The 52,663-nt window shown below is 70.9% G+C and carries 52 protein-coding genes and 1 pseudogene; 20 read left to right on the top strand and 33 right to left on the bottom strand.

Annotated features, from left to right (window positions below; translation table 11 throughout):
• Positions 1-42: 42 nt before the first annotated feature.
• Genes ACFVJX_RS29065 through ACFVJX_RS29055 form a run of 3 tightly spaced genes read right to left on the bottom strand, consistent with a single transcriptional unit; the run spans position 43 to position 3,444 of the window.
• Positions 43-789: a succinate dehydrogenase/fumarate reductase iron-sulfur subunit gene (locus tag ACFVJX_RS29065; protein ID WP_384122334.1), complete on the bottom strand. Its 747-nt coding sequence runs from the start codon at positions 787-789 to the stop codon at positions 43-45.
• Positions 786-2,735, bottom strand: coding sequence for a fumarate reductase/succinate dehydrogenase flavoprotein subunit (locus tag ACFVJX_RS29060; protein WP_384122335.1), 1,950 nt, complete (start codon positions 2,733-2,735; stop codon positions 786-788). Before ACFVJX_RS29060 ends, ACFVJX_RS29065 begins: the two co-directional genes overlap by 4 nt.
• Before the next feature lies 1 nt (position 2,736).
• Positions 2,737-3,444, bottom strand: a complete 708-nt coding sequence (locus ACFVJX_RS29055; protein WP_384122338.1) for a succinate dehydrogenase — start codon at positions 3,442-3,444, stop codon at positions 2,737-2,739.
• Positions 3,445-3,539: 95 nt separating this feature from the next.
• Between ACFVJX_RS29055 and ACFVJX_RS29050 the strand changes: the two genes are divergently transcribed.
• Positions 3,540-4,457 carry a LysR family transcriptional regulator gene (locus tag ACFVJX_RS29050; protein ID WP_384122341.1) on the top strand — a complete coding sequence of 306 codons (918 nt, stop codon included), beginning with the start codon at positions 3,540-3,542 and terminating at the stop codon, positions 4,455-4,457.
• 23 nt (positions 4,458-4,480) lie between these two features.
• On the opposite strand, the gene ACFVJX_RS29045 is transcribed toward ACFVJX_RS29050, so the two are convergent.
• The 3 genes and pseudogenes from ACFVJX_RS29045 to ACFVJX_RS29035 form a co-directional block, all read right to left on the bottom strand.
• Positions 4,481-6,655, bottom strand: coding sequence for a putative bifunctional diguanylate cyclase/phosphodiesterase (locus ACFVJX_RS29045; RefSeq protein ID WP_384122344.1), 2,175 nt, complete (start codon positions 6,653-6,655; stop codon positions 4,481-4,483).
• The gene (locus tag ACFVJX_RS29040) at positions 6,652-7,470 is read right to left on the bottom strand and encodes an SAM-dependent methyltransferase (RefSeq protein WP_384122347.1); all 819 of its coding nucleotides are present in this window, start codon (positions 7,468-7,470) and stop codon (positions 6,652-6,654) included. The genes ACFVJX_RS29045 and ACFVJX_RS29040 overlap by 4 nt, the downstream gene beginning before the upstream one ends.
• Before the next feature lie 202 nt (positions 7,471-7,672).
• Positions 7,673-8,633, bottom strand: a pseudogene (locus ACFVJX_RS29035) (SCO0930 family lipoprotein).
• A gap of 755 nt (positions 8,634-9,388) precedes the next feature.
• Between ACFVJX_RS29035 and ACFVJX_RS29030 the strand changes: the two are divergent.
• A complete protein-coding gene (locus tag ACFVJX_RS29030) occupies positions 9,389-10,156 on the top strand; it encodes a hypothetical protein (RefSeq protein WP_384122350.1) in 768 nt (255 codons plus the stop codon).
• A 220-nt stretch (positions 10,157-10,376) separates the two neighbouring features.
• Positions 10,377-10,931, top strand: a complete 555-nt coding sequence (locus ACFVJX_RS29025; RefSeq protein ID WP_384122354.1) for a hypothetical protein — start codon at positions 10,377-10,379, stop codon at positions 10,929-10,931.
• A gap of 89 nt (positions 10,932-11,020) precedes the next feature.
• Here the strand turns inward: ACFVJX_RS29025 and ACFVJX_RS29020 are convergent, their stop codons facing one another.
• Positions 11,021-11,632 carry a hypothetical protein gene (locus ACFVJX_RS29020; protein ID WP_384122357.1) on the bottom strand — a complete coding sequence of 204 codons (612 nt, stop codon included), beginning with the start codon at positions 11,630-11,632 and terminating at the stop codon, positions 11,021-11,023.
• Between the two features lie 314 nt (positions 11,633-11,946).
• Here ACFVJX_RS29020 and ACFVJX_RS29015 point away from each other — a divergent pair, with 314 nt between their 5' ends.
• The gene (locus ACFVJX_RS29015; protein WP_384122360.1) at positions 11,947-12,606 is read left to right on the top strand and encodes a class F sortase; all 660 of its coding nucleotides are present in this window, start codon (positions 11,947-11,949) and stop codon (positions 12,604-12,606) included.
• A gap of 49 nt (positions 12,607-12,655) precedes the next feature.
• On the opposite strand, the gene ACFVJX_RS29010 is transcribed toward ACFVJX_RS29015, so the two are convergent.
• Positions 12,656-13,498 carry a polysaccharide deacetylase family protein gene (locus ACFVJX_RS29010; RefSeq protein ID WP_384122363.1) on the bottom strand — a complete coding sequence of 281 codons (843 nt, stop codon included), beginning with the start codon at positions 13,496-13,498 and terminating at the stop codon, positions 12,656-12,658.
• Positions 13,499-13,663: 165 nt separating this feature from the next.
• Between ACFVJX_RS29010 and ACFVJX_RS29005 the strand changes: the two genes are divergently transcribed.
• Both ACFVJX_RS29005 and ACFVJX_RS29000 read left to right on the top strand, forming a co-directional pair.
• Positions 13,664-14,125: a universal stress protein gene (locus tag ACFVJX_RS29005; RefSeq protein ID WP_384122365.1), complete on the top strand. Its 462-nt coding sequence runs from the start codon at positions 13,664-13,666 to the stop codon at positions 14,123-14,125.
• Between the two features lie 176 nt (positions 14,126-14,301).
• A complete protein-coding gene (locus ACFVJX_RS29000) occupies positions 14,302-14,871 on the top strand; it encodes a sigma-70 family RNA polymerase sigma factor (protein ID WP_384122368.1) in 570 nt (189 codons plus the stop codon).
• Here the strand turns inward: ACFVJX_RS29000 and ACFVJX_RS28995 are convergent.
• A complete protein-coding gene (locus ACFVJX_RS28995) occupies positions 14,805-15,002 on the bottom strand; it encodes a zf-HC2 domain-containing protein (protein ID WP_384122370.1) in 198 nt (65 codons plus the stop codon). The two genes, ACFVJX_RS29000 and ACFVJX_RS28995, sit on opposite strands and share 67 nt — an antisense overlap.
• A 124-nt stretch (positions 15,003-15,126) precedes the next feature.
• On the opposite strand from ACFVJX_RS28995, the gene ACFVJX_RS28990 reads away from it, so the two are divergent.
• On the top strand, positions 15,127-15,639 hold the full coding sequence (locus ACFVJX_RS28990) for a hypothetical protein (RefSeq protein ID WP_384122373.1): 513 nt from the start codon (positions 15,127-15,129) through the stop codon (positions 15,637-15,639).
• Between the two features lie 34 nt (positions 15,640-15,673).
• Here ACFVJX_RS28990 and ACFVJX_RS28985 read toward each other — a convergent pair whose 3' ends face one another.
• The 10 genes from ACFVJX_RS28985 to ACFVJX_RS28940 form a co-directional block, all read right to left on the bottom strand.
• Positions 15,674-16,864: a sensor histidine kinase gene (locus ACFVJX_RS28985; RefSeq protein ID WP_384122376.1), complete on the bottom strand. Its 1,191-nt coding sequence runs from the start codon at positions 16,862-16,864 to the stop codon at positions 15,674-15,676.
• The gene (locus tag ACFVJX_RS28980) at positions 16,861-18,342 is read right to left on the bottom strand and encodes a cation acetate symporter (RefSeq protein WP_384122379.1); all 1,482 of its coding nucleotides are present in this window, start codon (positions 18,340-18,342) and stop codon (positions 16,861-16,863) included. The genes ACFVJX_RS28985 and ACFVJX_RS28980 overlap by 4 nt, the downstream gene beginning before the upstream one ends.
• Positions 18,339-18,701, bottom strand: a complete 363-nt coding sequence (locus ACFVJX_RS28975; RefSeq protein ID WP_384122382.1) for a hypothetical protein — start codon at positions 18,699-18,701, stop codon at positions 18,339-18,341. Before ACFVJX_RS28975 ends, ACFVJX_RS28980 begins: the two co-directional genes overlap by 4 nt.
• Before the next feature lie 64 nt (positions 18,702-18,765).
• Entirely contained in the window at positions 18,766-19,518 is a 753-nt protein-coding gene (locus ACFVJX_RS28970; RefSeq protein ID WP_384122385.1) for a LytR/AlgR family response regulator transcription factor, read from the bottom strand.
• A 29-nt stretch (positions 19,519-19,547) separates the two neighbouring features.
• Positions 19,548-20,408 (bottom strand): Fpg/Nei family DNA glycosylase, encoded by an 861-nt coding sequence (locus tag ACFVJX_RS28965; protein ID WP_384122388.1) that lies wholly within the window; start codon positions 20,406-20,408, stop codon positions 19,548-19,550.
• A gap of 33 nt (positions 20,409-20,441) precedes the next feature.
• Positions 20,442-21,299 (bottom strand): amidohydrolase family protein, encoded by an 858-nt coding sequence (locus tag ACFVJX_RS28960; protein ID WP_384122391.1) that lies wholly within the window; start codon positions 21,297-21,299, stop codon positions 20,442-20,444.
• A 1-nt stretch (position 21,300) separates the two neighbouring features.
• The gene (locus tag ACFVJX_RS28955) at positions 21,301-21,612 is read right to left on the bottom strand and encodes an L-rhamnose mutarotase (protein ID WP_384122393.1); all 312 of its coding nucleotides are present in this window, start codon (positions 21,610-21,612) and stop codon (positions 21,301-21,303) included.
• A 1-nt stretch (position 21,613) separates the two neighbouring features.
• Positions 21,614-22,594, bottom strand: a complete 981-nt coding sequence (locus ACFVJX_RS28950) for an aldo/keto reductase (protein WP_384122396.1) — start codon at positions 22,592-22,594, stop codon at positions 21,614-21,616.
• 161 nt (positions 22,595-22,755) lie between these two features.
• Positions 22,756-24,138 carry a wax ester/triacylglycerol synthase family O-acyltransferase gene (locus tag ACFVJX_RS28945; protein WP_384122399.1) on the bottom strand — a complete coding sequence of 461 codons (1,383 nt, stop codon included), beginning with the start codon at positions 24,136-24,138 and terminating at the stop codon, positions 22,756-22,758.
• Between the two features lie 159 nt (positions 24,139-24,297).
• Entirely contained in the window at positions 24,298-26,364 is a 2,067-nt protein-coding gene (locus ACFVJX_RS28940) for a SpoIIE family protein phosphatase (protein ID WP_384122401.1), read from the bottom strand.
• A gap of 275 nt (positions 26,365-26,639) precedes the next feature.
• On the opposite strand from ACFVJX_RS28940, the gene ACFVJX_RS28935 reads away from it, so the two are divergent.
• The gene (locus tag ACFVJX_RS28935) at positions 26,640-28,001 is read left to right on the top strand and encodes an FAD-dependent oxidoreductase (RefSeq protein ID WP_384122404.1); all 1,362 of its coding nucleotides are present in this window, start codon (positions 26,640-26,642) and stop codon (positions 27,999-28,001) included.
• 80 nt (positions 28,002-28,081) lie between these two features.
• Here ACFVJX_RS28935 and ACFVJX_RS28930 read toward each other — a convergent pair whose 3' ends face one another.
• Both ACFVJX_RS28930 and ACFVJX_RS28925 read right to left on the bottom strand, forming a co-directional pair.
• The gene (locus tag ACFVJX_RS28930) at positions 28,082-29,134 is read right to left on the bottom strand and encodes a chitinase (RefSeq protein ID WP_384122407.1); all 1,053 of its coding nucleotides are present in this window, start codon (positions 29,132-29,134) and stop codon (positions 28,082-28,084) included.
• Between the two features lie 191 nt (positions 29,135-29,325).
• On the bottom strand, positions 29,326-30,483 hold the full coding sequence (locus ACFVJX_RS28925) for a DUF6777 domain-containing protein (protein WP_384122410.1): 1,158 nt from the start codon (positions 30,481-30,483) through the stop codon (positions 29,326-29,328).
• 196 nt (positions 30,484-30,679) lie between these two features.
• Between ACFVJX_RS28925 and ACFVJX_RS28920 the strand changes: the two genes are divergently transcribed.
• The 3 genes from ACFVJX_RS28920 to ACFVJX_RS28910 are packed head-to-tail and all read left to right on the top strand — an operon-like array spanning position 30,680 to position 33,515.
• On the top strand, positions 30,680-31,534 hold the full coding sequence (locus ACFVJX_RS28920) for a YndJ family protein (RefSeq protein WP_384122413.1): 855 nt from the start codon (positions 30,680-30,682) through the stop codon (positions 31,532-31,534).
• Entirely contained in the window at positions 31,531-32,055 is a 525-nt protein-coding gene (locus ACFVJX_RS28915) for a DUF1990 family protein (RefSeq protein WP_384122416.1), read from the top strand. The genes ACFVJX_RS28920 and ACFVJX_RS28915 overlap by 4 nt, the downstream gene beginning before the upstream one ends.
• Before the next feature lie 47 nt (positions 32,056-32,102).
• Positions 32,103-33,515, top strand: a complete 1,413-nt coding sequence (locus ACFVJX_RS28910; RefSeq protein WP_384122419.1) for a lipase maturation factor family protein — start codon at positions 32,103-32,105, stop codon at positions 33,513-33,515.
• Positions 33,516-33,537: 22 nt separating this feature from the next.
• On the opposite strand, the gene ACFVJX_RS28905 is transcribed toward ACFVJX_RS28910, so the two are convergent.
• The 9 genes from ACFVJX_RS28905 to ACFVJX_RS28865 form a co-directional block, all read right to left on the bottom strand.
• The gene (locus tag ACFVJX_RS28905) at positions 33,538-34,887 is read right to left on the bottom strand and encodes an ammonium transporter (protein ID WP_384122422.1); all 1,350 of its coding nucleotides are present in this window, start codon (positions 34,885-34,887) and stop codon (positions 33,538-33,540) included.
• Between the two features lie 36 nt (positions 34,888-34,923).
• A complete protein-coding gene (locus tag ACFVJX_RS28900) occupies positions 34,924-35,883 on the bottom strand; it encodes an urease accessory protein UreD (protein WP_384122425.1) in 960 nt (319 codons plus the stop codon).
• Position 35,884: 1 nt separating this feature from the next.
• Positions 35,885-36,505 (bottom strand): urease accessory protein UreG, encoded by a 621-nt coding sequence (gene ureG, locus ACFVJX_RS28895; RefSeq protein WP_384122428.1) that lies wholly within the window; start codon positions 36,503-36,505, stop codon positions 35,885-35,887.
• 30 nt (positions 36,506-36,535) lie between these two features.
• A complete protein-coding gene (locus ACFVJX_RS28890) occupies positions 36,536-37,282 on the bottom strand; it encodes an urease accessory protein UreF (RefSeq protein WP_384122431.1) in 747 nt (248 codons plus the stop codon).
• A gap of 5 nt (positions 37,283-37,287) precedes the next feature.
• Positions 37,288-39,012, bottom strand: a complete 1,725-nt coding sequence (gene ureC, locus ACFVJX_RS28885) for an urease subunit alpha (protein ID WP_384122434.1) — start codon at positions 39,010-39,012, stop codon at positions 37,288-37,290.
• The gene (locus tag ACFVJX_RS28880; RefSeq protein WP_384122437.1) at positions 39,012-39,578 is read right to left on the bottom strand and encodes an urease subunit beta; all 567 of its coding nucleotides are present in this window, start codon (positions 39,576-39,578) and stop codon (positions 39,012-39,014) included. Before ACFVJX_RS28880 ends, ureC begins: the two co-directional genes overlap by 1 nt.
• Positions 39,575-40,435, bottom strand: a complete 861-nt coding sequence (locus tag ACFVJX_RS28875; protein WP_384122440.1) for a sirohydrochlorin chelatase — start codon at positions 40,433-40,435, stop codon at positions 39,575-39,577. Before ACFVJX_RS28875 ends, ACFVJX_RS28880 begins: the two co-directional genes overlap by 4 nt.
• 3 nt (positions 40,436-40,438) lie before the next feature.
• The gene (locus tag ACFVJX_RS28870) at positions 40,439-40,744 is read right to left on the bottom strand and encodes an urease subunit gamma (RefSeq protein ID WP_384122443.1); all 306 of its coding nucleotides are present in this window, start codon (positions 40,742-40,744) and stop codon (positions 40,439-40,441) included.
• Between the two features lie 62 nt (positions 40,745-40,806).
• Complete coding sequence (locus ACFVJX_RS28865; RefSeq protein ID WP_384122610.1) at positions 40,807-41,769, bottom strand: urea transporter; 963 nt, start codon at positions 41,767-41,769, stop codon at positions 40,807-40,809.
• Positions 41,770-41,966: 197 nt separating this feature from the next.
• Here ACFVJX_RS28865 and ACFVJX_RS28860 point away from each other — a divergent pair, with 197 nt between their 5' ends.
• Both ACFVJX_RS28860 and ACFVJX_RS28855 read left to right on the top strand, forming a co-directional pair.
• Positions 41,967-42,437, top strand: a complete 471-nt coding sequence (locus ACFVJX_RS28860) for a fluoride efflux transporter FluC (RefSeq protein ID WP_384122445.1) — start codon at positions 41,967-41,969, stop codon at positions 42,435-42,437.
• Positions 42,434-42,808: a fluoride efflux transporter FluC gene (locus ACFVJX_RS28855; protein WP_384122448.1), complete on the top strand. Its 375-nt coding sequence runs from the start codon at positions 42,434-42,436 to the stop codon at positions 42,806-42,808. The genes ACFVJX_RS28860 and ACFVJX_RS28855 overlap by 4 nt, the downstream gene beginning before the upstream one ends.
• A gap of 79 nt (positions 42,809-42,887) precedes the next feature.
• On the opposite strand, the gene ACFVJX_RS28850 is transcribed toward ACFVJX_RS28855, so the two are convergent.
• Together ACFVJX_RS28850 and ACFVJX_RS28845 are read right to left on the bottom strand one after the other, a co-directional pair.
• Positions 42,888-43,064 (bottom strand): hypothetical protein, encoded by a 177-nt coding sequence (locus ACFVJX_RS28850; protein ID WP_384122450.1) that lies wholly within the window; start codon positions 43,062-43,064, stop codon positions 42,888-42,890.
• A gap of 349 nt (positions 43,065-43,413) precedes the next feature.
• Positions 43,414-44,898 (bottom strand): SDR family NAD(P)-dependent oxidoreductase, encoded by a 1,485-nt coding sequence (locus ACFVJX_RS28845; RefSeq protein WP_384122453.1) that lies wholly within the window; start codon positions 44,896-44,898, stop codon positions 43,414-43,416.
• Positions 44,899-45,219: 321 nt separating this feature from the next.
• Here ACFVJX_RS28845 and ACFVJX_RS28840 point away from each other — a divergent pair, with 321 nt between their 5' ends.
• The 5 genes from ACFVJX_RS28840 to ACFVJX_RS28820 all read left to right on the top strand — a co-directional run bounded on the left by ACFVJX_RS28840 (position 45,220) and on the right by ACFVJX_RS28820 (position 50,210).
• On the top strand, positions 45,220-46,122 hold the full coding sequence (locus tag ACFVJX_RS28840; protein WP_384122456.1) for an RNA polymerase sigma factor SigF: 903 nt from the start codon (positions 45,220-45,222) through the stop codon (positions 46,120-46,122).
• A 268-nt stretch (positions 46,123-46,390) separates the two neighbouring features.
• The gene (locus ACFVJX_RS28835; protein WP_384122612.1) at positions 46,391-47,587 is read left to right on the top strand and encodes a PP2C family protein-serine/threonine phosphatase; all 1,197 of its coding nucleotides are present in this window, start codon (positions 46,391-46,393) and stop codon (positions 47,585-47,587) included.
• Entirely contained in the window at positions 47,577-49,214 is a 1,638-nt protein-coding gene (locus tag ACFVJX_RS28830) for a CHASE3 domain-containing protein (protein WP_384122459.1), read from the top strand. Before ACFVJX_RS28835 ends, ACFVJX_RS28830 begins: the two co-directional genes overlap by 11 nt.
• The gene (locus ACFVJX_RS28825) at positions 49,211-49,654 is read left to right on the top strand and encodes a response regulator (RefSeq protein WP_384122462.1); all 444 of its coding nucleotides are present in this window, start codon (positions 49,211-49,213) and stop codon (positions 49,652-49,654) included. The genes ACFVJX_RS28830 and ACFVJX_RS28825 overlap by 4 nt, the downstream gene beginning before the upstream one ends.
• Positions 49,655-49,754: 100 nt before the next feature.
• The gene (locus tag ACFVJX_RS28820) at positions 49,755-50,210 is read left to right on the top strand and encodes an ATP-binding protein (RefSeq protein WP_384122465.1); all 456 of its coding nucleotides are present in this window, start codon (positions 49,755-49,757) and stop codon (positions 50,208-50,210) included.
• 28 nt (positions 50,211-50,238) lie between these two features.
• On the opposite strand, the gene ACFVJX_RS28815 is transcribed toward ACFVJX_RS28820, so the two are convergent.
• Entirely contained in the window at positions 50,239-51,414 is a 1,176-nt protein-coding gene (locus tag ACFVJX_RS28815; protein ID WP_384122468.1) for a PP2C family protein-serine/threonine phosphatase, read from the bottom strand.
• Positions 51,415-51,494: 80 nt separating this feature from the next.
• Here ACFVJX_RS28815 and ACFVJX_RS28810 point away from each other — a divergent pair, with 80 nt between their 5' ends.
• Together ACFVJX_RS28810 and ACFVJX_RS28805 are read left to right on the top strand one after the other, a co-directional pair.
• Positions 51,495-52,016 carry a MarR family winged helix-turn-helix transcriptional regulator gene (locus ACFVJX_RS28810; RefSeq protein WP_384122471.1) on the top strand — a complete coding sequence of 174 codons (522 nt, stop codon included), beginning with the start codon at positions 51,495-51,497 and terminating at the stop codon, positions 52,014-52,016.
• Between the two features lie 249 nt (positions 52,017-52,265).
• On the top strand, positions 52,266-52,598 hold the full coding sequence (locus ACFVJX_RS28805) for an STAS domain-containing protein (protein ID WP_384122474.1): 333 nt from the start codon (positions 52,266-52,268) through the stop codon (positions 52,596-52,598).
• Positions 52,599-52,663: the final 65 nt, after the last annotated feature.

Below are 52,663 nucleotides of genomic sequence, written 5' to 3'. Positions count from 1 at the left end.
CCGGAGGCGGGCGGCCTCCGGAGCCGGGGCTCCACGGCTGTGTCAGCGGTGCACCTTGCGCGTCGCCCGCAGCCACTCCTTGTTCATCGCGGAGATCGACGGCAGCGGGATGCCCTTCGGGCAGGCCGTGGCGCACTCCCCCGTCAGCGTGCAGCCGCCGAAGCCCTCGCTGTCCATCTGGCCCACCATGTCGAGCACCCGGGTCTCGCGCTCGGGGGCGCCCTGCGGCAGTACGTTCAGATGGTTGACCTTGGCCGACGTGAACAGCATCGCCGAGCCGTTGGGGCAGGCCGCGACGCAGGCACCGCACCCGATGCACTCGGCGTGCTCGAAGGCGAAGTCGGCGTCGGGCTTGGGCACGGGGGTGGCATGCGCGTCCGGTGCCGTACCGGTCGGGGCCGAGATGTAGCCGCCGGCCTGGATGATCCGGTCGAAGGCGGAGCGGTCCACGACCAGGTCCTTGACGACCGGGAAGGCCGAGGCGCGCCAGGGCTCGATGTCGATGGTGTCGCCGTCCTCGAAGGACCGCATGTGGAGCTGGCACGTGGTGGTGCGCTCCGGGCCGTGGGCGTCGCCGTTGATGACGAGGCTGCACGCGCCGCAGATGCCCTCGCGGCAGTCGTGGTCGAAGGCGACGGGATCGTCGCCGGCGAGGATGAGTTCCTCGTTGAGGGTGTCGAGCATCTCCAGGAACGACATGTCCTGCGAGATGCCGTCCACGTCGTAGGTGGACATGGCGCCGGGGGCGTCGGCGTTCTTCTGGCGCCAGACGCGCAGGGTGAGCTTCATGCGTAGCTCCGCTGAGTGGGGTGGACGTACTCGAAGACGAGGTCTTCCTTGTGCAGGACGGGGGCGTCGCCGGTGGTGGTGAACTCCCAGGCCGCGGCGTAGGAGAACTCCTCGTCGCGCCGGGCGGCCTCGCCCTCCGGGGTCTGCGACTCCTCGCGGAAGTGACCTCCGCAGGACTCCGCTCGGTGCAGTGCGTCGAGGCACATGAGCTCGGCGAGCTCCAGGTAGTCGACGATGCGGTTGGCCTTCTCCAGCGACTGGTTGAACTCCTCGCCGGTGCCGGGCACCTTGATGCGGCGCCAGAACTCCTCGCGGATCTCGGGGATCCGGTCGAGCGCCTTGCGCAGGCCGTCCTGTGTACGGGCCATTCCGCAGTACTCCCACATGAGTTCACCGATCTCACGGTGGAAGGAGTCGGGGGTCCGGTCGCCGTCGACGGCCAGCAGCAGGTTGAGCCGGTCCTCGGTCTCGGCGACGGCCTCCTCGACCTCGGGATGGGAGGCGTCGACCGTTTCGTGGTGCGGGTTGCGGGCCAGGTAGTCGTTGATCGTGGACGGCAGGACGAAGTAGCCGTCGGCGAGGCCCTGCATCAGCGCCGAGGCACCGAGCCGGTTGGCGCCGTGGTCGGAGAAGTTGGCCTCGCCGATCGCGAACAGGCCGGGGACCGTCGTCTGGAGGTCGTAGTCGACCCAGAGCCCGCCCATCGTGTAGTGGACGGCCGGGTAGATCCGCATGGGGGTCTCGTACGGGTTCTCCGCGGTGATCTGCGCGTACATGTCGAAGAGGTTGCCGTACTTCTCCTCGACCCTGGCCCGGCCCATCCGCTGGATGGCCTCGGCGAAGTCCAGGTAGACGCCCTGACCGCCCGGCCCGACGCCGCGGCCCTCGTCGCAGACGTTCTTCGCGGCGCGGGAGGCGATGTCGCGGGGTACGAGGTTGCCGAAGGCGGGGTAGATGCGCTCCAGGTAGTAGTCGCGCTCGTCCTCGGGGATCTCGTTCGCGGGGCGGGCGTCGCCCTTGGCCTTCGGCACCCAGATGCGGCCGTCGTTGCGCAGCGACTCGCTCATCAGCGTCAGCTTGGACTGGTGCTCGCCGGTGCGCGGGATGCAGGTGGGGTGGATCTGGGTGAAGCACGGGTTGGCGAAGTACGCCCCGCGCCGGTGGGCACGCCAGATGGCGGTGGCGTTGGAGTTCATGGCGTTGGTCGACAGGTAGAAGACGTTGCCGTAGCCGCCGCTGGCCAGCACGACCGCGTCGGCGAAGTAGGTGTCGGTCCTCCCCGTGACCAGGTCGCGGGCGACGATGCCGCGGGCCCTGCCTCCGACGACGATCAGGTCGAGCATCTCGGTGCGGGAGTGCAGTTCGACGTTGCCGGCGGCGATCTGCCTCGACAGGGCCTGGTAGGCGCCGAGGAGCAGCTGCTGTCCGGTCTGGCCGCGGGCGTAGAAGGTACGGGAGACCTGGACGCCGCCGAAGGAGCGGTTGTCGAGGAGGCCGCCGTACTCGCGGGCGAACGGGACGCCCTGCGCCACGCACTGGTCGATGATCTCGACGGAGATCTGGGCGAGCCGGTGCACGTTGGACTCGCGGGCGCGGAAGTCGCCGCCCTTGACGGTGTCGTAGAAGAGCCGGTGGACCGAGTCTCCGTCGTTGCGGTAGTTCTTCGCCGCGTTGATGCCGCCCTGGGCGGCGACGGAGTGGGCCCGGCGGGGCGAGTCCTGGAAGCAGAACTGGACGACGTGGTAGCCCTGTTCGGCCAGCGTGGCGCCGGCCGAGCCGCCGGCCAGGCCGGTGCCGACGACGATGACGGTGTGCTTGCGGCGGTTGGCCGGGTTGACGAGCTTCGCCTCGAAGCGGCGGGTGTCCCAGCGTTCGGCGACGGGCCCCTGGGGAGCTCGGGTGTCGGCGAGGGGCTCGCCGGTCGCGTAGTCCGTGTAGTCGTTCATGTCAGCTCACCACTCCGGTCATGACGGCGACGGGTACGGAGATGAAGCCCACCGTCAGCACCAGCGCGAGCACGTTGGCGGTGGTCTTCAGGACACGGTCGCGGGTCGCGCGGCCGGCGCCGAGGGTCTGCGCCGCACTCCAGAACCCGTGCTGGACGTGCAGCCCCATGGCGAGCATGGCGACGATGTAGATGACGTTGCCGTACCAGGTGGAGAAGGTGTCGATGACGTTCTGGTAGGGGTGCCCGGACTGGAAGCCGCCGGAGTGCACGGTGCCGGTCGTCAGGTCCAGGATGTGCCAGACGATGAACAGCACGATGATGATGCCGCCGTAGCGCATCGTGTTCGTGGCGTAGCTGGCGCGCGGCTTCCTGTGCACGTACTTGCTGGGGCGTGCCCGCAGGTCGCGGCGGCTGAGCTGGTACGCGGAGACGGCGTGCAGCACCACGGCGGCGACGAGCACCACGCGGACGATCCACAGGGCCCACTCGTGGTGCAGGAAGGGCTCGCCCATCACGCGCAGCCAGTGCGCGTAGCCGTTGAACTCGTCCGACCCGAAGAAGATCTTCAGGTTGCCGACCATGTGGACGACCAAGTAGAGGAGCATGATCAGGCCGCTCACGGCCATGATCGTCTTCTTGCCGACGGACGAGTCCCAGAGCGTACGCGTCATGGACGGCCGTCGGTCCGTCCGTGTTGCCAATGCCATGGACACGACGCTAGGACCGAGGAGCCCGATCAGTCCAAGACATGGAACCGCTCATGTCCATAGGCGATGACTATGCGGCGAGCTAGGGTGGGTGTATGCAGTTCCAGCAGCTCATGTACTTCGTCGCCGTCGCCGAGGCCCGGCACTTCACCCGCGCCGCCGAGGACGTGCATGTGTCGCAGCCCTCGCTCTCCCAGCAGATCCGGGCACTGGAGGGAGAGCTGGGCGCCGAGCTGTTCAGCCGGGCCCGCGGGAACATCGCGCTGACCGATGCGGGCGAGGCGCTGCTGCCGCTGGCCCGGCGCATCCTGGCCGACGCGGACACCGCCCGGCACGAGGTCCAGGAGCTGGCCCAATTGCGCCGTGGCCGGGTCAGGCTCGGTGCGACACCGAGCGTCTGCACCGGCCTGCTGCCCGATGTGCTGCGCGCCTTCCACGATCAGCACCCGGGCATCCAACTGCTGCTGGAGGAGGGTGGTTCGCACGACCTGGTACGGGAGCTGGCGCGCGGTGCGCTCGATCTGGCGCTCCTGGTGCTACCGCTCCCTGCCGCCTCACCCGCCCTGACCACGGTCGAGCTGCTCCAGGAGGACCTCGTTGTCGTCTCGTCGTCGTCCGGCCCCCGGCCCGGCCGGGGCGGGAGCGTGCGGATCACGGATCTGCAGGGCGAGCCGCTGGTGATGTTCCGGCACGGGTACGACCTGCGGGAACTGACGGTGGCCGCCTGCCGGGCCGAGGGCTTCGAGCCGTCGTTCACGGTGGAGGGCGGCGAGATGGACGCGGTCCTCGGATTCGTCCGGGCCGGTCTCGGGATCGCGGTGGTCCCGAGCATGGTGGCGACCCGGGCGGGCCACGACCTGCGGACGACACCACTGGCCAAGCCGGGGCTGCGCCGCACGATCGCGCTGGCACACCGCAGCGACGTGGCCCCACCGCGGGCCGCGCGGGAACTGCAGCGCGTGCTGCTGGCCAGCCGGGCGGACTCCTCGTCCTCGGGCCCCGGAGGGGGTTGAGGACGAGGGGGCGTCCGCCCGGCTCAGACCGCGTCGGCCAGCAGCAGCGAGTGGATCCGGTCCGGGGCGCCGGGCCGCGCGTAGTACCAGCCCTGGGCGGTGTCGCAGCCCAGCTCCCGCAGCTGCTCCGCCTGGGCACCGGTCTCCACACCCTCGACCGTCACCGCCAGGTCCAGGCTGTGCGCGAGAGAGACGATCCCCTCGACGATCTTCAGATCCACCGGATCGGCCGGATGGTGCTGCATCCCCTGGGTGAAGGAACGGTCCAGCTTCAGCACACTCACCGGCAGCCGTCGCAGATTCGCCAGGTTCGAGTAGCCGGTGCCGAAGTCGTCGAGCGCTATGCCGACACCCATGTCCGCCAGCTGGCGCAGCGGCTTCAGCAGATCGTCGTCGGCGCCGATGAGCGCCGACTCGGTGACTTCGAGACACAGCGCCGCCGGCTCGAGACCTGACCGCTCCAGGACATCGACGGTCTCGGCGACCAGCCGCGGGTGGTGCAGCTGGGCCGGCGAGAGGTTGACGTTGATCCTCAGCGGGCCGCCGTCGGTGTGCCGCTCCTGCCAGAAGTTGGCCTGCCGTACCGACTCCTCCAGCACCCAGCGGCCGAGCGGCACGATCAGTCCGGTGTGCTCGGCCAGCGCGATGAACCGGTCGGGACCCAGCACCCCGTGCTGCGGGTGGCACCAGCGCACCAGCGCCTCCGCCCCGTGCACCGAACCGTCCCCGAGGTGCACCAGCGGCTGGTACTCGATGAAGAACTCACCGCGCTCCAGCGCGGCCGGCAGCGCCGTGGTCAGCCCGTGCCGGGTGATGGCGCGGGCGTCCGCCTCGGCGTCGGCCAGCTCGAAGCGGTTGCCGCCCGCCGACTTGGCCCGGTACATCGTGATGTCGGCGCTGCGCAGCACCTCGGCGGCGCTGCGTTCACCGGCCGGGCCCTCGACGACTCCGATGGACCCCCGGACCGTCAGCTCACGGCCGTCGAGCCTGATCGGCGTGGCGAGCACACCGAGGATCCGGCAGGCGAGCTCGTCGACCTCCGACGCGGTGTCGGGGCCGGTCGTCAGCGCCACGAACTCGTCGCCGCCGAGCCGCGCCACCATCTCGCCGGGAGCGGTCGCGCAGCTCTGCAGCCGGTCCGCGACCTCGACAAGCAGCCGGTCTCCCGAGGCGTGTCCCAGGCTGTCGTTGATCGCCTTGAAGCCGTCCAGGTCCAGATAGCAGAGGCCGAAACGGCTGCCGTCACCGGCCGAGAGCGCTTTCTCGAGACGCTCGAAAAAAAGCGTCCGGTTCGGCAGGCCGGTCAGCGCGTCGTGCGTGGCCTCGTACCGCAGGCGCAGATTGAGCAGCCGGCGTTCGGTGGTGTCCTCCATCAACGCCAGCTGGTACTCGGGCCGGCCCTCGGAGTCGCGCAGCAGAGACACCGTCAGGTTGGTCCACAGGACGGTGCCGTCGTTGCGGTAGAACGCCTTCTCGACCCGGTAGTGCTCACGCTCCCCGCTCACCAGCTCGTTGTAGTACGCCCACACCTTCGGGGAGTCCTCGGGGTGGACCCACTCGTTGACACGGTGGCTGCGGACGTGGTGGTCGAGCCCGCCGAACATCCGGGTGAGGGTGTCGTTGACCTCCAGTACGTTGCCGTCGAGATCGGCGATGCCGATACCGATGGCGGCGTCCTTGAAGACGGCCCGGAACCGTGCCTCCGTCGCGTGCAGCGCCTGCTCGGCGTGTGAGCGCGCGGAGAGCGCCGAGCGGGCGATGGCCTCCTGCTCGGCGAGGGTCCGCTCGCGCAGCGCCTGGCTGAAGCCGCCCGCGACGGCGTGCTGGATCCGGGCGCAACGGGACCGGCTGTCCTCGGTCGTCAGGGCCACGGGCCCGTTGCTGCCGCAGTACAGGACGAGGTAGGAGTCGACGACCCCGAGCGTGGAGCTGAGCGCGTCCGGGTCCGTGCAGTGCGCCGCGACGAGTGCGCTGCCCACCTCGGCCGCGTGCGCGGCGTCGAAGGGACGGGCGTGCAGGGTGTCGCTGAGCGTGCGGGCCAGCGGCAGCAGATGCTGTTCGAACTCGGGCCGGGTCAAGGAGGTGGCCGTCGACGGGAAGATGGCCCGGCTCCAGATCGTGGCGAAGCGCCGGAGCCGGTCCTCGGGGCCGTCGGGTTCCGCGTCCGGTGCTCCGGACGACTGGGCGGGAATACTCACGCCTTGCGTCCCACTCCCGCGAAGCCCGAGAAGGCGTATGGGTCCTCGCTCTCCTGCGCGGCGGGGATGTCGGGGCGCCAGAGCGGCATCGGCACGAGGCCGGGGTCGACCATCTCGTACCCGTCGAAGAACCGGCCGACCTCGTCGCGCGAGCGCATGATCAGCGGGTTGCGGATGTTCTTGTACACGCCGACCGCGCCGCCCGCCTCCTCCTGCATCAGCGGAATTCCCTCGTACGAGGCGTGGGTGATGACGAGGAGGCTGCCGGGGGCCAGGAGGTCGCGCAGTTCGGCGACGGCCGTCTGCGGGTCGTCGGAGTCCTCGATGAAGTGGAGGACGGCGACGAGGAGCAGCGCCACCGGGCGCTCGAAGTCGAGGAGTCCGGAGACCTCCGAATTCTCCAGGATCTCCTTCGGACGGCGCAGATCGGCGGTGGCGATCACCGCGCCCTCATTGCCCTCAAGCACGGCCTGGCTGTGGGCGACCGCGACCGGATCGTGGTCGACGTACGCCACCCGGGCCCGGGGATCGATCCCCTGGGCGACCTCGTGGACATTGCCGAAGGTCGGTATCCCGGAACCGATGTCCAGGAACTGAGTGATCCCCTCGCCGAGTGCGTAGCGCACCGCCCGGCGCATAAAGGCACGGTTCGCCTGCATGATCTTGGGAAGTCCCGGCATGAACTCCATGGCCTTGCGGGCCGCTTCCCGGTCCACCTCGAAATTGTGCGAGCCGCCCAGGTAGAAATCATACATTCGGGACACGCTCGGCACCGAAATGTCAATGCCTTGCGGTGCCCAGGCGGGACGCTCCATCGATGTCTCCAACAAGTCGCCACGGCGATCCGGCCATGTTCATGGTCAGTGTTGACCAGAGGCTACTGACCGACCGCCAGGAGAGCGAGCGGAAACGGAAATTAGCGGTCCGTTATTGGTCACACCCGTGGCAACTGCAACCATCCCGTCGCTGCCTGTGACATTCGGGCGGCAGGGTGGCGCGGATAAGTTCGCGATAGAACTACTTTGGCGCACCGACGAGCTCGGCTTTGGGGGATGCCGCGTACCATGTGCCCCCGACAGCCCGGACGTTGGTGTCGCCGGGCTCGATGTCACCGGAGAAGGTATGGCGGAGCCAGCAGCCGACGGCCTGCCGCCCGAGTCCGTCGGGGCGGTCGAAGGTGACAAAGCCCTTGGTGGTGACACCTTCACGGCATTCCTGTCGAGCGGCGCGACGACCGGCCACTTCGAGAGACAGGCCCCGGTACATGCCGACTTCATCGGCCATGCGACATCCTTCTTGAACCGGTAGACGATCATGCCGCGTTTGTCCACGACGATATCGCCGAGTTCCGGTTCCTTGCGCACCGAGAGCCCCGCGGGAGCTGCGGTTTTCCCCCGGACGGGCCGTCGGCACCCGCCACGGCCTTCCCGCCGTCCGGCACCGCCGCGTACCAGGTGCCACCGACGCCCCGCCCCGACTCGTCGCCGGGCTCGGAGTCCTTGGCATACCGTTACAACGACCAACCGACCGGAGCGAGTTGACGGGTATCGTCGGCACGGGTGATCCCGCCGACGAGCCCGGGACCGACGCCCGGCACCGCCGTGCTATTTCCGGCGAGCACCGGCGGCCAGGCTTTCGCACAGTCGCCTTCGCAATTCGACCTCGATGGAGTCGCGGTGCCCTTGTCGAATCGGCAGAGCGTGAATCCCGCGCTGTCGGTCAGCCCCTTGCCGAGCTTCTCGCTCTCGCGCGCCACCAGCCGGCCGGTCCGCTTCGCCGGGGCCGGCCCGGGGGGTGAGGCGTCGGGGCCCCGTCCGCCGTCCGATCCGTACCCCTCCCCCACCTGTCCGGCGGGGCTCACGTTTCCCACGTTCTGACCGCCGGGCGACTCTCCACCCTTGCCCTGACCGCACGCCGCCGTCGGCGTCAGCAGGGCCGCCGCGGTCACCGCGAGCGAGGGGTTCCGCCAGGTGTTCATGTCAACTCCCTTGGCTCCCATGCCAGTTACGACGCCACCGCGTCGTTCATGACACCGGTTACGTCCACCCGCGGGCCTCTTTGTTCAATGCGTCCACAGAATTTCCCGGAGCCGCAAACACCGAGTGCCTCAGGTCCCCACCATCAGGGGAATCCGACGGCGGTCCGGCGTGCCGCCGTGCGGCCCGGAACATGCTCCCCGTCGTGTACGGATCACTCATCGGCCGGCTCTCCGCAGCCGTCGCACTCACCTGGCTGTTGACCGCCCCGGCGCCCGCAATGGCCGACAACTGTGCGTATGCCTCGATCGGTGACGACGGGGGCGGTTCCGCGGTCGCCACCAGCGGTGACGGCAGCTGTCACGCGGGGCCGAAACCCGAACCCACCCCACCGCCCGCACCGACTCCTCCCCCACCGCCACCACCACCCCGGCCGACCCCTCCACCACCGCCACCACCACCCCCACCGCCGCCTCCGCCCCCAGCACCCGCACCGCCCGAGCCCGCGCCGCCGCCTCCTCCGCCGCCTCCGCCCCCACCTCCCTCACCGAGCCCGACCCCGACCCCGTCGCCGTCCCCATCGCCGTCCGTGCGCCCCACGCCCCGGCCGGTGGCCCTTCCCGCCTACCGCAGACCGGCGCGGAAGGCCCCGGCGCGCCATACCTCCCTGGTCACGCTCACCTTGATGATCACAGCCCCCGCGGTGTTCGCCGTCGCCGTGCTGCGGCCCCGTTCCCGATGACCTACGGAGACCCACATGTCGGAATGGCTTGTTCTCACCTTCGCCATGGTCGCGGCCAGCGCCGTGGTGCTGACCATCGCCGTACTCAACAACCGTCGGCTCCCCGCGGACGACGACCCGTCCGAAACCCCTGATGTCATCGAGTACATGACGATGATGATCGGCGTGGTCTACGCGATCGTGCTGGGCCTGGCCATCGCGGGTGTCTGGGAGGGCCGGAGCGCCGCCCAGGAGTACGTGCGCCAGGAGGCCCAGGCACTCCACGAGGTCGACGCGCGTTCGTCCGTCTACCCAAAGGAGGTCCGCACCCGGATCCGCGCCGATGTCGACGCCTACGTGAGCTACGTCGTGCATGACGAGTGGCAGACCATGATCAAGCACGGCGAGCTCGGCGACCGAGGAGCGGAGCTGCTCGACCGGGTGCGCGCCGATGTCACCGACTACAAACCGAAGACCGACCACGAGGGGGAGGCGTACCAGCCACTGGTCGACCAGGTAGCCGCGGCCGACGACGCCCGCAGCGCACGCGGGCAGAGCGCCGGAGCCACCATGCCCGGCGTCGTCTGGTTCGGGCTGATCATCGGGGCGCTGGTGACCGTGGGCCTGATCTTCACCCTGCAGATCCGCCGCACCCCCCGCGAACTCCTGTTGGCCGGTCTCTTCAGCGTCCTGATCGCCTTCCTGCTCTTCCTGATCTGGGACTTCGACTCACCGTTCGGCCGCGGACTCTCGGCCACCGCCGCACCGTTCCTCGATCTGTTCCCGGGTCCCTCGGGCGGCTAGGGCGCGTCCCGGCAGCAGGACAGGCGGGGACTTTCAAAACACGCCGCGGCCGGGCACCACCCGGTGCGTGCGCCGCTCGGGGGACAACGGTGCCCCATTGGACGGACCCCGATCGCGGGCGAAATGCACCACTTCTAGCGTTGGCGGCATCGAGGTGCATTTCTGACGCTTTGTGGAAATCCGTTCCGCAGCTGCTCCTCGGGGACCCGGAGGATTCACCATGCGCGCAATACGTGTCACCCCCGTCGCTCTGCTCGGCGCCGCAGCACTCGCCCTGACCGCCCCGGCCGTGACCGCGTATGCCGCGACTTCGGGCGGGCCGTCCAACGGCGGCAGCGGATACACCGTCACGCCGTCGGTGATCGCGCCGGGCGGCCAGGTGACCCTGGCCGCCAACGGGTGCTCCACGACGGCCACGGCATCCTCCGGGGTGTTCGACACCGTCACCATCCCCAGGGGTGGCACGGCCAGGGCAACGGTCGACTGGGACGCCAAACCGGCCGCCGCCTACGAGGTGACGTTCACCTGCAACACCTCGCCGAGCTCCACGGCCAAGGTGAACCTCACGATCAGCGCGGCCACGAGCACACCCACCACAAGCTCCACGAGCACCACGAGTGCGGCGGCCTCCCCGGCCGGCGTCCAGGGTGGTCTCGGCGGCAGCATCGACAGCCCCGACACCACGATGATCGTGGTCGGCACAGCGCTCGCGGTGGCTGCCGCCACGAGCACGGTGTTCGTGGCGCGACGCCGCAGGGAGAACCGTTCGCACTGACCGGCGATGCCGGCAACGAAAGTCGCCCCGGGTCCTGTGACAGGACTCGGGGCGACGTCGTTATCGGGCCTGCGGGTGCGTCGGCGAGATCAGACCGCACCATGGCTCATCCTCCGGCGGCGCATGACGTACATGCCTCCGCCGAGGGCCGCCGAGGCGACCAGACCCGCCCCGACGCCCATCTCGGCCGGGCCCGCGGCCATCGAGCCGCCGAGACCGCCCTGCGCGCCCCGGCTGTTGAGCACGGTGAACCGGTGGCCGGCCGTCCGGTCGGTGCCGTCACAGCGCACCGTCAGGTTGTACGAGCCGGGGGTCGCGTCGTTGAGGATCCGGACCCTGGCGCGGCCGACCTGGCCCGCCGACAGCCGGGTGGTCCGGAAGGCGTTGGACGAGACGCTTCCACCGCGCCCGCAACCCTCGGCACTGACCTGCATGGCAGCGCCCTGGTGTACGCGCTCGGGGTCGACGGTCACGTTGTTCGGCCCGTTGGGGCGGCCGTTGCCGTTCCCGTTGCCGTTCCCGTTCCCGTTGCCGTTGCCGTTGTTCCAGTCGCCCTGGTTGTTCCAGTCACCCTGGTTGTTCTGGTTGTTCCCGTTGCTCTGACCATTCCCGACGTCTCCACCAGCTGCTGCCATCGGGGCACCGAGCCCGAGAGCGGCGACGGCGGTCGCGGCGACAACGAGAGCGCGTGTAGCACGCATCGTTCGAACCTCCAGCGGGAAGCGCCCCCGGAGCTCTGTGCGCCGGGATGGATCGACGAGAACGCCTCCCATGACGAACCCTCACCAGATCCTTGATCCACCGCATTTCGGCACTGCTCCACCCCGGTGATCCGACACACCGTGTCCGCCCGCGTGAAACTGATGGATCCGCAGGTCACAGACCGTCAGAATTTTTATCTACGCACTACTCCGATAAGCAGCCACCCCCATGGCCACCACCCGTTCGCACTTCCCTGATCGCCGCCCGGCCGCCCCGCGCCTAGCGTTCCCCTCGTCGCGACGAAGGGAGAACCATGGGCCGGGACAGCTGGCGCCCCGAACGGATCAGGCACTCGCCGTGGGGCGCGCTCGCCCTGGTGATGCTCACCGGTATCGCACTCATGCGGAACGGCGCGGACCTCTCGCCGGGACCGCCTCAGCCGGTCGCCGCCACCTCCGTGGACCACCAGAAGGACTCCCCGGGGGCCCCGGTGGCCGGCCCCGCGGTGAAGCCCCTGGCGTACGCACCCGTCGACCGCGTCTCCATCCCCTCGATCCAGGTCGACGCCCCCGTGGTGGACGTGAACCTGGACCCGGACGGCTGGATCGAGACACCGCCCCCGGAGGATCCCAATCTCGCGGGCTGGTACCAGAACGGCATCGCGCCGGGTCAGCTGGGCACCTCCGTCGTCGTCGGCCACGTCGACAACATGGCCGGACCCGCGGTCTTCTACGGTCTGGGCTCGCTGAAGAAGGGCAACCGCGTCGAGGTCTCCCGCAGCGACGGCCAGGTCGCCGTGTTCGAGGTCTACGGTGTCGAGGTGTTCGCCAAGAACGACTTCCCCGGCGCCCGGGTGTACGGCGACACCGGCAAGGCGGAGCTGCGGGTCATCACCTGCGGAGGCGGGTTCACCAAGGCCAACGGCTACGACGGCAACGTCGTGGTCTTCGCCCGGCTGGTCGCCACGCGCTGACCACCGCTGCCGGGGGCCGCCCCGCCCCCGGCAGCGCCCGCCGCGCACCTCAGCGCCGCTGCGGCACCGTGAGCCGGTACCCGTCGTCCAGCAGCTCCGGCAGGTAGCGGCCCAGCGCGGCCACACTCTGCGAACGGTTGCCACCCGCGTCGTGCGAGAGCACCACCACCCCGGGCGCGGCCCCCTGCCTCACCCGGTGGACGATGCTGTCGGTCCCGGGCACCGTCCAGTCCAGCGTGTCCACCGTCCAGGCCATCGGCTCCATGCCCATGGCCGCGCCGATCTCGAACGAATTGCGGTTCCAGGCCCCGTACGGCGCCCGGTACCAGAGCGGCGCGGCACCGGTGATCTTCTCGATCACGTCGCTGGTACGGCCCAGCTCGTCCGTGATCCCCGCTCGTGAGAGCTTGGTGACCAGCGGGTGCGTCCAAGAGTGGTTGCCGACGGTGTGCCCGTCGTCGGAGATCCTGCGCACCAGGTCCTGGTTGTCGTTGGCCATCTCCCCGCAGAGGAAGAACATCGCCCGCACGTCGTGCTTGCGCAGCGTGTCCAGGATGTGCGGGGTGTAGAGCGGGTCCGGGCCGTCGTCGAAGGTCAGCACCATCGCGTGGCCGATATCCGGCAGCCTCTCGAAGGGCCGGGTGCGCACCGGAGGCTTCGAGGGACGGTAGCGGGGCGGCGTATTGGCTGTCATGGGAGTCAGACGATAGGACAGCGGCCTGGTCCGCAGGGCCGCCTGGGGCCCGGCCGCGGCGGTCGACGGCTGCGCGGGGCGCCGGAAGGGAGTTCCCGCGGTGTCGGCCGCGAGGAGGCGCACGACAGTGGCCGCCCCCAGCCCGGCGGTCAGCCTCAGCAGCGTCCTGCGCATCGGCAGCCTCTGATCATGTTTCATGACCAACTGCTCGCACGTTCGCACTCCCACCCTCCTCAACGACACCGGATACGGGGGGTTTTGCACCCAATGGGGGGAGTCCGGCCGCGGCAACCGGCAGCGCCGCGCCTGACCGGCCCGGAACCCGGACGGGCGGCCGTGCCGGGAGCGGATAGCCTCACTGCCGTGACAGACCAGCAACCTCACCAGTTCGAACGTGGCACAGACGGTCCCAAAGTGATCGTCGCGGGCCTCGACGGTTCCGAGTCCTCCATGCGTGGCGCCGCCTACGCGGCAGGTCTCGCCCGTCGGCAGCGGGCGATGCTCGCCCTCGTCTACGTACAACCCGTGCTGCCCGCGGGCGCCGCGCTCGGTGCGCCGGTCGGCGATACGACCGGAGAGGTCGCGGAGGGTCTGGTCAGCGAGATCCGGGAGTCGGCCGAGCGGATGAAGGACATATGGGATGTGCGCTGGGAGTTCCACACCTTCCGTGGTGATCCGTACAACGGGCTGGTGACGGCGGCGGACGAACTGAAGGCGGACGCCGTGGTGGTGGGGGCGTCGGAGTCGGCGGGGCACCGTTTCATCGGCTCGGTGGCAGTCCGTCTGGTCAAGGCGGGGCGCTGGCCCGTCACCGTCGTCCCGTAAGGGCCTCTTCCTCGCGCTCCCGCCGACGCCGCCCGACCGCTCACCGCACCATTCGCCGCTCCGTGCGACCGCTCGTCGCACAGGGCGGCGTTTGTCCTGTTCCCACGGGCGCGAATGCGTTCGTATACGCCAGTCAGGCGAGGCGGCAGGGACCTCCGCGGGGAAGGGCGTTCACCATGACCACGACGACGACCGATGAGCGGGCCCTCGCGGATCTGCAGCGTGAGCACGGCCCGGCACTGTTCCACTTCCTGCTCGGCCTGACCTTCGGCGACCGGCAGCGGGCCGAGGATCTGCTCCAGGAGACGCTCGTGCGGGCCTGGCAGCACCCGGAGGCCTTCGACGGGCCGTACGAGTCGATGCGGCCGTGGCTGTTCACCGTCGGGCGCCGGCTGGCGATCGACGCCCGCAGGTCACGGCTGGCCCGGCCCGCAGAGGTGGGCGACGCCGTACTGGAGAGCGCCCCGGACGGGGAGGACACCGCGGAGTCCGCCGTGGCCGCGCTCGATGTGCGCGAGGCCGTGCGCACCCTCAGCCCGGAACACCGGGCGGTGCTGGTGCAGATCTACTTCCGCGGACTCAGTGTGGGCGAGACGGCCCAGGTGCTCGGGATTCCGGCCGGCACCGTCAAGTCCCGCTCGTACTACGCCCTGCGGCTGCTCTCACGCAATCTGCCCGGCTACTCCAGCAGGTCCTCCTCGGTGAGCAGCGGCAGCAGGGCCGCGGCCTCCGCCACCGCGACGTAGTCGGCCGCGCAGCGGTCGCAGCCCTGCAGATGGCGGGAGACACTCAGCGCCTCCGGGGCCGGGAGCGCGTCGAGCACATAGGCTCCGAGCAACTGCCGCATGTGCGGTCCCTCCCCGGGGTCGGCGGTCATCGCAACCTCATGTCTGTGACGAAACGGGTCCGACGGATCCTGTCCTTCTGGCCACGCGGGGCGCGCTCCCCCGGTTCAATGCTGCGTGTAGGGCCGTACCGAGAACGGAATGGGGCGAGACCGGATGCGTCCGGAACGTCAAGACGGATCGAGTGGCGGCGGTCTGCTGATCCCGATGGCCTGGATGTACGCGGAGTACATCGCCGACGAACTGCTGCGGACCGGCGAACTGATGGAGCCGGCGACGCTGGAGTACCGGGCGGGCCGTGACGCGCTCGCCCTCACCGTCTTCCTCTCCGACGGGGCGGTGGCCGATTCCCTCCCCGCCACCCGGGTGGACGAACTGCGGCTGCTTACGGCGTACGGGGCCCCGTGGTGTCGCTGGGTCTGCGCGCGGCTCGACGCGCTGGAGGCGGCGGGTGACCCCGGCCCGGACCTCGCTCTGGCCCGGGCGGCCTGGCGGTGGCTGGAGGACACCGAACTGCTGGCAGCCGATCTGGACGCGATCGGCCCGCCGCCCTGGGAGCCCGCCGACGGCACGCGGGACCCGGAGGAAGAGGGCGCGCCGGCCCAGGTGTGGACCCCTGCCTGGCAGCTGGGTCTCCCGCTGGGCCACCTCTCGATCCACCTGTACTGAGATCCGGTGTACCGAGATCCGGCCGGCCGCTCCTTCAGGTGCCGTGCACCCCGGCGCGGTATTTCGGCAGCCGTACCGTGATCCGCATGCCTGCGCCGATGCCCGTCTCGATGACGAGCCCGTAATCGTCCCCGTACACCTGGCGCAGCCGTTCGTCCACGTTGAGCAGGCCGACTCCGGTGGACTTACCGCCCTCGCCGCGCAGGATGTGGCGCAGCCGTTCCGGGTCCATGCCGATTCCGTCGTCCTCGATGACGACCTCGGCCTCGGAGCCGGCGTCCAGGGCGCTGATGGTGATGCGGCTCGAGGTGACCACTCCTTCGAGTCCGTGTTTGACGGCGTTCTCGACCAGTGGCTGGAGGCAGAGGAACGGCAGGGCGACGGGCAGCACCTCGGGGGCGACCTGGAGGGTGACCGAGAGCCGTTCGCCGAAGCGGGCCCGGACCAGGGCCAGGTACTGGTCGATGGAGTGCAGTTCGTCGGCGAGGGTGGTGAAGTCGCCGTGGCTGCGGAACGAGTAGCGGGTGAAGTCGGCGAACTCCAGCAGGAGTTCACGGGCCTGTTCGGGGTCGGTGCGGACGAACGAGGCGATGGCGGCGAGTGAGTTGAAGATGAAGTGGGGGGAGATCTGTGCGCGCAGAGCCCTGATCTCGGCCTCGATGAGCTGGGTGCGTGAGCGGTCGAGTTCGGCCAGTTCCAGCTGTACGCAGACCCAGCGGGCGACCTCGCCGGCGGCCCGGGCCAGTACCGCCGACTCCCTGGGCGCGTAGGCGATCAGCGCTCCGAGGACCCGGTGGTCGACGGTGAGCGGCACGGCGACGGCCCACCGCAGCGGGCAGTCCAGATCGTCGCAGCCGCTGTGGAAGGCGGTGTCGCGGCCGCTGGCGAGCAGTTCGCGCACCTCCTCCATGACGTGCCGGCCGTGGTGTTCGCCCTCGCCGTCCCAGACCAGGATCCGCTCGCGGTCGGTGAGGCACAGGGCGTCGGTGCCGAGCAGTGAGCGCAGCCGGCGGGCGGACCTGCGGGCGCTGTCCTCGGTGAGTCCGGCGCGCAGCGGGGGCGCTGCCAGGGAGGCGGTGTGGAGGGTCTCGAAGGTGGCGTGCTCCACGGGGGTGCCGACGTCGCTGGTGCGGACGGGGCGGGCGGTGCGGCGTCCGGCCAGCACGCCGGCGCCGGACAGCAGGACGCCGATGAGCACGATGACCGCGTATTCGGCTCCGGTCACCTGTGCCTCCCCGATGTGAGCGCTTCGGGCAGGTGGAAGCGGGTCATGGCGGCGTTCGTGCCGGCCGGTATCCGGCTCTGTGTGGCGAGCGAGACGAGGATCATGGCGAGGAAGCCGACGGGCACGGACCAGACGGCGGGCCAGGCGAGCAGCGCGTGCGGCCAGCCGGGCGGGCGCACCGCGCCGCTGACGGTGATGGCGACGGAGAGCAGTGCGGAGCCGCCGCCGAGGAGGAGTCCGGCGACGGCTCCGGGCGGGGTGAGCCGGCGCCACCAGATGCCGAGGACGAGCAGTGGGCAGAAGGAGGACGCCGACACGGCGAACGCCATGCCCACCGAGTCGGCGACCGGTACCCGGCTGACCATCAGGGAGCCTGCCAGCGGGACGGAGATGGCGAGGACCGTGGCCAGCCGGAAGTGCCGTACGCCGCGCGAGGGCAGGACGTCCTGGGTGATGACGCCGGCGACGGCCATGGTCAGTCCGGATGCGGTGGACAGGAAGGCGGCGAAGGCGCCGCCCGCGATGAGCGCGCCGAGCAGGTCGCCGCCGAGCCCGCCGATCACCCGGCCGGGCAGCAGCAGCACGGCGGCGTCGGCGTCACCGCCCTGGATGAGCTCGGGGGCGTACAGCCGGCCGAGGGCTCCGTAAACGGGCGGCAGCAGGTAGAAGACACCGATCAGGGCGAGGACGGCGACGGTGGTGCGGCGGGCGTCGCGGCCGTTGGGGCTGGTGTAGAAGCGGACGACGACGTGCGGCAGCCCCATGGTGCCGAGGAAGGTGGCGACGATGAGGCCGTAGGTGGCGTAGAGCGGGTGGTCGGCGCGGAAGACGGACAACTGCTCGTCGAAGGTGACGCGGGGCCGTCCGTCGCCCTGCCAGGCCAGCACCAGGAAGAGGGCGGGGACCAGGAGCGCGGTCAGCTTCAGCCAGTACTGGAAGACCTGGACGAAGGTGATGGAACGCATGCCGCCCGCGGCGACGGCGAGGACGACCACGGAGGCGACCAGGACGTCGCCGAGCCAGCCCGGGGCCCCGGTGAGGATCTTCAGGGTGAGTCCGGCGCCCTGGAGCTGGGGCACGAGGTAGAGCCAGCCGGCGCCGACTACGAGCGCGCTGACGAGCCGACGCACCTGTCGGGATTCGAGGCGTCCCTCGGCGAAGTCGGGCAGGGTGTACGCCCCCGAGCGGCGTAGCGGTGCCGCGACGAAGACCAGCAGCACCAGATAGCCGGCGGTGTAGCCCACCGGGTACCAGAGCATGTCGGGCCCGTGCACGAGGACCAGTCCCGCGATGCCGAGGAAGGAGGCGGCCGAGAGGTACTCGCCGCTGATGGCGGCCGCGTTGAGCCGTGGCCGTACGGTGCGCGAGGCGACGTAGAAGTCGGAGGTGGTGCGGGAGATGCGCAGCCCGAATCCGCCGACGAGGACGGTGGCGAGGACGACGACAGCGACGGCCGCCACCGCGTACGTGCGGCTCACTGTGCGGGGCGGCCTTCCACGAGCCGGGCGAAGTCGTGCTCGTTGCGCTCGGCCCGGCGCACGTACCACCAGGCGATCAGGGTGAGCGGCGGGTAGGCGGCGAAGCCGAGGACGGCCCAGACGACGGCGTCGCTGTGCAGTGCCTCGAAGACCAGCGGCAGGGTGCCGGCGACGACGGCGAGGACGGCGAAGGCGGTGAGTCCCGCGCGCAGTTGGCTGCGCATCAACGAGCGTACGTAGGCACCGCCCAGCGCGGTCTGTTCGTCGATCTCCGACTGGGTGCGGTAGCGCGGCAGCGGACGCACCCGCCGGGGCTCCCCCGTCACCACTTCACGCCGGGGCGTTGACTCTGCGGACATGGGGCCGGAGTGTACGCAGCACCCGGCCCCGCTGGGAAGGGATTCGAACGCGGGTAGCCCCTGGTCAGCGGCTGCCCTGCCGCATCAGCAGATCGCGCAGCGCCCGGGTGTGCCGGCGGCTGACGGCGAGTTCCGCGGTACCGATGCGCACGCTCATGCTGCCCGCGTCCAGGCGCAGTTCGTCGATCCGGCCGAGCGCCACGAGGTGCCGGCGGTGGATGCGTACGAAGCCGCGGCTGCGCCAGCGCTCCTCCAGGGTGGTCAGCGGGACGCGGACCAGATGGCTGCCGGTGGCGGTGTGCAGCCGCGCGTAGTCGCCCTGGGCCTCGGCGTACGCGATGTCGTCGATCGGGACGAAGCGGATGACGCCGCCCAGTTCGACCGGGATCTGGTCGTTCGCGGTGTCATGGGCCGGTGCGGAGCGCTCGCCGACCTGTTCGGCGGCGCGGCGCACCGCCTCGGCGAGGCGTTCGCGGCGTACGGGCTTGAGGACGTAGTCGACGGCCTTGAGGTCGAAGGCGTGCACGGCGAAGCCCTCGTGGGCGGTGACGAAGACGATGAGCGGGGGCGCGGCGAACCCGGCCAGCAGCTGGGCGACGTCGAGGCCGGTGAGGCCCGCCATGTGGATGTCGAGGAAGACGACGTCGATGGCGGCGGCGTCCTCGGGGCCCGCTTCGACGGCGCCGCCGATCCGGCGCAGCGCCTCGGTGGCGCCGGTGGCCCCTTCGGCGCTGCGGATGCGGGGGTCGGCGCGCAGGAGGTACAGGAGTTCCTCCAGGGCGGGTTCTTCGTCGTCGACGGCGAGTACGCGCAGCATGAGGCCGGAGTGTAGACCGGCCGGGCGCGCTACTTGAGCAGCTTGGAGAGCCTGCGGTCGGCGAGCGGCTTCCCGCCGGTCTGGCAGGTCGGGCAGTACTGGAGTGATGAGTCGCTGAAGGAGACCGTGCGGATGGTGTCCCCGCAGACCGGGCAGGCCTCCCCGGTGCGTCCGTGGACCCGCATCGCGTTGCGCTTCTCCGCCTTGAGCCGGCCCGCCGCGACTCCGCTGGAGCGGGCGACGGCGTCGTCGAGCGTGGTGCGCAGGGCGGTGTGGAGCCGGGTGATCTCCTCGTCGCCGAGGTGCGCGGTGAGCTTGAAGGGCGACATCTTCGCGGCGTGCAGGATCTCGTCGCTGTAGGCGTTGCCGATGCCGGCGATGAGCGACTGGTCGCGCAGCGCGCCCTTGATCTGGCGGCGTTCCCCGTCCAGGAGCGCGGCGAACGCGGCACGGTCGAAGGAGGGATCGAGGGGGTCGGGCCCGAGCCGGGCCACGCCCGGCACCTCGGCGGGGTCGTGCACGAGGTGGACGGCGAGCCGTTTGGTGGTGCCCGCCTCGGTTAGGTCGAAGCCGTCCCCGCCGGTGAGGACGGTGCGCAGTGCCAGGGGGCCCTTGCCGGGGCGCGGCGGGGTGGCGGGGAAGCTGTCCTTCCAGTGCAGCCAGCCGGCCCGCGCGAGGTGGGTGACCAGGTGCAGCGGGCCGACACCGATGTCCAGGAACTTGCCGTGCCGCCGGACGTCACCGACCGTGCCGCCGTGCAGGGCGGTGAGCGGCGGGTCGTACGTCTTCAGGACGCTGATGGCGAGCGGGACGACGCGTTCGATCTCCCTGCCGACCAGGTGGTCGTCGAGGAAGACCCGCAGGGCTTCGACTTCCGGCAGTTCGGGCATGGTTCCAGCCTGCCGCAGCAGCCGCCCCGGTGCCTACCGGAGGCCGTACACGCGCTCGGCGGTGGTGGCGAAAACGGCGGCCCGTTCGTCGGGGCCGAGACCGGCGACGAGGGTACGGGCCGTCTCGACGACCTCCGTGTACGTGGCCGCCAGCCGGCACACCGGCCAGTCCGAGCCGAACATCAGCCGGGCCGGCCCGAAGGCGTCGATGACGGTGTCGGCGTAGGGCCGCAGGTCTTCGACGGTCCATGTCTGCGGGTCTGCCTCGGTGACCAGGCCGGAGAGTTTGCACACCGTGTTGGGGAGGGCGGCCAGTGCCCGCACGTCGTCGGTCCAGGGGCGCGGCTTCCCGGCGGCGACGGGCGGTTTGCCCGCGTGGTCGAGCACGAAGGTGAGCTGCGGCAGGAGTGCGGCGGCCCGGACGGTGGCGGGCAGCTGGTGCGGCAGGACCACCAGGTCGTAGACGAGCCCGGCGTCGGCGACCGCGGCCAGGGCGCGCAGGACGTCGGGGCGCAGCAGCCATTCGGGGTCCGGTTCGCTCTGGACCTGGTGGCGCAGTGCGACGAGCCGGTCGCCGCCGGGCAGTTCGCGCAGGGCGGTCAGGGTGTCGGTGATGTCCGGCGCGGTGAGGTCGCTCCAGCCGACGACGCCGGCCACCAGATCGCTGCTGTCGGCGAGCGCGAGGAATTCGGGGGTCTCCTCCGGGACGGTGACGGTCTGCACGAGCACCGTGGCGGTGACGCCGTTGGCACGCGCCTCCGGTTCCAGGTCGGCGAGGGAGAAGTCGCGTCGCAGGGGCGCCATTTCCTCGCCGGTGATCCAGTCCTGGTCGCGGACCGCGAGGTCCCAGACGTGGTGGTGGGCGTCGACGATCCGCCCGGCACCGGTCATCTCACAGCTCCCAGACGACGGGGAGGCCGGCCTCGGTGCCGTCCGGCGAGTAGTCGTGTGTGACGTCGAGGAGCTCGTCCATCCGGGCCTGCCAGGCGACGTTCACGGGGAGTTCTTCCAGTTCGCGCAGGAGCCGGGCGTAGTCCTCGCACTCGATGACGTGGAACAGGTGCGTTCCGCTGCGCCAGATCGTCCAGGAGGTGGCGCCCGCGGCACGGATCGCACGGGTCAGTTCGGCCGGGACCTCGCGGTGCGCGGCCTCGTACGGCGCTATGCGGTCCGCGCGGACCTGGGTGTGCAGGGCGATACGCATGTCAGTGTCCGTTCTCGGTCAGCAGGCCCGCCTCGCGCAGCTCGTCCCAGAGTGCGTCGGGGACCGGGCTGCGCAGCAGCGTGGCGGCGTCACGCACCTCGTCCGGGGAGCGGGAGCCGACGAGTACGCCGGCGACGGCGGGGTGGGTGAGCGGGTAGTGCAGGGCGGCGGCGCGCAGCGGCACACCGTGGCCCTCGGTGACGGCCTTGAGGCGCAGGGCCCGGTCCAGGAGGTTCAGCGGGGCCGCGGCGTAGTCGTACGTCGCGCCGGGGCGCGGGTCGGCGAGGAGGCCGGAGTTGAAGACCCCGCCGACGACGACGCCACGGCCGCGGGCAGCGGCCGCGGGCAGCAGAGTGCTCAGGGCGGACTGGTCGAGGAGGGTGTAGCGGCCGGCGCAGAGCACCACGTCGACATCGGTCTCGTGGACGAAGCGGGTGAGCATCGCGGTCTGGTTCATGCCGGCCCCGATGGCGCCGATGACGCCTTCCGCGCGCAGCTTCTCCAGTTCCGGATAGGCCTGCCGGAAGGCGGCTTCGGCGTGGTCGTCCGGGTCGTGCAGATAGGCGATGTCGATGCGGTCGAGGCCGAGCCGTTCGAGGCTGTCCTCGATGCTGCGGCGGACCCCTGCGGCGCTGAAGTCCCAGCGGCGGCGGTGGGTGGCCCGTACCGCGAAGCCCTCGGACAGTCCTTCGGATGCGGGGCCGCCGTCGGGCAGCGGGTCGAGGACCCGGCCGACCTTGGTGGACAGTACGTACGCCTCGCGGGGGCGGCCGCGCAGCGCCTCGCCGAGCCGTCGCTCCGAGAGGCCGAGTCCGTAGTGCGGGGCGGTGTCGAAGTAGCGGACGCCCTCGTCCCAGGCGGCGTCGACGGCGGCCGCGGCCCGGGCCGGTTCGACGGCTCTGAAGAGATTGCCGATGGCGGCCGCCCCGAAGGACAGCTCGGTGACCTCGACCGCACTGTTCCCCAGCCTGTTGCGCCGCATGCTTCCGCCGCCCTCCCCGATGATCGCCTGGTGCACCCGGCAAATATTCATCGGATCACTTGGGTGCGTCAACACCCTGGAGAGCATCAACTACGGTGCGTGCGCGGGAATCTGTCCGATCTATGACGCGGTGTATGGTGCCGCGCCACACGCCACACGCCTCACCGGGCGGGCAGCAGTGCGAGCAGTTCCGCCACCTCGTCCTCGGCGCAGCGGCCGAGGCGCTCCAGGTCGGGCAGCGCCTTGCCGTCGGCCACCAGCCCGATCTGCACCTTGCCGCCGTACGTCGTGAGCGCCACGGCCAGCGACTGCCCCCGGGCCAGCGGCGCCATCGGGTACAGCGCGCGCAGCGGGCAGCCGGCGAGCGAGAGGGCCGAACGCGGCAACGGCACGCTGGTGACCAGTACGTCGAAGAGCATCCTGGCCGCGTTCCCGGCGAGCGGGGCACCGAAGCGGTGGGCCAGTGAGGGCAGTTGGTCGGCGAGCACGGCGACCGCGCCGGCCCCGCGCAGCGGCCCGCCCGCCTTGTTCCGGTCCATGGCACCGCGTACCGCCCGCAGCCGTTCCCAGGGGTCGGGTTCGGAGACCGGGAGGCCGAGCAGATAGGCGGAGAGGCGGTTCCCGGTGGCGGCGGCGCCACCGGGGCGGCGCCGGGAGACGGGGACCAGGGCACGCGGATCGGCGCCGGGCAGCGGCTCGCCGCGCTCCAGCATCCAGCGGCGCAGCGCTCCGGCGACGACGGCGAGCAGCACGTCGTTGGAGGTGCCGCCCGCGACCCGGCGGATGCGCTGCACGGCGTCGAGGTCGAGGTCGGCGGTGGCCAGTCGCCGGGTGCCGCTGGAGCTGGCGCTGAGCGCCGGTGCGCCGCGCAGATCGAGGCGGCTGGCGCGTACCAGTGAGGCTCCGACGCCGAAGGCCCGGCCGAGGTCCTCGATCCGTCCGAGCGCGAGACCGGCGACCTGACGCGGGCCCGGCATCCAGGAGCGCGGCGGCACCGGCCGGGCCCGGCCGGCCGGTGCTCCGGCCCGTCCGCGGCCCGCGAAGGAGGCGATCTCGTCGAAGATCCCGGCCCCGATCGCGACCGCGCGCATTCCGTCGGCGAGCGCGTGGTGGAGTTTGACCAGGACGGCGAAGGGGCCGTCGGCGGGGCCGCCGATCACATACATCTGCCAGGGCGGCAGCCCCCTGCGCAGCGGCTGCTCCATCAGCTCACCGGCGAGCCGGGTGGCCGCCGCCATGAAGGCGTCCTCGTCCCCCGCCGCCATTCCGGGCAGCTCCACCCGCTTGACGTGGCGATGGACGTCGAAGTCCTTGTCCGCCGACCAGGCGGCGCCGCCGACCGGCAGCAGCACGTCCCGCACCCGCATCCGGAGCCGGGGGATGGCGGCGGCCCGGGTGCCCAGCAGCTCCAGCAGGGCGTCGGGCGCGGGAGTCCGGCCACCGTCCGGGGAGAAGACTGCGAGCGCACCGAGGTGCATGGGGTGGGCATCGGACTCGAGGTGCCAGAAGGCGAGATCGAGAGGTGCCAGTAGCTCAGTGCCCAACGGGTCCTCATGTCATGGATGACGAAGATGGAAGACGAAGACTGACGGAGTCGCAGTCAATCCCGCCCGGTCAGTTACGGTCAAGTACAGACATGTTACGTTCTGTTACTTATCGGTAGTGCGAATTCCCATGGTTCGGCGAGTGCCGGTTCGGCCGGGTCAGTCGCGTGGCGGAATGACGAACTCGCACCAGACACACTTTCCGGTGCCCCGGGACTCGACGCCCCAGCCGTCGGCCAGCCGGTCCACGAGCATCAGCCCCCGGCCCGACACTCCCGATTCGCCCGCGTCCCGGCGGCGCGGCAGCGCGCTCGACCGGTCCTCGACATCGACCCGGAGCCGCCGTTCGGGCCCGGTGAGCACCCGGATGGTGACGATCGCCCCGCCGTCGGTGTGCATCAGCGCGTTGGTGGTCAGCTCGTCGGCCGCGAGTTCGACCTCGTCGGCCCGGCCCTTCGCACCCCAGGCCCGTACCGCCGCGCGGATCATGTGGCGTGCCGAACTCAGCGCCTCGGGGTCGTTCTGCGCCACGTGCTGCTGGAGCCGGCCGCCGGGCTGCGGGGCGTGGGCGGCCTTGCGCCGCAGCGCCAGCACCGCGACATCGTCCTCGCCTCCCCGCTCGTCGACCCATTCGCAGAGCCGGTCGACCAGCTCCTGGAGGTCCTGCGGGCCGTTCCTGATCATCCCGGCGAGCAGTTGCGTCCCCTCGTCGAGGTCGGAGCCCGGCAGCTCCACCAGGCCGTCGGTGAACAGCACCATGGTCTGGCCGGGGTCCAGCTCGACGGTGCTGACCGGGTACTCCAGCCGCCCGAACATCGCGGAGAGCCCGAGCGGCAGCCCGCCGTCGACGGGAACCCGGCGACAGCTCCCGTCGGCCTCCCGGACCAGGGGGTCCACATGGCCGGCCCGGACGATCTGGACGACTCCGGTGGTCAGATCGGCCTCGGCGTAGGTGCAGGTCGCGAAGCGGTCGGTGTCGAGTTCGTGCAGGAAGACGGAGGCCCGGGCCATCACCGTGGCGGGGCTGTGCCCCTCGGCGGCGTAGGCCCGCAGCACGATGCGCAGCTGGCCCATGACCGCCGCCGCATGGGTGTCGTGTCCCTGTACGTCCCCGATGACGGCGCCCACCCGGCCGCCGGGCAGCGGGATGACGTCGTACCAGTCGCCGCCGATGTCCCGGCCCATCCGGGCCGAGCGGTACCGGACGGCGATCTGCGCACCGGGCACCTCGGGAATCCGGCGCGGCAGCATCGCCTGCTGGAGCCCCTCGGCGAGATCGTGCTCCTGCTCGTAGAGCATGGCGCGCTGCAGGCTCTGGGCGATGGAACTGCCGAGGGCGACCAGCAGATTGCGCTCGTCGCCGGTGAAACCGTCCTTGTCGCTGTAGAGCAGCCCGAGTGCGCCGATCGGGCGGGCCTGGGCGATCAGCGGCAGATAGGCGGCCGATGTGATGCCGAGATGGCTGATGTGGGGCCACAGGATCGGGTACGAGGTGGCGAAGTCCTCGGCGGAATCGATGAAGCGGGGGGTGAGCGTGCGGACGACCTCACTCATCGGGTACGGCTCGTCCGTCCGGGTGTACCGGGTGCCGGGCACGAAGGAGCCCTCCGGCCCGTCCGCGACCAGATGGATGCGCCCGGCCTCTATCAACCCCATGACCAGGCTCGTCGCCCCCAGGAGCGCGAGGCCCTGGGAGTTCTGGAGCACGTCCGTGACGTCCCTGACGGTACGGGCGTGAGCGAGCGCGGCCGTGGTGCCCTCCACCAGGCTGGTCCGGCGGCGGCGCTCCTCGTCCAGCTCGCGACGGGCCGTGGAGTCGGCCAGCTCCTGGGTGGCGTCGCGGACGATACCGATGATCCGGCGGGGCCGGCCGGACTCGTCGCGCCGGACGAAACCCTGGGTGTGGGTCCAGCGCAGGCTGCCGTCGCGGCGCAGGGTGCGGAAGTACGCCCCGTAATTGCTCTGCCCGCTCTTGAGCGCCTGGGCGACCATGGCGTCCAGCCGCACGCCCTCGTCCGGCGGCACGCGCAGGGCGAGCGTCGCCGGCCGGTTGTCGTATTCGTCGGCCCGCAGGTCGAACACGTCCAGGGCGGGCTGATCCATGTGCATGAGGCCGCTGTCGAGGTCCCAGTCGAAGCTGCCCATTCGGTTCAGGGCGAGACTGAGGTCCGGGTGGGCGGGCCAGTCGTCCGGGAGTGACAGGGCACCCGCTACCCGATCATCCATGTGGGCAACTCTGCCACCATTTGTCCGATTCTTCGACTGAGCTGTCCATCTGTTGAACGTGCGATGGAACACATTCCGCGGACCTGCCTCCGGGGCCTGAGGCCAAGGGATCAGCGGAGCCGGGCCCCGTCGGGCCCGCCGGAAACGGGTACGGAACGCCGACCCGCCCGGGAAGCGGCCGGAAGCAGCGGCTAACGTGTGCGGAGGGCGAACTAAGCCAAGCCTTACCAAGACTCGCCCCGTCCGTGTTCGCCCGTTCTAAGGAACAGCCCTCCATGACACGCCCCGTCCGCGTAGCCATCGTCGGAGCCGGTCCCGCCGGGATCTACGCAGCGGACGCGCTGCTCAAATCCGAGGCCGCCTCCGACCCGGGCGTGTCCATCGACCTGTTCGAGCGGATGCCGGCCCCCTTCGGTCTGATCCGTTACGGCGTGGCCCCCGACCACCCCCGGATCAAGGGCATCGTGCAGGCGCTGCACCAGGTCCTGGACAAGCCGCAGCTGCGGCTCTTCGGCAACGTCGACTACCCGAACGACATCGGCCTGGACGAGCTGCGGACCTTCTACGACGCCGTCATCTTCTCCACCGGCGCCGACGCGGACAGGGCCCTGGACATACCGGGCAGCGACCTGGACGGTTCGCACGGGGCCGCCGACTTCGTCTCCTGGTACGACGGCCACCCCGACGTGGCGCGCACCTGGCCGCTGGAGGCCGAGAAGGTCGCGGTCCTGGGCGTCGGCAACGTGGCCCTGGACGTGGCCCGTGTGCTCGCCAAGACCGCCGACGAACTGCTGCCGACGGAGATCCCCGCCAACGTCCACGAGGGCCTCAAGGCCAACAAGGCGCTGGAGGTGCACGTCTTCGGACGGCGTGGCCCCGCCCAGGCCAAGTTCAGCCCGATGGAGCTGCGCGAGCTGGACCACTCGCCGAACATCGAGGTCATCGTCAACCCCGAGGACATCGACTACGACCAGGGCTCGATCGAGACCCGGCGCGCGAACAAGCAGGCCAACATGGTCGCCTCCACGCTGGAGAACTGGGCGATCCGCGATGTCGGCGACCGGCCGCACAAGCTCTTCCTGCACTTCTTCGAGTCCCCGGTCGAGATCCTGGGCGAGGACGGCCGGGTCGTCGGACTGCGTACCGAGCGCACCGAACTGGACGGCACGGGCAACGTGCGCGGGACCGGCCGCTTCAACGACTGGGACGTGCAGAGCGTCTACCGCGCGGTCGGCTACTACTCGCAGGAGCTGCCCAAGCTCCCCTTCGACGTCGCGTCCGGCACCGTTCCGCACGCCGCCGGACGGGTACTCGCAGGTGACGAGCCGATGGACTCGGTGTACGTCACCGGCTGGATCAAGCGCGGGCCGATCGGCCTGATCGGCCACACCAAGGGCGACGCCAACGAAACCGTCGCCTGCCTGCTCGAGGACCACACCACCGGCCGACTGCCCGCCCCGGCGCAGCCGGAGCCGGAGGCCGTCACCGACTTCCTGCGGGCCCGCGGCGTCCGCTACACCACCCGCGAGGGCTGGTACCGGCTGGACGCCCACGAGCGCGCGCTCGGCGAGGAGCAGGGCCGCGAGCGGGTCAAGGTCGTGGAGCGCGACGCCATGCTGGACGCCTCCGGGGCCTGACCGACGCGACGGACGACGGCCCCGGGAGGACTCCGCACAGGAGACCTTCCGGGGCCGTCGTCCGTCGCCGTGCGGGGCGGTCAGCGCCCCTGCAGTGCCTTGACGTTGTCGCCGAAGGTCCAGTCCTTGGAGCCGTCCCAGTTCAGCGACCAGTCCATGAGGCCCTTCAGACCGCCGTTGTAGTGGTTCCAGGCCTCGGAGACGAGACCGGGCGCCATGTAGCCGCCGCCCGCTCCCGACTGGGCCGGAAGACCCGGGACCTGCTTGTCGTAGGGCACCTTGATCGTGGTGCCCTGGACGACGAGCCCCTTGTCCAGGCAGTCGGTCTGCGCGGTGAAGCCCTCGACGGTGCCCGCCGGGTACGAGTCGCCGGCGCAGCCGTACATGCTGCCGTTGTAGTACTGCATGTTCAGCCACCACAGCCGGCCGTTGTCCGCGTACTTCTTGACGATGGGCAGGTACGCGCCCCAGATCGAGCCGTACGTGACGCTGCCGCCCGTGACGTACGCCGTCTCCGGAGCCATCGTCAGACCGAAGTTCGACGGCATCGCGTCGAGCACGCCGTCGATGATGCGGATCAGGTTGGACTGCGAGGCCGACAGCTGGTTGATGTCGCCGCTGCCGCTCAGCCCGGTCTCGATGTCGATGTCGATGCCGTCGAAGTTGTACTTCTTGAGGATCGGCACCACCGTTTCGACGAAGCGGTCGGCCACCGCGGCGGAGCTGAGGTCGATTCCGGCCGTCGCGCCGCCGATGGACATCAGGGTGGTGAGCCCGGACTCCTTCGCCTGGCACATCTCGGCCGGGGTCGGGACCTTCACCGTCGAGTCCATCCCGTCCTCCCACTGGACGGTGCCGTCGGACAGGATGACGGGGAAGGCCGCGTTGATCACGTTGTAGCCGTGCTGCGTGATGCGGCTGTCGGTGACGGGGATCCAGCCCAGCGGCGGGTGCACGCCGTTGGACGCGCCGTCCCAGTTCTCCCAGTACCCCTGGAGCACCTTGCCCGCGGGCTTGGACCTGACCGCACAGGTGTCGTCCTGCGCGGAGCTGGGCGTCGCCGCTACCAGCGTCTGTACGACGCACGCGGCCGCGAGGCCGACCCCCAGCAGACGTGATGTCCGACCGAACATGCCCGGTTCCCTTCGTGGGGTGGAGACCAGAGGAGCCGCAAATGCCATGATCCTGACAAGTCAGAGCCCCTGACATCCCGGCCGCCACAACGCGGCACACGCTAAAGTGGTCCAGACCTTCCGTCAATAGGTCTGGACCATGCGCGCGATGGCTCCGGACGGGCCCCGCCCTCCGCCCGGCGCAGCCCGGCTCACCCGGTGACGGGCTCCGCGACCCCGTCCGCGCCGTCCGGCCACGGCAGTTCGATCGCGGTCTGCGGTTCCTCGGTCATCGACGGCACTGGATCACCCGGGGGTTCGTCCGGGGTGCCGGTCGGCTCGTCGGGCGGGAGGTCCGACGGCGTGCCGGGTGGCTCGGTGGCATCGCCCGACGGCGGGTCAGTGGGGCAGCGCGGCTCCGCACGGTCGTCGCCCGGCGCCTCGGACGGCACACCCGAAGGGCTTTCCGTCACGGTGACCTCCTCCCCGGGCGGCGTCGGTACGCCGGGCGTGGGGCAGTCGGTCGGCTCCGCGGGCGGCACGTGGGGCAGCGGCCCGGTTATGTCCGCGCCGGGGCCGTACGGCGGCGGCACCTCGGGCCTGCGGTCCCGCCCGCCCTCGTCTCCGGCCCGCCGTTCGATCCAGGCGTGGTGCACGGCATCGGCGATCATCAGGCCCGTGACCTCGCGCGGGGCCGGCTCGACGACGACGATGCGCGCCGGGTCGTAGCCGGTCCACTCCCCCGCCCCGCCCGCGGCCACACGCGCACCGTCCGGCGCGGTCAGCGGATTTCCGCAGGCGCACCGCACGCGCGGCAGCCCGTGACTGTCGACCATCACCGCGGTGCCCGCCTGGAGCACGGACTGGAAGGTCGTCGCGGATCCCGCGCCGAAGCCGTGGTTGGCGACCCGCGTGTCCGCGCGCAGCAGGACCGGGGTCAGCCCGCGCAGAAAGCCGGCGATGCCACTCGGGGCGATACCCGCGGCATGCGCGAAGGCCTTCCCCTTGGCCCGGTCGGCGACGAGGAGGCGGACCGCCTTCTCGACGTCGCAGGAGGCGACGGAGCGGGTGCCGCCGTAGAGGCCCGGAGTGGACCCGGCGAGGTGGACGGCACCGTCGCCCGGGGCCGGACTCCGCGGCGGAGCCGTGTGGGACGGCGCAGCCGTCGCGCCGGGCGGCCTGGCCGTCGATCCGGTGAAGGGGTCGGGCCCCGGCTCCCCGGCCGGCTGCAGGAGGACCTCCCGGACGTCGGCGGTCCCCTTGGTGCCGTTGCTGCTGCCTGCGGTGTGCTGCGCACAGCCCGCGGCGAGGAGGATCCCGGCGGACAGCGTGGCGCCCGCAGCTCGGCGCAGACGGATGGGTGAGCTCACGAAGAGGTCTCCTGCCGGTTCGCCGGTCCCGAGTGGTCCCCTCATGTCTGCCGCAGTTGCCCATCCCCCGCAAGCCGACGGCGGGCGGCGGCCTCAGAAGCCGGATGAGCGTCACCACATCACCTTGAACACGTTCAAGAAAGGCTCTAGAGTCAACGACGACAGAAGTTGAACATGTTCAAGACGGGGGTGGGTCATGACGGTCGTGGTCGGTCTGATCGTGGCGCTCGGCATGCTGGTGATCGTGCCGGCGGGGCTGCGGCTGGCGGAGGTACCGGAGCTCGACCGGATCCGGCGGCTCTGGCCGGCGTTCGCCGTCCCCGGAGCCGCCTCCCTCTGGCTGCACCGCGGCACACCCGCCACGGTGCTCGCCCTCTGCTACGCGCTCGGGGCCGCGCTTCTCGCACTGCACGCCGTGGCGCGGCTCATCGGCCGCACCGCGCCGCTCCGCTCCCCCGGCACCGCACCCGCCGAGATCGCGCTGCTCACCGCCCTGGTGACTCCCGCGATCGCCGCCACCGCACTGGTCGCCGAGCGTTCCGGAAGTACGCTCCTCGGATTCGGCCCCGGCATCCTGGCGCTGACCGTGCCGCACTTCCACTTCGCCGGATTCGCCGCCGCGCTGGTCTCGGGGCTGGTGTGCCGGCTCGTCGACAGCAGGGCCGGCCGGTTCGCGGCGCTGAGTGTGCCGATGGGGACCCTGCTCGTCCTGATCGGCTATTTCGTCGGAGACCGGGCCGAGCTCGCCGGGGCGGTCGTGCTGACGGCGGGGATGTGGACGGTCGCCCTGCTGACCTGGCGGACGGTCCGGGCGACGGGCCGCGACCGGGCCACCCGGGTGCTGCTCGCCGTCTCGGCCGGCGTGCTCGTGGTGACCATGGCGCTCGCGCTGAGCTGGGCGCTGGGCGAGGCCACCGGACTCCCCCACCCCACCCTGACCTGGATGGCCGCCACCCACGGCGTCGGCAACGCGCTGGGCTTCGCGCTCTGCTCGGTGCTCGCCTGGAAGCGGCTCCGTGACCGCACCGATCCCGAAGGACGCACCGCATGAGCACCCTGACCTACCCGGAGGCGGGCGCCACCCGCCTCGGCCCGCTCCCCGACGGCTACCACCACCTGCACCACCGCGACCGGGTCGGCCACGGCCGCGCGGACTTCGAGGCCGCCGGTGCCGCGGTCACCGAATTCCGAATGCACCGCGCCTCGGGAGCGCGGGTGGCGGCATCGGCGCCACGGGCCGAGCCCGGAGCGGCCGTTCGGGTGACGCTGGGAGCCGGCCCGTTCGGGTTCTCCGCACCCTGCCGGGTCATCTGGACCGAGTACGGGCCGCAGCGCATCGGGTTCGCGTACGGAACCCTGACCGGGCATCCCGAATGCGGTGAGGAGTCCTTCGTGGTCGACCTGGCGGACGACGGAACGGTGTCGTTCACCGTCATGGCGTTCAGCCGGCCCGCCCGCTGGTACTCCCGGCTCGCCGGCCCCCTCGTACCGGTGGCCCAGCTCTGGTACGCGCGCAGGCTCGGCCGCACCCTGCGCCGGATCGTCACTCAGCAGCGCGAAACGCGGAACTGAGGCGTCGGCGAGCGCCGAAGAGGGCCGACGGGCCGATACTGGTGGCGATGGACTGGTTCACCGCAGACGGGTACTGGCTCAGCCGGCTGATCTTTCAGCGGGCCCTCGCCGTCATCTATCTGACCGCCTTCCTCACCGCCGCGCTCCAGTTCAGGGCGCTGATCGGTGAACGCGGAATGCTGCCCGTCCCCGCACTCCCGCAGCGCACCGGCCGGCGCACCGCCCCCGGGCTCTTCCGTCTCCACTACTCCGACCGCTTCTTCGCGCTGGTCGCCTGGAGCGGCTGCGCGCTCTCCCTCGCGCTGATCGCCGGTGCGGACAGCCACCTGCCGCTGTGGGCGGCGATGCTGATGTGGGCGCTGCCCTGGGTGCTGTACCTGTCCATCGTCCAGGTCGGGGACGTCTGGTACGGCTTCGGCTGGGAGTCACTGCTGCTGGAGACGGGCTTTCTCGCCGTGTTCCTGGGCAACGCGGACACCGCCCCGCCGGTGCTGGTGCTGTGGCTGCTGCGCTGGGTGCTCTTCCGCGTGGAGTTCGGTGCCGGGATGATCAAGATCCGCGGCGACGACTGCTGGCGCAAGCTGACCTGTCTGTACTTCCACCACGAGACCCAGCCGATGCCCGGGCCGCTGAGCTGGTTCTTCCACCACCTCCCCCGGGCGCTGCACCGAGCGGAGGCGGCGGCCAACCATGTGACCCAACTGCTCGTGCCGGTACTGCTCTTCACCCCGCAGCCGGTGGCGGGCGCGGCGGCCGGCCTGATGGTCCTCACCCAGCTGTGGCTGGTGCTCTCGGGCAACTTCGCCTGGCTCAACTGGCTGACGATCGTGCTCGCCCTGTCGGCCGTCGACTGGTCCCCGGTCGCCGGCCCGCCCGCACAGTCCGGCGCGCCCCTCTGGTACGAGGTGGTGGTCATCGCGGTCACCGCCTTGATCCTCTCCCTCAGCTACCGCCCCGCCCGCAACCTCGTCTCGCGCCGCCAGATCATGAACCGCTCCTTCGACCCGCTGCACCTGGTCAACACCTACGGCGCGTTCGGCAGCATCAGCCGGATGCGCCTCGAGGTGGTGGTCGAGGGGACGGACGAGCACGTCGTGCATCCGGACACGGTCTGGCGGGAGTACGGCTTCCGCGGGAAGCCGGGCGATCCGCGTCGGCTACCGCGCCAGTTCGCCCCGTACCACCTGCGGCTCGACTGGATGATGTGGTTCGCCGCGCTCTCGCCCGCCTATGCCCGCCCCTGGTTCGGCCCGTTCGTGGAGCGGCTGCTGGAGAACGACCGGGACACGCTGCGGCTGCTGCGGCACAACCCGTTCCCCGACACCCCTCCGGCGCACGTCCGCGCCAGGGTGTACCGCTACCGGTACACGACCTGGCGAGAGCTGCGGGCCACCGGGAACTGGTGGCACCGCACCTACGTGCGTGACTTCATGCGCCCGGTGCCGCCGGGCCGGAGGTAGTGCCGGCCCGCCGCAGACCGGGCTACTTGTCGTGCTGACGGGCCCGCAGCAGCGTGTGGATCCGCTTGACGAGTTCGTCGTCGCTGGTGACGGGTGCGTCGGGGAGGAGCGCGCCGAGGCGCTCGGCGGTCTGGAAGTCGTACGCCCGCTCCTCCTCCTCGCCGGGAACGCTGTCGTACTCGTCCCTGGCACGGAAGCCGACGGTCATGTCCACGGCCTTGGCGATGAGCCAGGTGAGGATGAAGGAGAAGGCGATCACGGCGACGATCGCGACGAGCTGCTTGCCCAGCAGCCCCCATCCGCCGCCGTAGAAGAGGCCCTTCTTGCCGCTGATCCGCGCGGTGGCGAACAGGCCGACCATGATCAGGCCGATCAGGCCGCCGACCCCGTGCACACCCACCACGTCGAGCGTGTCGTCCACGCCGAAACGGAACTTGAGGGTGATCGCGAAGGCGCAGACCGCCCCCACCACGAGGCCGGTGACGACCGCGCCGAGCGTGTTGATCTCACCGCAGGCCGGGGTGATGGCGACCATGCCCGCGACGGCGGACGAGACGACGCCCATCGTGGTGACCCTGCCGGTGCGCCACTTCTCCACCAGCGGCCAGGTGACCATCGCACCGGCGGCCCCGAGCTGGGTGTTGATGAAGGCCGCGGCGGCGGTCCCCTGGTCGGTCAGCGCGGAGCCGGAGTTGAAGCCGAACCAGCCGAACCAGAGCAGCCCGACCCCGATGACCACGAGCGGAATGTTGTTGGGGCGCTCCTCGCGGCGGGCGAAGTCGCGCGGCGCCCGCAGCACGAGCGCGACGGCGAGTCCGGCGACGCCGGAGTTGAGCTCCACCGGCAGGCCGCCGGCGAAGTCGAGGGCGCCGAGGTGCTTGACGATCCAGCCGTCCGAGTCGAACACCCAGTGCGCGATGGGGATGTAGACGATGAGCAGCCACAGCACGACGAAGACGAGCCAGCCCCGCATCGTGGCACGGTCCGCGATCGAGCCGCTGACCAGGGCCACGGTGATGATGGCGAAGCCCATCTGGAAGGTGCTGTAGATGTAGGTCGGGATCGATCCCGTGAGCGTGGTCAGGTCGATGCCGCGCATGAAGACGTGATCGAGGTTGCCGATGACTCCGGCGCCGCCGACGTCGGGGCCGAAGGCCAGGGTGTACCCGATGATCCACCAGAGGAGAGTGCCGAACGCGAGCGCGGCGAAGCTCATCTTGATCATCATCAGCACGTGCCTGGTGCGCACCATGCCGCCGTAGAAGAACGCGAGGCCGGGCGTCATCAGCAGCACCATGGCGGTGGCGGCGAGCAGCCAGGCGGTGTCACCCGAGTCGTACGCGGGTGGCATCGGCGCGGGAGCGGTGTTCATCGGCGGATACCTCGTGGGTGTCGTGGGGCGGGAAGGCTAGGGCTTGCGCAGGTCGGGGGCCGGGTGGCCGGTGAGCAGGCGGCGTACGGACTGCCAGGCGGCCCGGTGGGCGGCGGCGACCCGGATCGGGCTGTCGTCCAGGAGCCGCACCCAGGCACCGCACTCCCGGGGCAGGACGCTCACTCCGTACCGGACGCCGAGTCCGGCCAGCGCCTCGTGCAGGGTGTCGGCGACCTCGGCAGCCGGGGCGCTGTCGGTCACGACGAAGAGCGTGGCCACATGGTCGTGGCCGGCGAACACGCCGGGGCCGAGGACTTCCCGGCCGTCCGGCCCGGGGGCCAGGCGCAGGGTGTCGACGGCGAGCAGGGTGCCGTCGGGCCTGCTGATGCGCAGGTCGGTGGCGAGCACCCGGTAGGCGTGGCGTTCACCGCGGGCGAGCCGTCCGGCGGTGAGGGTGTCGCCGGCCAGGACGGTGGCGCCGCTCGCGACCGTGATCTCGGTGCGCTGGTAGAAGCGCGAGTCCCCGAACGGGATCAGCGGGTCGGGCAGGTACTCGACATAGCTCCCAGCCTCCGCCGTCAGGTGCACCCGCTGGCTCGCGTAGTCGTGCTCCATCCGGAAGATCTTCGTGGCGGCCTGGGTGGTCAGGTGGACCTGGGTGTCCGGGCCGCAGCGGAAGTCCATCCGGTAGCGGTCGGCCTGGGCGATGCCGCCGCCGGTCGCCATCAGGTAGACGTAGCTCATGCCCGGCAGCGCGGGGTCGATCCACAGCGGGCGCATGATCTGCAGCGGTGTCTTCTGGTAGCGCTCGACGAGTTCGGTGCGCCCGCCCCGCACCGCGAAGGCCAGATCGAGGATGCCGACCTTGGCCGGGGAGCCGGGCGCGAGCGTGTCGGGCACGGAGGCCAGGGCCGCCACGTCCGGCGGGACCCGGACCGCGGTGTAGTACTCCTCGGCGAGCCGGTCGGCCGGCGGCCGGTGCGGGGCGAGCGTCATCTCAGATCAGCACCTTGCGGCGCGATTCGAGGTAGACCGCGATGTCCTCGATGCCGACGCCGGTCAGACAGTCGGTGAGGACGACGGGGCGGTTGTCCCGGACCCGGTGGGCGTCGGACTCCATGATGCCGATGTCCGTGCGGACGTACTTGGCGATATCGATCTTGTTGATGACGAGCAGATCGGATTCGGTGATGCCCGGGCCGCGCTTGCGGGGCATCTTCTCGCCCTCGGCGGTGTCCAGCACGAAGAGGAAGAGGTCCACCAGGGCGGGGCTGAAGGTCAGGGTGAGGTTGTCGCCGCCGGACTCGTAGAGCAGCGTGTCGGTGTCCGGGAAGCGCTCCAGCATCTCGGCGCCGGCCGCCAGGTTCATCGTGGGGTCGTCGCGCACGGCGGTGTGCGGACAGGCACCCGTCTCGACGCCGACGACCCGCTCCGGTTCGAGGACCCCGGCCAGCGTGCGGCGCACGTGCTGGGCGTCCTCCTGGGTGTAGATGTCGTTGGTGATGACGGCGGGGCGGTGTCCGCGTTCGATCAAGATCGGCACCAGCGCCTCGATGAGCGCCGTCTTGCCGGATCCGACGGGTCCGCCGATACCGACCCGCAGTACGTTGTCGTCCATGGTGCTCCCTGGTGTGAGACGGGGTGGTTTTCAGCTGGCGAAGAGCCGTGCCTCGGCGCGCTCGTGCCGGCCCGACATGACGTCCGACGCGAAGACCGTGGCGCCGACGTCGTCGAGTTCGCGCCGCAGCGCCGCCTCGACGACCTCCTCGATGACGGCGGCCGCGCCACGCAGGAGGGTCTGCGCCGAGCGGTGATCGGTCAGCCTCAGCCGCAGGGCCGCACCCGCGAAGCTGACGCAGAAGGCGAACAGGTCCGCGGCGACGGCCTGCCTGACCGGGACCCCGGTCGCGGCGTAGATGACACCTGCGGCCACCGCCTGGGTGCCGGGGGCCTCGCGGCGTACGACCCGGCCGAAGTAGTCGGTGATCTCCGGGCGGTCGAAGACCTCCTGGCCCAGGTCGAGCAGCTGTCGTCCGGTCCGGGTGGCGGCCTGGCGCATCTCGCGGCCCAGCTTCGTGGCGAAGAGGTGCTCGTCGATCCGGACGACGGCCGCCGGGTCGCCCGCCGCTGTCGCGCGGTGGGCGAGGGCGAGCGCCGTCGCGTCGGCGGGACCGACACCGTGCAGCAGCAGGTCCCGCAGCAGCAGTGGTACGGAGCCGGGGTCGACCGCCCCGGCCTGGGCGAACCCCTCCAGGCTGTGCGACAGCGTGTAGAAGCCGCTCGGGAACGCCGAGTCGGTCAGCTGCAGGCTGACCAGCAGCGGTCCGAGACCCGTTCCGGCCGCGGTCACGAGCGGAACGGGCTCGCCCACGGTGTCGCCCTCGTTGCGGTACACCGGCCCTAGACCAGGAAGTAGAGGTGGTTGAGGGGCAGCGTCTCGGCCGGGTCGATGGTGGCGACCTTGCCGTTGAGCGTGACCTTGAACGTCTCCGGGTCGACCTGGATGTCCGGCAGGGCGTCGTTGCGGACCATGTTGTGCTTGCCGATGGTGCGGGTGCGCCGCACCGGCAGGACCTTGCGCTCAAGGCCGAGTTCGGCCGGAACCCCGGCGGCGATGCCCGCCTGGGACATGAAGGTGACGTGGGTGGCCTGCAGCGCCTTGCCGTACTTGCCGAACATCGGCCGGTAGATGACGGGCTGCGGCGTCGGCAGGGAGGCGTTGGGGTCGCCCATCTGCGCCCAGGAGATGATGCCGCCCTTGATCACGACCTTCGGCTTGGCGGCGAAGGAGTGGATGGGCCACAGCACGATGTCGGCGAGCTTGCCCTTCTCGATCGACCCCACGTGGTCGGCGATGCCGGAGGCGATGGCCGGGTTGATGGTGACCTTGGCGAGGTAGCGCAGCACCCGCTGGTTGTCGTTGCGCGCCGAGTCGCCCTCCAGTCTGCCGAGCTTGTCCTTGCAGTGGTGCGCGGTCTGGAAGGCGCGTGTGACGGACTCCCCGATCCGGCCCATGGCCTGGGAGTCGGAGGAGAACATGCTGATCACGCCGAGGTCGTGCAGCACGGACTCGGCGGCGATCGTCTCGGCCCGCACCCGGCTGTCGGCGAAGGACACGTCCTCGGGGATGTCATGGCTGAGGTGGTGACAGACCATGACCATGTCGAGGAGCTCGTCCACCGAGTTCTTGGTGTACGGCAGGGTCGGATTGGTGGAGGACGGCAGGATGTTCGGTTCGCCGGCGACCCGCAGGATGTCGGGGGCGTGGCCGCCGCCCGCGCCTTCGCTGTGGAAGGTGTGGATGGCCCGGCCGTCGATCGCGGAGCGGGTGTCCTCGAAGAAGCCGCTCTCGTTCAGGCTGTCGGTGTGGATGGAGACCTGGACGTCGTGTGCGTCGGCGACGTTCAGGGCGTTGTCGATGACGGCCGGGGTGGCGCCCCAGTCCTCGTGCACCTTGAGCCCGCACGCACCGGCCACGACCTGCTCGTTGAGCGCCTCCGGGAGGCTGCCGTTGCCCTTGCCCATGATGCCGAGGTTGACCGGGAAGCCCTCCGCGGCCTGGAGCAGCTTGGCGATGTTGAACGGGCCGGGGGTGCAGGTCGTGCCGTTGGAGCCGTCCGTCGGCCCGGTGCCACCGCCGATGAGTGTGGTGATGCCGTTGGTCAGCGCCTGTTCGGCCTGTTGCGGGGCGATCAGGTGGACGTGGGTGTCGATGGCGCCCGCGGTGGCGATGAGGTGCTCCCCCGCGATGGCCTCGGTACCGGGGCCGATGACCAGGTCCGGGTCGACGTTGTTCTGGGTCTGCGGGTTACCGGACTTGCCGATGCCGACGATGAAGCCGTCCTTGATCCCGATGTCGCACTTGACGACGCCGATCATCGGGTCGATGACCACGACGTTGGTGATGACGGTGTCCAGAGCGCCCTGCGCACAGGTGGCCTGCGGGTCGGAGGCCATGCCGTCCCGCATGGTCTTTCCGCCGCCGTAGACGACCTCGTCGCCGTACTGGCCCTCGCTGTAGTCCTTCTCGACCTCGACGACGAGGTTGGTGTCGGCGAGGTGGAAGCGGTCGCCGACCGTCGGGCCGAACATGTCGGTGTACTGCTTGCGGGGCAGGATGGGCATCAGCGCGAACCCTTCTTCTTCTTGGCGGCGGGCTTGGTGCTCTTGGCCGCGGGCTTGGCGGCGGACCTGGCGGCAGGCTTGGCCGCGGACCTGGTGCCCTTGGCCGCGGACTTGGCGGCGGGCTTGGCCGCCGGCTTGGTGCCCTTGCCCGCGGACTTGACCGCCGGCTTGGTGCTCTTCGCCGCAGGGATGTCCTGCGCGCCCTGGAAGCCCCGCTCGATGGCCTTGCGGACGGCCTCGACGCGTGCGGGGTGGGAGGCGAGGCTGCCGTTGAGCAGTCCGCTGAAGCCGACCAGCCGGCCGGTGCCGGCGTAGGCGCAGAGCTCGACCTCGCGCGAACCGCCGGGCTCGAAGCGCACCGAGGTGCCGGCGGCGATGTTGAGGTGCATACCGAGCGTCTCCTGGCGGTCGAACGACAGCGCCGAGTTGACCTCGAAGAAGTGGTAGTGGGAGCCGATCTGCACCGCACGGTCGCCGGTGTTGCTCACGGTGACCTTCAGGGTGCGGCGGCCCCCGTTGAGTTCGATGGGGTCCTTGCCGTAGAGGTACTTCTGACGGAACGTCATGCGATGCTCCTGATGACTTGGCCCGCTCCATCGGCGGACGGGTGCTGATGCGTGTGCGTGTGTCCGGGGCCTCGGTCGTGGTGGTGACCATGACCGTGGTCGTGGCCGTGCCCCTCGCCCGGTGGGTGGGTGTGGGAGTGACCGTGGTTCTCGGCCGCGGTCAGCCCTGCCGCGACACCGTCGTCGCCGTGCTCGCGCCATCGCCGCCGGGCGTCGGACACCCGCTCGGCCAGTACGCGCCGCAGGGCCGACGCAGACACGAGCGGACCGGCCCGGTCCACCGGCAGCGGGGGCCCGCCGGAGACCTCGGGCAGCTCCGGGGACGCGAACCCGGCGGGGAGCAGCGTCACCTGCTCGGCCCCGAGGAGCCGGCAGCGCCTGACTCCCGCGGCCGGATCCGGGTCCCCACCGGTGAAGGCCACCTCGACCAGGTCGTGGTGGCCGTAGCGGCGTACGAGTGCGGCGATCCGGTACAGCTCCGCGTCCTCGAACGGGTCGCCGGACGGGGCCGTGACCAGCAGGGCGGTGGTCCCGGGCGCCCGTCCCGCCGCGGCGCGCAGCCAGCCGACCAGGTGCTGGGCGGTGCCGAACGGTGCGGCGAGCAGCGTCGCGCCGCGGTCGCCGCCGGGAACGGCGCGCAGGGTTCGGGCGGTGTCCGCGACGAGTTCGGGGTCACGGCCGAGCGTCATCGGGACGACGACGGTCTCCTCGTCCCCGCGCAGGCGCGCGGAGACGCTGCGGAACAGCTCGCGCCCGCTCGGCACGACGGTCACCCCGGCGTCCACGAGCCCGTCCAGCGCGCTCCCGTACGCGGCCTCGTGGCCGCACACGGCGATGACACCGCAGCGCTCGGCCACCGGTCAGCCCCCGATGGGGTCGTGGCAGGAGACCAGCTTCGTGCCGTCCACGAAGGACGCCTCGACCTGGAGCAGGCCGAGCATCTCCCGTACGCCGGGCATGGTGTCCGACTCGCCCACGACATGGCGGCCCAGTTCCATGCAGTCCGCGACGTTCCTGCCGTCGCGTGCGGCTTCCAGGATCGCCTCGGTGATCAGCGCCACCGACTCGCTGTAGTTGAGCTTGAGGCCGCGCCCCTGGCGCTTGCGGGCCAGGTCGGCCACCACGTACACCAGCAGCTTGTCGATCTCGCGGGGGGCGAGGTTCATCGTCGGTACCTTCCTCGGGTTGTACGTGCGAAGGGCTGGAGGCCCGGGAGGGGCCGGGGCGGTCAGCCGCTCCGGCGCAGGCGGGGCAGGAGCGGCACGGCGGCCATCAGCGCCCAGGTGGTGAGAATGAACGGCCAGGTGAAGGTGTGACCGCCGAAGGGTTTGAAGAGGGACGTCAGCGAAGCCGTGAGGCCGGTGCTGGCGGCGGCGCCGAACAGGGCGTACACCCCGGTCCAGACCGTGTTCGCCATGAAGACCGCGCCGACGGCGATGGCCACGAGCACCGCGTTGTATCCGTAGATGCCGTTGGCGATCAGGTCAGTGGGTGCGCCGAGCGCCCATGCGGCGACGATCCCCACGACGCTGCCTGCCGCCGCGTAGAGCACGACGCGCAGACCGGCCAGGGCGAGGCCGACGAGCATGATCAGTCCGACGTACCAGTTCTCGATCAGGAAGACCTGCGAGACGTTGTTGAAGAACGCGTGCCACAGGGCGTTCCACGACATCGCGGTGTCGCCGGTGGTGGTGCTGGACACCGAGGCCGGGGCGCCGTGCCAGACCCGCGCGAAGGAGGGCGCGCCCACCGCCATCACCCCGGAGACCAGGCAGAACGGCGCGGTCAGTGGCGTGAGTCCGTAGGGGGTGAGGAGGGTGCCCAGGGCGGCCATCAGGAGCGTGCACATGATGGCGCCGACGACGGTCAGCACGTACGTGGCCGGGTGGTGGCCCAGTGAGGAGTAGAGGGCGATGCCCGTGAGGCAGCCCGCGTACCCCTGGAGGCCGAGCGCGATGCCCGTCCGGTCGACGGCGAGGGCATAGGCGGTGGCGGTGGCGATCAGGGTGCCGATCGTGGCGAAGAGGCCGTTCTCCCAGCCCGACACCCACAGCGCGATCAGGATCGCCACTCCGGTCAGCAGGGCCGGCTGGAGGTCGACCTGTCCGAAGCCCCGGATGGAGGCGAGAACGTAGGCGGACGGCTGGCGGCTCTCCAGCCGCCGGACGAATTCCGGCTCGGCGAGGGGCAAGGCTGGCTCCAGCGGCTCGACGGCGAGATGCTCCTCGGGCTCGCGGCCGGGAGGGCGCATACCTACACACGCCATCAAGACACAGAGTGACCGAATTATCGCGCTGAGTAGAAACCGGCTAGCCCGGCCGGGTATGAGCCCCGGTCCGTCAGCGCGCTCGGCACCGGCCCGGCCGGCGCACTCCGTAGGTTCACGGAATGTCCCCCAAGATGCTGCTGCACCGCCACAGCCACCCCGACCACCATCCGGGGGTGCAGTGGCCGGTCGTGTGCGCCGTCGCGATCGGCGGCGGCGCCGGAGCCGTCGCCCGGTACGGCGCGGAACGGATCTGGCCGGACGGCACATCGGCGTTCCCGTGGACGATCCTTCTGGTCAACACGGTGGGCTGTTTCCTCATGGGCGTCCTGATGGTCACCATGAAGCTGCGCTTCCCCGGCGCTCCCCGGCTGCTCAGTCCACTGCTCGGCACCGGTGTGCTCGGTGGGTTCACCTCGTTCTCGCACTACACGGACAACGTCCGGCAGCTGTTCGAGAACCATCAGCCTGGATACGCGGTCGGCTGCCTGGTGCTGACGGTGGTGGCCGCACTCGCGGCCGTGACGGCCGGCGCCCTCGCCACCCACTTCGCCTTCGGGCGTTCCTACGCCACGGGGAACGGGACATCGTGACCGACTGGCTGCTCGTCATCGCCGGCGGACTGGTCGGCGCGCCACTGCGCTACTACCTCGGGGTCGACGCGAAGTTCCGCCTGCACAGCGTCTTCCCGTGGGGAACCTTCGCCGCCAACGCGGGCGCCGCCCTGTTCCTCGGCTTCGTCGCCGAGGCCGTGACCGACGGGGATCTGGGCGCCCGGCTCAACCTGCTGCTCGCCACCGGATTCTGCGGAGCCCTGTCGACCTGGTCGACGTTCTCGTACGAACTGCTGACCCTCACCTCGGCCCGTCGGCTGTCGCTGGCGGCGGGCTATCTGCTGCTCACCGTGGCTACGGGTGTGGGCCTCTCGTTCGCCGGGGCCGCCGTGGCCCGCGCGGCCTTCTGAGCGGACACCCGGGGCACACGGCCGAGCCCCGGCCGCGCCCCTCTTCGGGGGGCGCACCCGGGGCTCGGTGGAGAGGCGGTCAGTCGATGCCGGGCAGGATGTGCGGCTCCGCGAGGTCGTCCTCGTAGCCGGCCAGCCGGATCGGTGCGGACCTGGCCCAGACCTCGATGTTGCGGAGCTTCTCGGGCCTGCGGGTCCGCTCTCCTTGCCGTTCGGCCGTTCGCTTCTCGTGCTTCGTCAGTTCCGGTGTCGTCACCGCGCACTCCTTTGTGTCGCGTTACCCCGGGCTTCGTCGGCGCTCCGGCTTCAATACCGGCAGTCGACCGCCCGTGAGGGGCAGGGGCAGGCTCAGCTTTCGGTCGCGGTGGCGCCGGGTACGGGACGGGACGGCGGCCTGGTTGACAGGCCTGTCCCAGGACGGCCGAGGGACCTTCGTGGATCCCTTGGTGGCGTCCGTTCCCCTCAGAGTAACCAAACGAGCGCATACACGCTCGATGGAACGTGTGCTCTGGGTCACTTTCAGCCACGGGATACGGAAAAGACCCGGCCCCGGGCGGTGCCCGGGCCGGGTCCTGTGCCGCGTGCGGCGAGGCGGTGCCGGGCCGCTACCAGTTCGCGGGGGCGTAGTCCTTGAGGAAGCAGCCGTACAGCGCCTCGCCCGCTTCACCGCGGACGATCGGGTCGTAGACCCGGGCGGCGCCGTCGACCAGGTCGAGCGGGGCGTGGAAGCCCTCCTCGGCCAGCCTGATCTTGTCCGGGTGCGGCCGCTCGTCGGTGATCCAGCCGGTGTCGACGGCGGTCATCAGGATGCCGTCCTTCTCGAACATCTCCTGGGCGCTGGTGCGGGTCAGCATGTTCAGCGCGGCCTTGGCCATGTTGGTGTGCGGATGGCCGGCGCCCTTGTAACCGCGGCCGAACACCCCCTCCATCGCGGAGACGTTGACCACGTAGGCGTGTTTGGCGGCCGTCGCGGCCATCGCCGGGCGGAGCCGGCTGATGAGGATGAACGGCGCGGTCGAGTTGCAGAGCTGGACCTCGAGCAGCTCCATCGGCTCGACCTCCTCGACTGTCTGGATCCAGCTGTTGGTGTGGTGCAGGTCCGGGACCAGCCCGCCCGCGTCGATCGCCGTACCGGCGGCGATGCGCTCCAGGGAGGCGGATCCGGTGACCAGCGCGAGATCGGTGACGTCCTGCGCGCTCAGCCCCTCACCGCGGGCGGCCGGCAGTGCGGCTACGCGGTCGACGGTGCCGCTTCCGAACGTGCCGATCACCTCGGCTGCCGGAAGCTCGCCCGCGGGGAGCGGGGCGGACTCGGCGCCGAGCAGCTCGCTGTACGCCTGCGGCGAGCGGCGCACCGTCTGTGCGGCGTTGTTGATCAGGATGTCCAGCGGGCCCTCGGCCGCGACCGAGTCGGCGAGCGCGACGACCTGGGCGGGGTCACGCAGGTCGATGCCGACGATCTTCAGCCGGTGGATCCACTCGTCGCTGTCCGGCATCGCCTTGAAGCGGCGGATCGCGTCGTTGGGGAAGCGGGTCGTGATCGTGGTGTGGGCCCCGTCGCGCAGCAGCCGCAACGCGATGTACATGCCGATCTTGGCGCGGCCACCGGTGAGGAGGGCGCGGCGCCCGGTCAGGTCGGCGCGGGCGTCGCGACGGGAGCGGTTCTCCTGGGCGCACGACTGGCAGAGCTGGTGGTAGAACGCGTCCACCTCGACGTACCTGGTCTTGCAGATGTAGCAGGACCTGGGGCGCTGGAGGACGCCCGCGATCTCGGCGGAGGCCGAGGAGGACGGCAGGAATCCCTGCGTCTCGTCGTCGATGCGCTCGGCGGAACCGGTCGCGGTGGCCTCCGTGACGGCCTTGTCGTGCGCGGTCTTGGCCGCCCGGCGCTCCTGGCGGCGGCGCTGCTTCACCGTCCGGTAGACACCGGCGGTGGCGCGGCGCACCGCGATGGCGTCCGGGTGGTCGACGTCGATGGTGTCCAGCTCGTCGAGCACGCTCAGGCAGACGGCCAGCCGCTGCGGGTCGATACCGGGACCGAACTCCTCGGTACCGGGCGCGAGCTCCGGGCCGTCCTGTGTCACCGTCATTGCCGTTCCTCTGTCACTTGTGCCGCCGGATTGTCTCGGCGGACCGTGGCGCGCCGCCGAGGCGGGCTCACGAGGACTGACATCCACGGGACTGAGGCCCGGCCGCGGGCTTCTGCGCAAAGCCGCCGCACTGCGGGCCGAACGCCCCCTTCAAGTCTGCCATGCTCCGGGCGCTGGTCCATTCGAGTGCCCTGGGGGGGGCCGGGGTACGACGGCACCCGAGCCCGGTGCCGGAAAAAAAGTTTCCGACGATCAGGCATGACCTCGCCGGGGCGGGGCACACGATGTCCGACGCACTTGGCAACTTGGAGGGGCGACATCATGACGAGCGCGACGGAGCGGACCGGCACGATCCTCGACGACGGGCGCACCCTGTCGGAGCAGGACGGCGCGCACAGCGGTGCGGGGGCTTCGGAACTGCCGTGGATCGAGGACACCGGCAAGGTGGCCCCGAAGGACGCGCGTGCTCTGTCCAAGCTCTTCCTCGACCGGCTCCAGGTGCTCGAAGAGGGCACGCACGAATACCAGTACGCACGCAACACCCTCATCGAGATGAACCTCTCGCTGGTGCGGTACGCGGCCTCGCGGTTCCGCAACCGGGGTGGTGACGACACCGAGGACATCATCCAGGTCGGCACCATCGGTCTGATCAAGGCCATCGACCGGTTCGACCTGTCCCGTGACGTCGAGTTCGCCACCTTCGCGGTCCCCTACATCGTCGGGGAGATCAAGCGCTTCTTCCGCGACACCACCTGGGCGGTGCACGTCCCGCGGCGGCTCCAGGAGCTGCGTGTCGATCTCGCGAAGGCGAAGGAGCAGCTCTCCGCGGAGCTGGACCGCGACCCGACGGTGAAGGAGCTCTCCGCCCTCCTGGACCTGCCCGAGGAGGAGATCATCGAGGGGCTCGTCGCGGCCAACGGCTATTCGGCCGGATCCCTGGACACCCCCTCGGCCGAGACGGACTCCGGAACCGACCAGCGGTCGTTCGCCGACCTGATCGGCGAGGCCGATCCCGGGATGGAGACCGTCGAGAACCTCCACACCCTGGCGCCGCTGCTCGAGCAGCTCGACGACCGTGAGCGCAGGATCGTCCAGATGCGCTTCGGCCAGGAGATGACGCAGTCCCAGATCGGCGCCGAACTCGGCGTCTCCCAGATGCACGTGTCGCGGCTGCTCGCACGCATCGTCAAGCGGCTGCGTGACGGGATGTCCGTCGAGGCGTGACCTCCGGCACATGAACACCTCCCGCCCCGCGAGCCTCTCTCCTACGGCCCGCGGGGCGGTTCGTCCGCGCTGAGACACCGCGCCCGGTCCCCGGGCAGCACCCCGACGACGCCCGACCGCATAGCGGCGGGCGTCGTTCACATATGCTGCGGGGCGACGGCGGGTGGCCCGCTCGCTCACAACGAGAGGGTGAAGCGTGGCTGAGATCCGGACCGACTCCCACGCCCGGCGTCCGGTCGAGGCTGCTTTTCCCACGCAGGCCGGACCGCTGCCGGCCGACCGGCCCTCCGTATGGGAGCTGAACGCCTCCATCCTCCTGGTCGAGGACGACGCGGGCGACGCCCTGCTCGTCGAGGAGATGCTGGCCGACGGCGAGCTGGACTCCGCGCTCACCTGGCGCAAGACCCTCACCGAGGCCCTGACCTTCCTGCGCGGGCACCGCAGACCCGTCTGCGTCCTGCTGGACCTGCACCTCCCCGACGTCCACGGACTGAGCGCCGTCACGCAGATCGTGGAGACCAGCCCGGACGCCGCCATCGTGGTGCTGACCGGTCTGGCCGAGGCCGAGGCCGGGCTCGACGCGGTGGCCACGGGTGCGCAGGACTACCTCGTCAAGGGGCGGCTCGACCCGCAGGCCCTGTCGCGCGCGGTCCGCTACGCCCTCCAGCGCAAGCAGGTCGAGCGGGCCGCGTCCGCGCTCCGCGCCAACCAGCAGATGGCCCAGGAGAACGCCCGCCTCGAACGGGGACTGCTGCCCGTACCGCTGCTGAACGACGACGCGTTCGAGGCCGTCGCCCGCTACGAGCCGGGCCGCGCACACGGACTGCTCAGCGGTGACTTCTACGACGTGGTGCAGACGGCCGACGGCACGGTCCACGCCGTGATCGGCGATGTCTCCGGGCACGGCGCGGCCGAGGCCGCGCTCGGGGTGTGTCTGCGGGTCGCCTGGCGCACCGCGGTGCTGTGCGGCACGGACCAACTGGAGCAGCTCGCACTGCTGGAGGCGATGCTCGTCGCCGAGCGGTCCGACCCCCATGTCTTCGCGACCGTCACCTCGCTCCTCTTCGCGCCGGGCGGGGACCGCGTACGGATCGTCAGGGCGGGCCACCCCGGGCTGCTGCTGCGCAACGGCACCGGAATCGAGTGGGTGGAGCCCGAGGGCGGCATCGCACTCGGACTGCTGCCCGGCCACGGGCAGTGGGTATCGACCGACCACGCGCTGGCGCCGGGCGCCGGTCTCGTACTCTTCACCGACGGCCTGTTCGAGGGGCGCACGGGACCGGACACCCGGCTGGGCGAGGAGGGCCTGCTCGCCATGGCGTGGGAACGCTCGGACCTGGCGGCCCGGCCGTTCGTCGACGCACTGGTCGCCGGTGCCGCCGAGGGCGCGGCTCCCTACGGGGGGCTCGCCGACGACGTGGCCGTGCTGCATCTCGCCTGGAGAAGGACGCCTCATGAGCAGTGACTCACGCTCACCCGACGACGTCCCGAGCATTCCCGGGCGGCTCGCGCGGCTGTCGGTCCAGAACTGGGTCCATCTGATCCTGGCCTGCTTCGTCATGGTCGTGTGCGGCTGCCTGGTCGTCGGCGGCGTCGTCCTGGCGCGAATATCCGACCGGACCACGGAGCTGGTGGACCGGATCCAGCCGGCCCGCTCCGCGTCCTTCCAGTTGCAGAACGCCCTGCTCGACCAGGAGACCGGCATCCGCGGCTACGCCCTGACCGGCGATGCCTCCTTCCTCCAGCCGTACACGACCGGGAAGCGCGACGAGGAGCGGCGTCTGGCCCGGGTCCGTTCCGCCATGGGTGGCGAGGATCCGTACGCCCGTGATCTGGACCGGATCGCCGCGGCGGCCGCGCAGTGGCGCAAGGTGCATGCCGAACCGCTGATCGCCGCCGTCCGCCGCGACGGCCCGGAGGGCCGCGCGTCCACCAGGAACGCCGGGAGCAAGGCCGCCTTCGACACACTGCGGCACCTCTACGGCGCGCAGCAGTCCCATCTCGACGTCGCCCGGGACCGCGCACGGGCCCAGCTCAACGACTCACGCGTCACCCGGGACCGGACACTCATCGCACTGGTCGTCTGCTTCGTGCTGTGCGTGGTCGCTCTCAGCCTGCTGCTCCACCGTGTGGTCGGGCGGCCGCTGAACGCCCTGGCCGAGGCCTCCCGTCGGGTGAGTTCCGGCAGCTTCCGCCGCCGGATCGACGTGCGGGGGCCCTCCGACGTGCGGGCGATGGCCGGAGCCGTCGAGGACATGCGGTGCCGGCTGGTCGAGGAGATCGACGCCTCGCAGGAGCGCGAGGACCTGCTGGCGCAGCAGACGGAGGAGCTCCGCCGCTCGAACTCCGAGCTGGAGCAGTTCGCGTACGTCGCCTCGCACGACCTCCAGGAGCCACTGCGGAAGGTCGCCTCGTTCTGCCAGCTGCTGGAGAAGCGGTACGGAACCGAGCTGGACGGGCGCGGCAAGCAGTACATCGGCTTCGCAGTCGACGGTGCCAAGCGCATGCAGGTGCTCATCAACGACCTCCTCACCTTCTCCCGGGTGGGGCGCGTCCACGACAGCTGGCACACCGTCGACCTCGACCGCTCGCTGGACCGGGCGCTGGGAAACCTGGCACTGGGCATCGAGGAGTCGGGCACCACGGTCGTGCGCGCGGACCCGCTTCCCGAGGTGGAGGGGGACGCGACGGCGCTCGGCATGATCTGGCAGAACCTGATCGGGAACGCCGTGAAGTTCCGCCGGGCGGACGAGCCGTGTGTGATCACGGTCGGCTGCGTGCGGGAGGACGACGTCTGGCACTTCACCGTGACGGACAACGGCATCGGGATCGCCCCCGAGTTCGCCGAGAAGGTCTTCGTCATCTTCCAGCGGCTGCACGCCCGCGACGAGTACGACGGGACGGGCATCGGGCTCGCCCTGTGCCGCAAGATCGTCGAGTTCCACGGCGGCCGGATCTGGCTCGATCCCGAACCCCGCCTCGGCACCCGCATCCACTTCAGCCTGCCCGCCACCGACGACTCCCCGGCCGGTGCCGGGGAGGAGACCGGCCCCACCACCGACCCCGACGACATCTCCGGAGACGCCGCGTGACCAGCCCCGCCCAGCCCATCGAGGTCCTTCTCGTCGAGGACGACGCCGGTGACGAGCTGATGACCCGTGAGGCGTTCGAGGACAACAAGATCCGCAACACCCTCCATGTGGTCCGGGACGGGCAGGAGGCACTCGACTTCCTCTACCGCCGCGGCGAGCACAGCGGGGCCCCGCGCCCCGACCTGATCCTGCTCGACCTGAATCTGCCCAAGTACGACGGGCGTCAGGTGCTGGAACGGATCAAGCAGGACCCGGAGCTCTCGCTGATTCCCGTGGTCGTACTGACGACGTCCTCCGCCGAGGAGGACATCCTGCGCAGCTACAAACTGCACGCCAACGCCTATGTCACCAAGCCCGTCGACCTCGATCAGTTCATCGCGGCCGTCCGCCAGATCGACGAGTTCTTCGTGACCGTGGTGCGGCTTCCCGGACGTTCGTAATTTCTGCCCGCATTACCCGGAGTGGGATCTCCGGACGCGGGTACACGAGGATCGAGAAGAGAGGTCGACGGCCTCACCCGCTGCGCCCTGGCTGGAGCACATGAACGATCAGGCCATCTCCCGGCCGGACGACTCCCCCACGAGTTGTCCGCCCACGGAGGCACTGCACAGCGCCGAGGTGTTCGACGGCGAGCCTGGGTGCATCTCCCAGGCGCGGGCCCTGGCCGACCGCTTTCTCGCGCGCCTGGTGTCCGAGTGGATGGCGGTGCTCGGCGCCCATACCCGTGACGACCTGATGCTCGCCGTGAGCGAGCTGGTGACCAACGCCGAGCGCTACAGCCACGGCCCCTACCTGCTGGAGCTCGAGGGAACCGCGGAACGGATCAGCGTCACGGTGTACGACAGCAGCAGCGCGCTGCCGGTCTTCTACTCCCCCGACCCGAGCAGGCTGGGCGGCCACGGCATGGAGATCATCGTGGCCCTGTGCGACCGGCTGACGGCCGAGCGGGTGCCCGTAGGCAAGCGCATCCGCGCGGAGTTCATGCTCAGCAGCTGATCCGCCCCCGCCGGGCCGCGGCCACGGGTCAGTCCTCGCTCCCCTGCCGGCCGAACCAGTCGATGCAGACCACCAGGGCGTCGTCGAGTGCCTCCGACTGCCGGTAGTCCGCGAGTTCACGCAGGACGGCTCCCGGCACCGATGCCGCGGGCAGCAGCCGGGTCGCCAGGACGGCCCGGGCCAGACCCCGTTCCACGTACGCCTCGCCGAGCGGCGAGACGGTCTCGTACACCCCGTCGCTGACGAGCAGCAGCCGGTCGCCGGGGAGCACGCGGAGGTTCTGGACGATGTACTGCGACTCCTCGAACATGCCGAGCGGCAGCTGGGCGTCCAGTTGTACGCGCGTGACCGTCCTGCCGCGCAGCCGCCACAGCTGGGGAGAGCCCGCGTCCACGGCGCCGATCGTTCCCGTGGCGAGGTCGAAGCGGAGCAGCAGCGTCGACACGTGGGCGCTGCCGCGGTGCTGGTCGTAGAGTGCCTGGTCGGCCAGGGCCGCCTGGTCCTCGATGCCGATCCCGGCCCTTCTGGCGTTGCGCAGGGCGTTCACGGTGAGGTTGGTGAGCAGGGATGCCTGGATGCCCTCGCCCATGCCGTTGGTCACGGAGACGGTCAGGTGGTCGCCGTCCGCCGCCCAGTCGAAGTTGTCCCCGTGGATCGCGTAGGCCGGCTCCAGCTGGGCCCCGATGGCGTACTCCGCGGCGGTGAACGCGCGGGCGGGGAGCAGTTGCCACTGCATCTCGGCGGCCAGGGTGAGCCGGGCGGTGCGGCGGGCCCGCTGGTAGAGGTCGGTGCCCCGTTCGGCGACGAGGATCTCGTGGCCCAGGAGGTCGGCCACGTGGGTCAGCTCGTCCATGGTCCGGGGGGTGGAGACCGCGGACGGGAGGCGGACGGTGAGGATGCCCAGGCGCTCACCGCGCACCGTCACGGGAAAGTGGTGGTCGACCGCGCCGGCGTCCCGGGCCGGTTCCTCGTGCGGGCGCTGACTGCCGAACGCACGGCCCTGCGGGCTGTTGTGCATCGACAGCGGGCCTTCGTCCCCCGGCTCGGGGGCGACGGGCTTCAGGACGGTCATCCCGTAGTCCGCCAGCAGGAGCTGCACGGACCGGGCGGCGTAAGCGGTGGCGAGTGCTCCGCGCACCGTCTCCACCAGGGCGTGCGGCGCGGCCGCGCGCACGGCTCTCTCGATTTCGGTACGGGCGTTCACGGTCTTCCGCTCATTCTTCGTCGGGTCACGGGGACGGGTCCGGGCTGACAGGAGGACGTCGTGGGTGACAGAGTGGACGGATGCCCCACCGCGCCGGTCCCCCCCACCACCTCGAGCGGGTGTCCGAGGACGTCTGCGCCGCCTCCGAACTGCTGGAGGTGTTGTGGGGCCGTGGTCAGGAGTCCGCGCCCGGGGGCTCCGTCTCGCCGCCGCAGCTGCGGGCCCTGCTCGTCATCGAGAAGCAGGAGGGCAGCAACCTCCGCTCGCTCGGTGAGGCACTCGGTTCGCGCGCTCCCTCGGTGAGCCGGCTCTGCGACCGGATGGAGGCCATGGGCCTCGTCCAGCGGGACCCGAGCCCGACGAGCCGCCGCGAGGTGGAGCTGCGGCTGACCGGCCGGGGCCGCGCCCTGCTGGAGGAGTACCGGGCGATCCGCACGCGTGAGCTCTCCGCCGTACTGGAACGGATGCAGCCCGCGGACGTGGCGGCGCTCGCCGAAGGGCTCGCCGCCTTCCGCTCGGCGGCGTCGCAGCGGCTCATCGCCGGCCGGAGTCCGGCCGACCGACTCCGCGCGGACATTGCGGACATCGCGGACAGTGCCTAGCTTCATCCCGCCCCTGCTTCCGCGTTGCTGAGGTGCTCCCGGCGGGAGCGCGCTCATTGATCACTGTGGGTACAGATTGTTGCTCCATGAAGAATGTTGTCAAATGGCAACTATTACTTCTATCGTTGGCCCACACCCGCCGCGAGCAGGGACGGACTTGCACCGGGCCGTCCACACAACCGGCGTTGTCCCCGCCACCCAGTGCATCACGAGGTGACCGTGCTCCCATCCCCCAGCGCCGGCAGAGCCATGAGAATCGTCCCACGGCAGGACCGGGGAGCGCTGGTCCTCGCCGTGACAGGTGACCTCGACATCGACAACGTCGCCCCGCTCGGCGCCGCCATGGAAGGTGCGGCGGCCGAGGGCGAGGCTCCTGTCGTCGTCGATCTCTCCGGCGTGAGCTTCGCGGATTCGACGACCGTGAACGTGCTTCTGCAGGGCCAGGCCCTGCTGGGCCCACGGCTGCGGCTGGCCGCGCCGTCGCCGTTCATGGAACGGCTCATCGGGCTGCTGCGACTGGACACGGCACTGCCGGTCTTTCCGACCGTCGCCGAGGCGGTCGACCCCCCGCTGCCGGGCTGAGGCCACGACGCCGAGCGCCCTTCCCCGTCCGAGGACGTGGAAGGGCGCTCCGCGCGTTCTGCGGG

It is taken from the genome of Streptomyces sp. NPDC127177 (assembly GCF_042672475.1).
Taxonomy (GTDB): Bacteria; Actinomycetota; Actinomycetes; order Streptomycetales; family Streptomycetaceae; genus Streptomyces.
This window is presented reverse-complemented; position numbering and strand designations above follow the sequence as displayed.

Excerpts from the sequence above, each read along its gene's own strand:
- ACFVJX_RS29065 (WP_384122334.1), bottom strand. The coding sequence starts at position 789 with ATGAAGCTCACCCTGCGCGTCTGGCGCCAGAAGAACGCCGACGCCCCC.
- ACFVJX_RS29060 (WP_384122335.1), bottom strand. The coding sequence starts at position 2,735 with ATGAACGACTACACGGACTACGCGACCGGCGAGCCCCTCGCCGACACC.
- ACFVJX_RS29055 (WP_384122338.1), bottom strand. The coding sequence starts at position 3,444 with ATGGCATTGGCAACACGGACGGACCGACGGCCGTCCATGACGCGTACG.
- ACFVJX_RS29050 (WP_384122341.1), top strand. The coding sequence starts at position 3,540 with ATGCAGTTCCAGCAGCTCATGTACTTCGTCGCCGTCGCCGAGGCCCGG.
- ACFVJX_RS29040 (WP_384122347.1), bottom strand. The coding sequence starts at position 7,470 with ATGGAGCGTCCCGCCTGGGCACCGCAAGGCATTGACATTTCGGTGCCG.
- ACFVJX_RS29030 (WP_384122350.1), top strand. The coding sequence starts at position 9,389 with ATGTCGGAATGGCTTGTTCTCACCTTCGCCATGGTCGCGGCCAGCGCC.
- ACFVJX_RS29025 (WP_384122354.1), top strand. The coding sequence starts at position 10,377 with ATGCGCGCAATACGTGTCACCCCCGTCGCTCTGCTCGGCGCCGCAGCA.
- ACFVJX_RS29020 (WP_384122357.1), bottom strand. The coding sequence starts at position 11,632 with ATGCGTGCTACACGCGCTCTCGTTGTCGCCGCGACCGCCGTCGCCGCT.
- ACFVJX_RS29015 (WP_384122360.1), top strand. The coding sequence starts at position 11,947 with ATGGGCCGGGACAGCTGGCGCCCCGAACGGATCAGGCACTCGCCGTGG.
- ACFVJX_RS29010 (WP_384122363.1), bottom strand. The coding sequence starts at position 13,498 with ATGAAACATGATCAGAGGCTGCCGATGCGCAGGACGCTGCTGAGGCTG.
- ACFVJX_RS29000 (WP_384122368.1), top strand. The coding sequence starts at position 14,302 with ATGACCACGACGACGACCGATGAGCGGGCCCTCGCGGATCTGCAGCGT.
- ACFVJX_RS28995 (WP_384122370.1), bottom strand. The coding sequence starts at position 15,002 with ATGACCGCCGACCCCGGGGAGGGACCGCACATGCGGCAGTTGCTCGGA.
- ACFVJX_RS28990 (WP_384122373.1), top strand. The coding sequence starts at position 15,127 with ATGCGTCCGGAACGTCAAGACGGATCGAGTGGCGGCGGTCTGCTGATC.
- ACFVJX_RS28975 (WP_384122382.1), bottom strand. The coding sequence starts at position 18,701 with ATGTCCGCAGAGTCAACGCCCCGGCGTGAAGTGGTGACGGGGGAGCCC.
- ACFVJX_RS28970 (WP_384122385.1), bottom strand. The coding sequence starts at position 19,518 with ATGCTGCGCGTACTCGCCGTCGACGACGAAGAACCCGCCCTGGAGGAA.
- ACFVJX_RS28965 (WP_384122388.1), bottom strand. The coding sequence starts at position 20,408 with ATGCCCGAACTGCCGGAAGTCGAAGCCCTGCGGGTCTTCCTCGACGAC.
- ACFVJX_RS28960 (WP_384122391.1), bottom strand. The coding sequence starts at position 21,299 with ATGACCGGTGCCGGGCGGATCGTCGACGCCCACCACCACGTCTGGGAC.
- ACFVJX_RS28955 (WP_384122393.1), bottom strand. The coding sequence starts at position 21,612 with ATGCGTATCGCCCTGCACACCCAGGTCCGCGCGGACCGCATAGCGCCG.
- ACFVJX_RS28950 (WP_384122396.1), bottom strand. The coding sequence starts at position 22,594 with ATGCGGCGCAACAGGCTGGGGAACAGTGCGGTCGAGGTCACCGAGCTG.
- ACFVJX_RS28940 (WP_384122401.1), bottom strand. The coding sequence starts at position 26,364 with ATGGATGATCGGGTAGCGGGTGCCCTGTCACTCCCGGACGACTGGCCC.
- ACFVJX_RS28935 (WP_384122404.1), top strand. The coding sequence starts at position 26,640 with ATGACACGCCCCGTCCGCGTAGCCATCGTCGGAGCCGGTCCCGCCGGG.
- ACFVJX_RS28930 (WP_384122407.1), bottom strand. The coding sequence starts at position 29,134 with ATGTTCGGTCGGACATCACGTCTGCTGGGGGTCGGCCTCGCGGCCGCG.
- ACFVJX_RS28920 (WP_384122413.1), top strand. The coding sequence starts at position 30,680 with ATGACGGTCGTGGTCGGTCTGATCGTGGCGCTCGGCATGCTGGTGATC.
- ACFVJX_RS28915 (WP_384122416.1), top strand. The coding sequence starts at position 31,531 with ATGAGCACCCTGACCTACCCGGAGGCGGGCGCCACCCGCCTCGGCCCG.
- ACFVJX_RS28910 (WP_384122419.1), top strand. The coding sequence starts at position 32,103 with ATGGACTGGTTCACCGCAGACGGGTACTGGCTCAGCCGGCTGATCTTT.
- ACFVJX_RS28905 (WP_384122422.1), bottom strand. The coding sequence starts at position 34,887 with ATGAACACCGCTCCCGCGCCGATGCCACCCGCGTACGACTCGGGTGAC.
- ACFVJX_RS28900 (WP_384122425.1), bottom strand. The coding sequence starts at position 35,883 with ATGACGCTCGCCCCGCACCGGCCGCCGGCCGACCGGCTCGCCGAGGAG.
- ureG (WP_384122428.1), bottom strand. The coding sequence starts at position 36,505 with ATGGACGACAACGTACTGCGGGTCGGTATCGGCGGACCCGTCGGATCC.
- ureC (WP_384122434.1), bottom strand. The coding sequence starts at position 39,012 with ATGCCCATCCTGCCCCGCAAGCAGTACACCGACATGTTCGGCCCGACG.
- ACFVJX_RS28880 (WP_384122437.1), bottom strand. The coding sequence starts at position 39,578 with ATGACGTTCCGTCAGAAGTACCTCTACGGCAAGGACCCCATCGAACTC.
- ACFVJX_RS28870 (WP_384122443.1), bottom strand. The coding sequence starts at position 40,744 with ATGAACCTCGCCCCCCGCGAGATCGACAAGCTGCTGGTGTACGTGGTG.
- ACFVJX_RS28860 (WP_384122445.1), top strand. The coding sequence starts at position 41,967 with ATGTCCCCCAAGATGCTGCTGCACCGCCACAGCCACCCCGACCACCAT.
- ACFVJX_RS28845 (WP_384122453.1), bottom strand. The coding sequence starts at position 44,898 with ATGACGGTGACACAGGACGGCCCGGAGCTCGCGCCCGGTACCGAGGAG.
- ACFVJX_RS28840 (WP_384122456.1), top strand. The coding sequence starts at position 45,220 with ATGACGAGCGCGACGGAGCGGACCGGCACGATCCTCGACGACGGGCGC.
- ACFVJX_RS28830 (WP_384122459.1), top strand. The coding sequence starts at position 47,577 with ATGAGCAGTGACTCACGCTCACCCGACGACGTCCCGAGCATTCCCGGG.
- ACFVJX_RS28820 (WP_384122465.1), top strand. The coding sequence starts at position 49,755 with ATGAACGATCAGGCCATCTCCCGGCCGGACGACTCCCCCACGAGTTGT.
- ACFVJX_RS28810 (WP_384122471.1), top strand. The coding sequence starts at position 51,495 with ATGCCCCACCGCGCCGGTCCCCCCCACCACCTCGAGCGGGTGTCCGAG.
- ACFVJX_RS28805 (WP_384122474.1), top strand. The coding sequence starts at position 52,266 with ATGAGAATCGTCCCACGGCAGGACCGGGGAGCGCTGGTCCTCGCCGTG.